This is a genomic window from Steroidobacter cummioxidans, assembly GCF_003104955.1.
In genome coordinates this window covers 1-53,842 of the sequence record NZ_LSRW01000032.1, presented here as the reverse complement: position 1 = coordinate 53,842, position 53,842 = coordinate 1, and the positions used below count along the sequence as shown (strand labels likewise).

At 62.9% G+C, this 53,842-nt stretch carries 48 protein-coding genes, 1 other RNA gene and 2 riboswitches; of the genes, 15 read left to right on the top strand and 34 right to left on the bottom strand.

Going from position 1 to position 53,842, the window contains the following annotated elements; translation table 11 throughout:
* The 3 genes from D0550_RS16900 to D0550_RS16890 form a co-directional block, all read left to right on the top strand.
* Nucleotides 1-1,637 (top strand): M3 family metallopeptidase (locus D0550_RS16900; protein ID WP_153067205.1); only part of this gene is annotated, 1,637 nt, incomplete at its 5' end.
* Nucleotides 1,638-1,738: 101 nt separating this feature from the next.
* Nucleotides 1,739-2,458, top strand: a complete 720-nt coding sequence (locus tag D0550_RS36420; RefSeq protein WP_116810363.1) for an FKBP-type peptidyl-prolyl cis-trans isomerase — start codon at nt 1,739-1,741, stop codon at nt 2,456-2,458.
* Nucleotides 2,459-2,496: 38 nt separating this feature from the next.
* The gene (locus tag D0550_RS16890) at nt 2,497-3,123 is read left to right on the top strand and encodes a thiol:disulfide interchange protein DsbA/DsbL (protein ID WP_161965876.1); all 627 of its coding nucleotides are present in this window, start codon (nt 2,497-2,499) and stop codon (nt 3,121-3,123) included.
* A 44-nt stretch (nt 3,124-3,167) separates the two neighbouring features.
* Here D0550_RS16890 and D0550_RS16885 read toward each other — a convergent pair whose 3' ends face one another.
* Nucleotides 3,168-3,899, bottom strand: a complete 732-nt coding sequence (locus D0550_RS16885; protein ID WP_161965875.1) for a DUF481 domain-containing protein — start codon at nt 3,897-3,899, stop codon at nt 3,168-3,170.
* Between the two features lie 64 nt (nt 3,900-3,963).
* Here D0550_RS16885 and zapD point away from each other — a divergent pair, with 64 nt between their 5' ends.
* Together zapD and yacG are read left to right on the top strand one after the other, a co-directional pair.
* Nucleotides 3,964-4,926, top strand: coding sequence for a cell division protein ZapD (gene zapD, locus D0550_RS16880; RefSeq protein ID WP_116810360.1), 963 nt, complete (start codon nt 3,964-3,966; stop codon nt 4,924-4,926).
* Between the two features lie 7 nt (nt 4,927-4,933).
* Nucleotides 4,934-5,131, top strand: a complete 198-nt coding sequence (gene yacG, locus D0550_RS16875; protein WP_116810359.1) for a DNA gyrase inhibitor YacG — start codon at nt 4,934-4,936, stop codon at nt 5,129-5,131.
* Between the two features lie 15 nt (nt 5,132-5,146).
* Here the strand turns inward: yacG and D0550_RS16870 are convergent, their stop codons facing one another.
* The gene (locus D0550_RS16870) at nt 5,147-7,333 is read right to left on the bottom strand and encodes a prolyl oligopeptidase family serine peptidase (RefSeq protein ID WP_116810358.1); all 2,187 of its coding nucleotides are present in this window, start codon (nt 7,331-7,333) and stop codon (nt 5,147-5,149) included.
* 110 nt (nt 7,334-7,443) lie between these two features.
* Between D0550_RS16870 and D0550_RS16865 the strand changes: the two genes are divergently transcribed.
* Entirely contained in the window at nt 7,444-9,732 is a 2,289-nt protein-coding gene (locus D0550_RS16865) for a S9 family peptidase (RefSeq protein ID WP_206606352.1), read from the top strand.
* Here D0550_RS16865 and D0550_RS16860 read toward each other — a convergent pair.
* The 8 genes from D0550_RS16860 to D0550_RS16825 form a co-directional block, all read right to left on the bottom strand.
* On the bottom strand, nt 9,729-10,118 hold the full coding sequence (locus D0550_RS16860; RefSeq protein ID WP_206606351.1) for an NUDIX domain-containing protein: 390 nt from the start codon (nt 10,116-10,118) through the stop codon (nt 9,729-9,731). The genes D0550_RS16865 and D0550_RS16860 overlap by 4 nt on opposite strands.
* Before the next feature lie 103 nt (nt 10,119-10,221).
* On the bottom strand, nt 10,222-12,447 hold the full coding sequence (katG, locus tag D0550_RS16855; RefSeq protein WP_116810357.1) for a catalase/peroxidase HPI: 2,226 nt from the start codon (nt 12,445-12,447) through the stop codon (nt 10,222-10,224).
* Between the two features lie 96 nt (nt 12,448-12,543).
* A complete protein-coding gene (locus D0550_RS16850; RefSeq protein WP_116810356.1) occupies nt 12,544-13,164 on the bottom strand; it encodes a class I SAM-dependent DNA methyltransferase in 621 nt (206 codons plus the stop codon).
* A gap of 35 nt (nt 13,165-13,199) precedes the next feature.
* On the bottom strand, nt 13,200-13,676 hold the full coding sequence (locus D0550_RS16845) for a T6SS immunity protein Tdi1 domain-containing protein (RefSeq protein WP_116810355.1): 477 nt from the start codon (nt 13,674-13,676) through the stop codon (nt 13,200-13,202).
* A gap of 29 nt (nt 13,677-13,705) precedes the next feature.
* Nucleotides 13,706-14,221: a hypothetical protein gene (locus tag D0550_RS16840; protein WP_116810354.1), complete on the bottom strand. Its 516-nt coding sequence runs from the start codon at nt 14,219-14,221 to the stop codon at nt 13,706-13,708.
* Between the two features lie 34 nt (nt 14,222-14,255).
* Nucleotides 14,256-14,777 (bottom strand): demethoxyubiquinone hydroxylase family protein, encoded by a 522-nt coding sequence (locus tag D0550_RS16835; RefSeq protein ID WP_161965873.1) that lies wholly within the window; start codon nt 14,775-14,777, stop codon nt 14,256-14,258.
* Nucleotides 14,778-14,865: 88 nt separating this feature from the next.
* The gene (gene secA / locus D0550_RS16830; RefSeq protein ID WP_116810352.1) at nt 14,866-17,616 is read right to left on the bottom strand and encodes a preprotein translocase subunit SecA; all 2,751 of its coding nucleotides are present in this window, start codon (nt 17,614-17,616) and stop codon (nt 14,866-14,868) included.
* Nucleotides 17,617-17,794: 178 nt separating this feature from the next.
* Nucleotides 17,795-18,715, bottom strand: a complete 921-nt coding sequence (locus tag D0550_RS16825) for a M23 family metallopeptidase (protein ID WP_116810351.1) — start codon at nt 18,713-18,715, stop codon at nt 17,795-17,797.
* A gap of 182 nt (nt 18,716-18,897) precedes the next feature.
* Nucleotides 18,898-19,001: riboswitch (cyclic di-GMP riboswitch) on the bottom strand.
* A gap of 67 nt (nt 19,002-19,068) precedes the next feature.
* Between D0550_RS16825 and D0550_RS16820 the strand changes: the two genes are divergently transcribed.
* A complete protein-coding gene (locus D0550_RS16820) occupies nt 19,069-19,395 on the top strand; it encodes a DciA family protein (RefSeq protein WP_116810350.1) in 327 nt (108 codons plus the stop codon).
* A gap of 122 nt (nt 19,396-19,517) precedes the next feature.
* Here the strand turns inward: D0550_RS16820 and lpxC are convergent, their stop codons facing one another.
* From lpxC to rsmI, 19 genes are all read right to left on the bottom strand, one after another.
* Complete coding sequence (gene lpxC / locus D0550_RS16815; RefSeq protein ID WP_116810349.1) at nt 19,518-20,435, bottom strand: UDP-3-O-acyl-N-acetylglucosamine deacetylase; 918 nt, start codon at nt 20,433-20,435, stop codon at nt 19,518-19,520.
* 287 nt (nt 20,436-20,722) lie between these two features.
* On the bottom strand, nt 20,723-21,907 hold the full coding sequence (ftsZ, locus tag D0550_RS16810; protein ID WP_116810348.1) for a cell division protein FtsZ: 1,185 nt from the start codon (nt 21,905-21,907) through the stop codon (nt 20,723-20,725).
* A gap of 136 nt (nt 21,908-22,043) precedes the next feature.
* Entirely contained in the window at nt 22,044-23,279 is a 1,236-nt protein-coding gene (ftsA, locus tag D0550_RS16805; protein WP_116810347.1) for a cell division protein FtsA, read from the bottom strand.
* The gene (locus D0550_RS16800) at nt 23,272-24,093 is read right to left on the bottom strand and encodes a cell division protein FtsQ/DivIB (RefSeq protein WP_116810346.1); all 822 of its coding nucleotides are present in this window, start codon (nt 24,091-24,093) and stop codon (nt 23,272-23,274) included. The genes ftsA and D0550_RS16800 overlap by 8 nt, the downstream gene beginning before the upstream one ends.
* Nucleotides 24,090-25,073 (bottom strand): D-alanine--D-alanine ligase, encoded by a 984-nt coding sequence (locus tag D0550_RS16795; RefSeq protein WP_116810345.1) that lies wholly within the window; start codon nt 25,071-25,073, stop codon nt 24,090-24,092. Before D0550_RS16795 ends, D0550_RS16800 begins: the two co-directional genes overlap by 4 nt.
* Nucleotides 25,066-25,968 carry a UDP-N-acetylmuramate dehydrogenase gene (gene murB, locus D0550_RS16790; RefSeq protein WP_241520826.1) on the bottom strand — a complete coding sequence of 301 codons (903 nt, stop codon included), beginning with the start codon at nt 25,966-25,968 and terminating at the stop codon, nt 25,066-25,068. Before murB ends, D0550_RS16795 begins: the two co-directional genes overlap by 8 nt.
* Nucleotides 25,965-27,392, bottom strand: a complete 1,428-nt coding sequence (gene murC / locus D0550_RS16785; RefSeq protein WP_241520825.1) for a UDP-N-acetylmuramate--L-alanine ligase — start codon at nt 27,390-27,392, stop codon at nt 25,965-25,967. Before murC ends, murB begins: the two co-directional genes overlap by 4 nt.
* Nucleotides 27,389-28,477, bottom strand: coding sequence for an undecaprenyldiphospho-muramoylpentapeptide beta-N-acetylglucosaminyltransferase (gene murG, locus D0550_RS16780; protein WP_116810344.1), 1,089 nt, complete (start codon nt 28,475-28,477; stop codon nt 27,389-27,391). Before murG ends, murC begins: the two co-directional genes overlap by 4 nt.
* On the bottom strand, nt 28,474-29,676 hold the full coding sequence (ftsW, locus tag D0550_RS16775; RefSeq protein WP_116810343.1) for a putative lipid II flippase FtsW: 1,203 nt from the start codon (nt 29,674-29,676) through the stop codon (nt 28,474-28,476). The genes murG and ftsW overlap by 4 nt, the downstream gene beginning before the upstream one ends.
* Entirely contained in the window at nt 29,673-31,052 is a 1,380-nt protein-coding gene (gene murD / locus D0550_RS16770; RefSeq protein ID WP_170134675.1) for a UDP-N-acetylmuramoyl-L-alanine--D-glutamate ligase, read from the bottom strand. Before murD ends, ftsW begins: the two co-directional genes overlap by 4 nt.
* A gap of 4 nt (nt 31,053-31,056) precedes the next feature.
* The gene (gene mraY, locus D0550_RS16765; protein WP_116810342.1) at nt 31,057-32,139 is read right to left on the bottom strand and encodes a phospho-N-acetylmuramoyl-pentapeptide-transferase; all 1,083 of its coding nucleotides are present in this window, start codon (nt 32,137-32,139) and stop codon (nt 31,057-31,059) included.
* 16 nt (nt 32,140-32,155) lie between these two features.
* On the bottom strand, nt 32,156-33,538 hold the full coding sequence (locus D0550_RS16760) for a UDP-N-acetylmuramoyl-tripeptide--D-alanyl-D-alanine ligase (protein WP_116810341.1): 1,383 nt from the start codon (nt 33,536-33,538) through the stop codon (nt 32,156-32,158).
* Complete coding sequence (locus tag D0550_RS16755; protein WP_116810364.1) at nt 33,535-35,079, bottom strand: UDP-N-acetylmuramoyl-L-alanyl-D-glutamate--2,6-diaminopimelate ligase; 1,545 nt, start codon at nt 35,077-35,079, stop codon at nt 33,535-33,537. The genes D0550_RS16760 and D0550_RS16755 overlap by 4 nt, the downstream gene beginning before the upstream one ends.
* Nucleotides 35,080-35,102: 23 nt before the next feature.
* The gene (locus tag D0550_RS16750; RefSeq protein ID WP_116810340.1) at nt 35,103-36,827 is read right to left on the bottom strand and encodes a peptidoglycan D,D-transpeptidase FtsI family protein; all 1,725 of its coding nucleotides are present in this window, start codon (nt 36,825-36,827) and stop codon (nt 35,103-35,105) included.
* Complete coding sequence (gene ftsL / locus D0550_RS16745; RefSeq protein WP_116810339.1) at nt 36,824-37,090, bottom strand: cell division protein FtsL; 267 nt, start codon at nt 37,088-37,090, stop codon at nt 36,824-36,826. Before ftsL ends, D0550_RS16750 begins: the two co-directional genes overlap by 4 nt.
* Complete coding sequence (gene rsmH / locus D0550_RS16740; RefSeq protein ID WP_116810338.1) at nt 37,087-38,016, bottom strand: 16S rRNA (cytosine(1402)-N(4))-methyltransferase RsmH; 930 nt, start codon at nt 38,014-38,016, stop codon at nt 37,087-37,089. Before rsmH ends, ftsL begins: the two co-directional genes overlap by 4 nt.
* A 9-nt stretch (nt 38,017-38,025) precedes the next feature.
* Complete coding sequence (mraZ, locus tag D0550_RS16735; protein ID WP_116810337.1) at nt 38,026-38,481, bottom strand: division/cell wall cluster transcriptional repressor MraZ; 456 nt, start codon at nt 38,479-38,481, stop codon at nt 38,026-38,028.
* A 1,112-nt stretch (nt 38,482-39,593) separates the two neighbouring features.
* Nucleotides 39,594-39,980, bottom strand: an RNA gene (gene rnpB / locus D0550_RS16730) — RNase P RNA component class A.
* Nucleotides 39,981-39,994: 14 nt separating this feature from the next.
* Nucleotides 39,995-40,879, bottom strand: a complete 885-nt coding sequence (gene rsmI / locus D0550_RS16725) for a 16S rRNA (cytidine(1402)-2'-O)-methyltransferase (RefSeq protein ID WP_116810336.1) — start codon at nt 40,877-40,879, stop codon at nt 39,995-39,997.
* Nucleotides 40,880-40,933: 54 nt separating this feature from the next.
* Between rsmI and D0550_RS16720 the strand changes: the two genes are divergently transcribed.
* The 4 genes from D0550_RS16720 to D0550_RS16705 all read left to right on the top strand — a co-directional run bounded on the left by D0550_RS16720 (nt 40,934) and on the right by D0550_RS16705 (nt 44,317).
* The gene (locus D0550_RS16720) at nt 40,934-42,820 is read left to right on the top strand and encodes a penicillin-binding protein activator (RefSeq protein WP_116810335.1); all 1,887 of its coding nucleotides are present in this window, start codon (nt 40,934-40,936) and stop codon (nt 42,818-42,820) included.
* A 120-nt stretch (nt 42,821-42,940) separates the two neighbouring features.
* On the top strand, nt 42,941-43,333 hold the full coding sequence (locus D0550_RS16715) for a YraN family protein (protein ID WP_116810334.1): 393 nt from the start codon (nt 42,941-42,943) through the stop codon (nt 43,331-43,333).
* Nucleotides 43,314-43,499 (top strand): CPXCG motif-containing cysteine-rich protein, encoded by a 186-nt coding sequence (locus D0550_RS16710; RefSeq protein WP_116810333.1) that lies wholly within the window; start codon nt 43,314-43,316, stop codon nt 43,497-43,499. Before D0550_RS16715 ends, D0550_RS16710 begins: the two co-directional genes overlap by 20 nt.
* A 47-nt stretch (nt 43,500-43,546) precedes the next feature.
* Nucleotides 43,547-44,317 carry a hypothetical protein gene (locus tag D0550_RS16705; protein WP_116810332.1) on the top strand — a complete coding sequence of 257 codons (771 nt, stop codon included), beginning with the start codon at nt 43,547-43,549 and terminating at the stop codon, nt 44,315-44,317.
* A gap of 1 nt (nt 44,318) precedes the next feature.
* Here the strand turns inward: D0550_RS16705 and D0550_RS16700 are convergent, their stop codons facing one another.
* From D0550_RS16700 to cobU, 5 genes are all read right to left on the bottom strand, one after another.
* Nucleotides 44,319-45,080, bottom strand: a complete 762-nt coding sequence (locus D0550_RS16700) for an inositol monophosphatase family protein (protein ID WP_116810331.1) — start codon at nt 45,078-45,080, stop codon at nt 44,319-44,321.
* A gap of 73 nt (nt 45,081-45,153) precedes the next feature.
* Nucleotides 45,154-45,462, bottom strand: coding sequence for a DUF2149 domain-containing protein (locus D0550_RS16695; RefSeq protein ID WP_116810330.1), 309 nt, complete (start codon nt 45,460-45,462; stop codon nt 45,154-45,156).
* Nucleotides 45,459-45,893, bottom strand: coding sequence for a MotA/TolQ/ExbB proton channel family protein (locus tag D0550_RS16690; RefSeq protein WP_116810329.1), 435 nt, complete (start codon nt 45,891-45,893; stop codon nt 45,459-45,461). Before D0550_RS16690 ends, D0550_RS16695 begins: the two co-directional genes overlap by 4 nt.
* A complete protein-coding gene (locus D0550_RS16685; protein ID WP_206606350.1) occupies nt 45,890-50,071 on the bottom strand; it encodes a cobaltochelatase subunit CobN in 4,182 nt (1,393 codons plus the stop codon). Before D0550_RS16685 ends, D0550_RS16690 begins: the two co-directional genes overlap by 4 nt.
* Before the next feature lie 217 nt (nt 50,072-50,288).
* A riboswitch (cobalamin riboswitch) is annotated at nt 50,289-50,492 on the bottom strand.
* Nucleotides 50,493-50,500: 8 nt separating this feature from the next.
* Nucleotides 50,501-51,097, bottom strand: coding sequence for a bifunctional adenosylcobinamide kinase/adenosylcobinamide-phosphate guanylyltransferase (gene cobU / locus D0550_RS16680; RefSeq protein WP_116810327.1), 597 nt, complete (start codon nt 51,095-51,097; stop codon nt 50,501-50,503).
* Nucleotides 51,098-51,125: 28 nt separating this feature from the next.
* Here cobU and cobT point away from each other — a divergent pair, with 28 nt between their 5' ends.
* The 4 genes from cobT to D0550_RS16660 are packed head-to-tail and all read left to right on the top strand — an operon-like array spanning nt 51,126 to nt 53,836.
* Nucleotides 51,126-52,136: a nicotinate-nucleotide--dimethylbenzimidazole phosphoribosyltransferase gene (gene cobT / locus D0550_RS16675; protein WP_116810326.1), complete on the top strand. Its 1,011-nt coding sequence runs from the start codon at nt 51,126-51,128 to the stop codon at nt 52,134-52,136.
* Entirely contained in the window at nt 52,133-52,927 is a 795-nt protein-coding gene (locus D0550_RS16670; RefSeq protein WP_161965872.1) for an adenosylcobinamide-GDP ribazoletransferase, read from the top strand. The genes cobT and D0550_RS16670 overlap by 4 nt, the downstream gene beginning before the upstream one ends.
* The gene (gene cobC / locus D0550_RS16665; RefSeq protein ID WP_161965871.1) at nt 52,912-53,445 is read left to right on the top strand and encodes an alpha-ribazole phosphatase family protein; all 534 of its coding nucleotides are present in this window, start codon (nt 52,912-52,914) and stop codon (nt 53,443-53,445) included. The genes D0550_RS16670 and cobC overlap by 16 nt, the downstream gene beginning before the upstream one ends.
* A 43-nt stretch (nt 53,446-53,488) precedes the next feature.
* The gene (locus D0550_RS16660) at nt 53,489-53,836 is read left to right on the top strand and encodes a sigma factor (protein WP_116810323.1); all 348 of its coding nucleotides are present in this window, start codon (nt 53,489-53,491) and stop codon (nt 53,834-53,836) included.
* Nucleotides 53,837-53,842 lie beyond the last annotated feature (6 nt).

The window sequence follows — 53,842 nt, the reverse complement described above, 5'->3', positions numbered from 1 at the left end:
AGAAGCAAGAGTTGCGCGCGCTGAACGGAAAAGATCTCGTCCAAAGACGACCGAAGTATTTTCGCCAGCTCGTGCTCAAGGGCGACAACGCCGCTGCGATCGTGGTCGACACGAAACAGGAGCTGGACGGCCTGAGCGATGCGCAGATCGCCACGGCCGCCGAAGCAGCGAAGTCGCGCGGCAAGGAAGGCAAGTACGTGTTGACTCTGCTGAACACGACCGGCCAGCCGGCGCTCGCGCAACTGAAGAATCGTGCGGTGCGCGAGCGCTTGTACAAAGCCTCCGCCGGTCGCGGCTGGGGCGGCGAGCTCGACACGACCAAGTTGATCGCCGAGATCGTCAAACTGCGCGCCGATCGCGCCAAGCTGCTGGGCTATCCGACGCACGCGGCCTACGTGCTGGAGGATGAAACAGCGCTGACTGCCGACGCCGTGAACAACATGCTGAATCAATTGGCGCCCGCCGCAGTGGCCAATGCCAGGCGCGAAGCCGCCGACATGCAGCAGCTCATCGATGAGCAGGCCAAGGCCAACGCCACGCCGGCGTTCCAGCTGCAAGCATGGGATTGGGATTTCTATGCCGAGCAGGTGCGCGCCAAGCGCTACGCCTATGACGACGCGCAGGTGCGGCCGTACTTCGAGCTCAATCGCGTGCTCGTCGATGGCGTGCTGTTCGCCGCTCAGGAGCTGTATGGCTTGAAGTTCAAGGAGCGCAAGGATCTGCCGGTCTATCAGCAAGACGTGCGCGTCTTCGAAGTGACCGATCGCGACGGTTCGCAGCTCGGCCTGTTCCTGTTCGATCCCTATGCCCGCAGCAACAAGCGCGGCGGTGCGTGGATGAACAGCTTCGTCGAGCAGTCACGACTGTTCGGCAACAAGCCCGTCGTCACCAACACCCTGAACATTCCCAAGCCGCCAGCCGGCCAGCCGACGCTGCTGACTTGGGACGAAGTGACCACGACGTTCCACGAGTTCGGCCACGCCATCCATGGCCTGTTCTCGAGCGTGCAATACCCGCAGTTCTCCGGCACCAACGTGCCGCGTGACTTCGTCGAATACCCGTCGCAGTACAACGAAATGTGGGCGACCGAGCCGCGGGTGCTGGCGAACTACGCCAAGCATCATCAGACCGGCGCGCCCATGCCGAAGGCGCTGATGGACAAAGTGCTGGCCGCACAGAAGTTCAATCAGGGCTATGCAACGACGGAATATCTGGCCGCCGCCATCCTCGATCAGCGCTATCACCAGCTGCCCCCAGGCAAGACGCCGGCGGCCGGCGATATTGCCGCCTTTGAGGCGGATGCATTGAAGTCGGCCGGGGTGGATTTCGCGCCGGTGCCGCCGCGTTATCGCTCCACCTATTTCCTGCACATCTTCTCCAGCCCGATCGGCTACTCGGCCGGCTACTACGCCTATATCTGGAGCGAGGTGCTGGCGCGGGACACCGAGCACTGGTTCAAGACCCATGGCGGCTTGAAGCGGGAGAACGGGGATCTGCTGCGCTCGAAGGTGCTGTCCAAGGGATTCAGTGCGGATGCGCTGACCATCTTCAAGGATTTCTACGGCACAGCACCGCAGATCGGGCCGTTGCTGGAAGCCCGTGGCCTGACCGGTGGGACGGAGGGCTCGGCTAACTGAACCAGGCACCCGTCGGCGCTGTAACACGCCGGTAAATAACGCGAAAAGGGCGGCCGATGCTGTATGCTGGCCGCCCTTTTTTCTGCCGGATAAGGACTCCCATGCGCGCGTTTCTTATAGCAGCGGTCGGATTCGTGGTGTTCGTGGCGGCGATCAAGCTATTCGCCAAGGAGCCCGCTGCGGGCGCCGCACATCCCGCCACCGCCGGCGCCCCGCTGACCGGCAGCGAGGACGACAAGGCTTTCTACGCGCTCGGTGTGGCCGTATCCCAGAACATTGCGTCGTTCGATTTCACGCCGGCGGAGCTGGAGAAGGTCAAGCAAGGCTTCACCGATGGCGCGCTGGGCAAGCCGTCGCAGGTCGATGTGGCGACCTACATTCCGCGGCTGCGTGAGTTGCAGGGCGAGCGCATCGCCGCCGCTGCCAAGGTGGCACTCGACAAGGCTGCTGCCGAGCCAGGCGCGAAGCGCCTCGAGTCCGGCCTCATCATCACCACCGAAAAAGAGGGCACCGGCCCGTCGCCGAAGGCCACCGACACCGTCAAGGTGCACTACCACGGCACGCTCCCGAACGGGAAAGTGTTCGACAGCTCGGTCGATCGCGGCGAGCCGGCGACGTTCCCGCTGAACGGCGTGATCCCCTGCTGGACCGAAGGCGTGCAGCTGATGAAGGTGGGCGGCAAGAGCAAGCTGGTGTGCCCGGCTGCCATCGCTTACGGCGAGCGCGGCGCGCCGCCGGATATCGGCCCCGGCGCGACGCTGATCTTCGACGTGGAGCTGCTCGGCATCGAGACGCCGCCCGCCGCCGAAGCTGCCAAGTAATCGATCCTGCGCTTTAGTAAATATCGGAGAGCATCACCGTGATTGCAGCTCGGCTCCTGTTCGCGCTGTTCCTGTCCGTTGCGGCTTCGTTGTCGCTCACGTCGGCGCAGGCAGCGCCGGTCCAGGGCACGGACTACACCTTGATCACGCCGCCGCAGCCGCAGACCACCACCGGCAAAGTGGAAGTGATCGAGTTCTTCTCATACGGCTGCCCGCACTGTTACCACATGCACCCGCTGTTGACCGAGTGGCAGAAGACCCTGCCGGCGAACGCGGTGCTGGTCAAAGTACCGGTGTCGTTCGGCCGGCGCGAGTGGGGCCAGCTGGTACGCGCGTATTACACGCTGGAGTCGATGGGCGAGCTGGAGCGGCTCGATGGCAAGCTGTTCGACGCGATTCACGCGGCGGGCGAGCAGCTGATCGATCTGGATTCGCTGGTGGGCTGGGCCGCCAAGCACGGCGTCGATGCAAATAAATTCCGCTCGCAATTCAACTCGCCGGAAATTACGGCGAAGGCCATGCGAGCGGATCAGCTGTCACGCGACTACAAGATCAACGGCGTGCCGACCCTGACGGTCGCCGGCAAATACCGCGCGGTCGGCAAAGACTACCCCGACATGCTGCGCATCACGCGAGAGCTGATCGACGTCGCCGCCGCGAACTAGTCTTAGCGGGCGGTCCTCGCAATGAGGACCGCCCGCTCATTCCGCTACTTGATGTCGTAGACCAGGTTGATCGTGGTCAACGTATCGGTCTTCTTGAACTCCGGCGGCGGGCTGGAGTTGTGCCGCACCCCGTAGCCAACCGCCAGCGCCAGCACGTCCGTCATCTTCACCTGCAGCGAAATGTCGTTCTGCATGAACGTATTGTCCGAGCCGGATTCGGTGATGAACTTGTTGGTTATCGAGGTCGTGGCCGTGAGCTTGTGCTCGAAATCGAGCGTGCCTCGGAACACCACTTCGCTGTCGCTCCTGCCCGCCTCGATCAGCTCGCCGGTCACAGGATCGAACGAGCTGCGCGTTTCGAAGAACTTGTAACCGGCACCGACGGTGCCGACCATGGTCGTGTTCGGGCGGTCCATGAAGCGGCGACCCACACCGCCGGACAGCGTGGTCTGATACTCGAAGCCGCTGAACTCGTCCTCTTCGTAGCGCCCGGCGCCGAACAGGAAATTGCGCTCGGTGAATTTCCAGCCCAGCTCACCGAACGTTTGCCAGCGATTCGCGGTTTTCCCATTCTCGTCGGAGGCATACAGCGCAGCGCCACCGACCGTGTTCTTCCACTTGTCGGTCTCGTACTTCATGTTGATCCGGGCGTTGGCGGTCTCGGTATTGGTGTTGCCGCTGGCGAATACCAAACCTGCTTCTGACTTGCCGGTCCACTCTGCATGCGCCGGCAGCGCGGCGGCCAGTGCCGTGGCCGCAAAAAACAATCGTCGCATCAATACAGCTCCGTAAACAAAAAGCGCCCGTCCCGCGAACAACGGGAACATATAGCGGTGCAATATGGAAGCAGAAATACGTAATGCTTCCAACACGGACGCGAGTTCCCGTCGCCTGCAGCCGACGCTCGGCGGCCTTGAATCGACCGTTGACGAAGCCGCATCCACTGTTCGGCGACAGTCGAATCAAAAAGGGTTTTTCAACTGCCGGCCAGTGCTTCACAATCCACGGATGACCTCGTCCGATAGCCTCCGCGCCGCCCAGTCCGGGCCCGTCTATGAGCAACCGCTCAATGAGCGGATGCGTACTTTTCTGCGTCTGGACTTTCTGTATCACCAAGCGTTGTTTCACGAAGAGCGCGAAGACCCATGGTCGACCCGCGCTGCCATGAGCTCGCTGCTGGAAATCCTGGCGATTACCGCGCGCGGCGACATCCGCAGCGAAGTGCTCAAGGATCTCGAGCGGCAAATGACGGTGATGCACGACTACGCCAGTCGCGCAGGGGTCGACAACTCGCGCCTCAAAGCGGTGCTGAACAACCTGACGCGGCTGCGGACCGAGCTCAATTCGGTCGGCGCGCTGTTCATGCAGCGGCTGCGCGATTCGGAATTCCTGAACTCGATCAAGCATCGCAGCACCATTCCCGGCGGCACCTGCGAATTCGATCTGCCCGATTACCGCCATTGGCTGGACCAGCCGTTCGCGGTGCGCTCCAAGCAATTTGGCGATTGGATGGCCACCATCCGGCCGCTCTGCGACGCCGTCACGGAGCTGCTCTGGCTGACGCGGGAAGCGGCGCGGCCGCGGCCCGAAGTCGCGGCTGGCGGCGTGTTCCAGATCGCGTTCGATCGCGAAAACCCCTGTCAGCTGTTACGTCTGGCCCTGCCGGCCGGCACGCAGCTGTTCCCGGAGATCAGCGGCAGCCACCATCGCTGCAGCATCCGCTTCCTGTCGTGGAACGATGTGAATTCGCGGCCAGTTCAGGCCACAGAGGATGTGCAGTTCCAGCTCACTGTCTGCACTTGAATCTGTCATGACCGTGGTTCGTTGCCCGACCTGCGACCGTCCAGTGGAGTGGACGGAAGCCTCCCGCTGGCGCCCGTTCTGCAGCGAGCGCTGCAAGCTCATCGATCTGGGCGCCTGGGCGGCCGAGAAACACGCCATCCCCGGCGCTGGTCTCGAGACCGAGGATGGCCCGAAGCGGGATCGTGGCGAGCGCGACGACGACTAGCGCTCGCCCACCCCATTAGCGGCCTGCCGCCACAGCAGGCCCTCCCGCCTCCATGTGCAACGACTTGACCAGGAACGCCCACTGGTCGGCGTAGTCCTCGATCTGCATCCAGACCGGCTTACCGGCCCCGTGGCCGGCGCGCGTCTCCACCCGCAGCATCACCGGGTTGGCACAGCTCTGCGCCTCCTGCAGGGTCGCAGCGAACTTGTAGCTGTGCCAGGGAACGACGCGATCGTCTCGATCCGCCGTCGTCACCAGTGTCGGCGGATAACAGACCTTGTGGACGTTATGCAGCGGCGAGTAAGCCAATTGCGCACGGAATTCCGCCTCGTTCTCGCTGAGGCCGTAATCGCTGGACCACTGACGCGCATTGGCGCTGGGCGTGTGGTAGCGAAGCATGTCGAGCACGCCGACCCCGGGCAGTGCCGCGCCGAATAAATCCGGACGCTGTGTCATCACTGCACCTACCAGCAAGCCGCCGTTACTGCGCCCGCGAATCGCGATCTTCGCCGGCGATGTGTACTGCTCGGTCACGAGGTACTCCGCAGCGGCGATGAAATCGTCGAACACATTCTGCTTTTGCAGCTTGGTGCCCGCCTCGTGCCAGGACTCGCCGTACTCCGAGCCGCCGCGCAAGTTCGCCACCGCGTACACGCCGCCCATCTCGAGCCACACCAGCACCGGCACGCTGAACGACGGCTGCTGGGCGATGTTGAAACCGCCATAGCCGTAGAGCTGCACGACGTTCTGTCCGTTCAGCACCAGATCCTTCTTGTGCGCGATGAACATGGGCACCTTGGTGCCGTCCTTGCTCTTATAGAACACCTGCTTGACCACGAACCCGCTGGTGTCCGCGGCGAGCTTCGGCGCGCGGAACAGCTCCGTCTCGCCAGTCGCGACATCCAGGCGCGAGATCGACATCGGCGTCAGGAAGTCCGCGTACGCAAAGAAGGTCTCGTTATCGTCCACGCCACCTTCGAAGCCCTGCGCCGTACCCAGCCCGGGCAACCTCACGTCGTACTGCACCTTGCCGTCGAGATCGAACACGCGCACCAGTGAATGGGCGTCCTGCAGATAGCGCACGATGATGCGGCGTCCGACGATGGATACCTCATCCGCCGAGAACGGCCCGGCCGGCAACACGACGCGCGTTTCCTTCTTGCCCGCCACCGGCATCGCGATCACTTGCCCGTTCGGTGCGCCGAGGTTGCTGCGGATGTAGAAGACATCGTCGATCTCGGCGATGAACTCATAGTTCGCGTCGAAACTGTCGATCAGCCGCACCAGCTCGCCCGCCGGCGCGCCATCGCGACCGAGCTTGCGATAGTAGATGCCGGTGGACTGCGAGCCGTCGTACAGCCAGAAGATCGCGTAGCGACCGTCGTCCGAGATCTGCACATACGGATTGCGCGTCGGATGGTCGGTGACTTTGAAGATCAGCGGGTCGCGCGCAACGTCCGTGCCGAGCTTGTGCCAGAAGACTTCGCGCTGCTTGCTGTCGTCGCCCTGGCCATCCGCCTTCAGCGGGAAGCGCGCGTAGTAAACGGACTTGGAATCCGCCGTCCAGGCCACTGGCACGAACTTGATGAAGCGCAGCACATCGGGCAGATCCTTGCCCGTCTCGACATCGCGGAAGTGCCAGGTGCGCCAATCGGTGCCGCCGTCGGAGAGGCTGTAAGCGATCAGCCGGCCGTCCGGGCTCGGCACGAACTCACTCAGCGCCACCGTCGCATCTTTGCTCAATTGATTGGGATCGAGCAGCACCCGCGGCTCGGCGCCGAGCCGCTCGGTGATGTACAGCACGCTCTGGTTCTGCAAACCGTCATTGCGTAGATAGAAGTAGCGATTGCCGCGCTTCAGCGGGGTGTCGTAGCGCTCGTAGTTCCACAGCTGCGTCATGCGCTGCTTGATGCGCTCTCGCGCCGGGATGGACTCGAGGTAGGGCTGCGCCAACGCGTTCTGCGCCTGGATCCAGCTCTTGGTATCGCCGCTGGCGGCATCTTCCAGCCAGCGATAAGGATCGGCGACGCGCGTGCCGTGGTAAGTGTCGATATGGTCGATGCGCTTGGTCACCGGATACTTCAATGCCGGCGGCTTTGAGGCGTCGGCAGGCACGGCGGAGGTGCTGGCCGTCAGGGGCTCGACTCCACAGGAGCCAAGCAACAGCAACGCGGGTAACAACAGCAGGATCTTCCTTCGCATGGTTCTCTCGCTCGAACACTAGGATGACGTTGGCGCGACGGGCGCTGATGCTCCTGCCCTGGAGCGTGCGCTTAGTGTAACGTCGTCATTCCATTCCCGGCGCAACTCTCATGCGGTATACAACGACCAACGTCGCGATCCTTGCGACCTGCCTGATGGGCCTGAGCTTGTCCACTCCTCCCAGCCATGCCGAACCCCTGACCGTCGCCCGCATTTTCGCGGATCCCGATCTCTCCGGCCCCCGGCTGCGCGAGCCCAAGTTCTCCCCGGACGGGCGCTATGTCACCTATCTGCAGGGCAAGGCCGACAACAAAGATCAGCTGGATCTGTGGGCTTTCGACACCCGTAGCGGCACCGCCCGCGTGCTGGTCGACTCACGCAAGCTGGTCGGCAATGAGGAGAAGCTGTCGGCCGAAGAGGAGGCCCGACGCGAACGGCAACGCACCGCCTCGCTACGCGGTATCGTCGAATATGAATTCTCCAGCGACGGCAAACGCCTGTTGATTCCGCTGGGCGGCGATTTGTATCTGTACGATCTGGAGGCCAAGGCCGAGCCGGTGACTCGCCTCACCAACAGCGCCTCTTATGAGACCGACGCGAAGCTTTCGCCCGCCGGCCATTACGTCAGTTTCATTCGCGACCAGAACCTGTTCGTCATCGATCTGCGCACCCGCCAGGAGCATGCCATCACCACCGACGGCGCCGGCCTGGTACAAAACGGTGTGGCTGAATTCGTCGCTCAGGAAGAGATGGGCCGCAACACCGGCTACTGGTGGTCGCCGGACGATTCACACATCGCGTTCACTCGCATCGACGATGCGCCGGTGCAGGAGGTCGAACGTTTTGAGATCAATGCCGATGGCGCACGCATGTTTCGTCAGCGCTACCCCGCCGCCGGCACGGCCAACACGAAGGTCGAGCTGAAAGTCGTCGCGCTCGCAACGTCGAAGATCACCGACCTCGATCTCGGCCTGGGCGACGGTTATCTCGCGCGCGTCAAATGGTTTCCGGATTCCAAGTCGCTGGCCGTGCAGCGCCAGACGCGCGAGCAGAAAAAGCTCGATCTGCTGAAGATCGATATCGCCTCCGGTGCGTCTCGCGTGCTGCTGACTGAAACCAGCCCGCACTGGGTCGAGCTGAACGACGATTTCAAATTCCTGCACTCCAAGCCGCAGTTCATCTGGAGCTCGCGCCGCACCGGTTACAAACATTTGTACCTGTACGATCTCGACGGCAAGCTCTTGCATCCGCTGACGGCCGGCGAATGGATGGTGGTCGGCGACGGCTCCGAGAATGGTTTGGTGGGTGTCGATGAAGCCGCGGGCCGCGTGTACTTTCTGGGTTCGAAGGACTCGCCGCTGGAGCGCCATCTGTACTGGGCCTCGCTGACGAAAGATTCTTCAAACCGTGTCACGCGCGTATCGCGCGAGGCCGGCTGGCACGATGTGAAGTTGCTGCCGGGCGGCCGTGGCTATCTGGATGTGTACTCCTCGCCAAACAGTCCACCGTCGGCGAGCCTGCGTAAGCCGGATGGTTCGCTGGCACACTGGCTGCTGCGCAATCCGCTCGATGCGACTCACCCGTATCATCCCTATGTTTCCAATCAAGTCACCGAAGAGTTCGGATCGGTGACAGCCAGCGATGGGCAGCAGCTCTACTATCGGCTGATGAAGCCCGCGAATCTGGTCGCTGGCAAACGTTATCCAGCGGTCATCGACGTTTACGGCGGCCCACACTTCCAATACGTACGTAAGGACTGGATGGGCGGCGCGCGCGCCACTCAAGGTCTGTTCCGTCAGGTACTCGCGCAGAATGGATTCGTCGTGCTGACACTCGACAATCGCGGGTCTGGCTTCCGAGGCAATCAGTTCGAGACTGCCATCGCCGGCCGCACCGGCAAAGTGGAGATCGAAGATCAGCTGCGCGGCGTCGAATATTTGAAATCACTGCCGTTCGTCGCGGGCGATCGCATCGGCATCATGGGCTGGAGCTATGGCGGCTACATGTCGCTAATGGCTCTGACGACGACCCAAGCCTTCCGCGCCGGTGTCGCTGGCGCACCTGTGACGGACTGGTCGCTCTATGACACGCACTACACCGAGCGCTATCTCGGCACTCCGCAAAACAACGCCGAAGGCTATCGCAGCAGCGCGGTCATTCCTTATGCCAACGCATTGCACGGCTCGCTGCTGCTGGTGCACGGCATGGCGGATGACAACGTGCTGTTCACGCACAGCACGCGCCTGATGCAAACGTTGCAGTCGTTGGATAAGCCGTTTGATGTGATGACGTATCCCGGCGGCAAGCACGGGCTCGTGCGGATGCCGCAGCAGGGCAAGCATTACTACGAGATGGTGCTGCGGTTCTTTGGGCGCGAGCTGAACTCGCCGGAGAGCTAGGTCCGCGCGGCGCGCAAGGCTGGGATCATCGGACGGTCGGCTTCCAGCAAGCCCACCGTCTCGAGCTCATCGAGCGTCACCCATTGCAGCGGCTGCCCTTCCACTGACCTGGGCTCACCGGTGTAACGCGGCACCAGCCACAAATCGAGCAACACACGACGATCCGAGTAGCCGTGCTCGTACTTGATCAGCTGCGTCGCCTCGATGACTTCGACGCCCAGCTCTTCGCGCAACTCGCGTTGCAATCCCGCGATCGGCAGCTCCTGCGGCTCGAGCTTCCCGCCCGGAAATTCCCAGCCCCCAGCCATGTGCTTGCCCGGCGGCCGCTGCGCAATCAGGACCCGCCCCTGCTCATCGAACAAGGCGCCGGCGACGACGTGAATCATGATTTGTAGGTCCGCTCTCTAAGATGCATCGGCGACGCGGATCATACGCTGAATCGCCGATGACTCGTGGGCAGGAGGTAGCCCCTGCCCACGAGCGTTTACATCAGCTCCTCAGATCGAACCGATCCAACGTCATCACCTTGGTCCAGGCATTGACGAAGTCCTTCACGAACTTCTCGGTCGCATCGCTGGACGCATAGTGCTCGGACACAGCACGCAGCTCCGTGTTCGCGCCGAAGACCAGATCCACGGTGGTGGCCGTCCACTTCACCGCGCCGCTGTTACGATCGCGACCCTCGTAGATGCCTTCGGCACTGCCGGACTTCTTCCATTCCGTCGACATGTCGACCAGGTTCACGAAGAAATCGTTGGTCAGGCTTTCCGGACGAGTCGTGAGCACGCCATGCGTAGTGCCACCGGCGTTTGCCTTCAGCACACGCAGACCGCCGACCAGCACCGTCATTTCCGGCACAGTCAGGTTCAGCAACGAGGTGCGCTCGACCAACGCTTCAGCCGGCGGCTGCGCATTGTCTTTCGCCAGGTAGTTGCGGAAGCCATCGGCGGTCGGCTCGAGCAGCGCAAACGACTGCACATCGGTCATGGCTTGTGTCGCATCGGTGCGGCCCGGAGCGAACGGCACCGTCACCGTGTGACCCGCATTCGCAGCGGCCTTCTCGATCGCCGCGCCGCCTGCCAGCACGACCACATCGGCGAGCGAGACTCGCTTCTTGTCACGCTGCGCGCTGTTGAAGCGCTTCTGAATGCCTTCCAGCACCGGCAGCACGCGAGCCAGCTCCTCCGGCTGATTCACTGCCCAGCTGTTCTGCGGCGCCAGGCGAATGCGAGCGCCGTTTGCGCCGCCTCGCATGTCTGTGCCACGGAACGAAGCAGCCGATGCCCACGCTGTACGCACCAGCTCCGGAACGGTGAGACCGGAAGCAAGGATCTGCGACTTCAGTGTGGCAACGTCAGCGTCGTTGATCAGCGGATGATCGACGGCGGGCACAGGATCCTGCCAGACGAATGTTTCCTTCGGCACCATCTTGCCGAGGTAGCGAGACGCCGGTCCCATGTCTCGATGCGTCAGCTTGAACCACGCGCGCGCGAACGCCGCCTCGAACTCCTTCGGATTCTTCAGCCAGCGCTGCGTGATCTTGCGATACGAAGGATCTTCCTTCAGCGCAAGGTCGGTCGTGAGCATGATCGGCGCGTGCCGCTTGGTTGGGTCATGCGCGTCCGGCACGAGGTTCGCCGCTGCGGGATTCGACGGAATCCACTGCGTGGCACCCGCCGGGCTCTTGGTCTGCACCCACTCGAACCCATACAGGTTCTGCAGGAAGTTGTGAGTGAACTGCGCCGGGCTCACCGTCCACGCGCCTTCCAAGCCGCTGGTGACCGTATCTACGCCCTTGCCCGTGCCGCACTTGTTCTGCCAGCCCAAGCCTTGCTCTTCGATGCTCGCCGCTTCGGGCTCGCGACCCACACAATCTTTGGGTTTGTGCGCACCGTGCGCCTTACCGAAGCTGTGGCCGCCGGCGATCAGCGCCGCGGTCTCCTCATCGTTCATACCCATGCGACCGAACGCCTGGCGGATGTCACGTGCCGCGGCCAGCGGATCCGGCTTGCCATTCGGGCCTTCCGGATTCACGTAGATCAGACCCATCTCGGTGGCACCGAACGGACGCGCCAGCTCACGATTGCCGCTGTGACGCTTGTCCGTCAGCCACTCGCCTTCCGCACCCCAGTTGACCTCTGCAGGCTGCCAGCCGTCGACCCGACCACCGGCGAAGCCCAGGATCTTGAAGCCCATGTCTTCCATCGCGACGGTGCCCGCGAGCACCATCAAGTCCGACCACGACAGCGCGCTGCCGTACTTCTGTTTGATCGGCAGCAGCAGGCGCTGTGCCTTATCGAGACTCGCGTTGTCAGGCCAACTGTTCAGCGGCGCAAACCGCTGCATGCCGCCATCTGCACCACCGCGTCCATCGACCGCGCGATACGTGCCCGAGCTATGCCACGACATGCGAATGAAGAACGGCCCATAGTGGCCATAATCCGCGGGCCACCAGTCCTGCGACGTGCGCATCGCGGTGGAAAGGTCCTTCTTGACCGCGTCGAGGTCGAGCTTGGCGAACGCGCTGGCATAGTCGAACCCGGCGCCCAGGGGATTGGCCGAGCTCTCGCTCTGGCGCAGGGACGTCAGGTTGAGCCGGTTGGGCCACCAGTAATCGTTGTTGGGAGCAGGGGTCTGCGCGCCTGCCAGGCTCGGCGCGATCGCCATGATGCCCACCACACAGGCGGCCATCAGCGAGGGGCTTTTCTTCGGCATTGGATCTCCAATTGATTTTCTCAATAAGCGCCTCGCACCCGCAGCGAGGCGGTGGGAGGCTAGAGATCCAGCTAGACTGGGTCCAATCTATATTCACTATCCCAGCGATAGGCATTCTGCGAGCCACACCGTGTGGCGCCCGCAGTCAGGGTCTTCGGTTGCGTGTGCAACGGCACGGAAGCCGTGCACGGCCAGCAACTCTCGATACTCCGCAGGCGACAAGCTCGCATGGTACAGAGGCTCGTCCTGATACGAGCCCATCGCGACGCCATGGCCGGTTCCCGACGTGAACAGCAGCGGCGCACCGGGGTTGGCGTACTGCTTGAAGATAGGAAACATTGCTCGCTGGTGCTCGTGCGACAGGTGAAAGAAGCTGTCCCAGGCGATGAGCGCATCGAAGGTTCGATGCAGCGCCAGCGTGCGCATGTCGGCGACGATCCATTCGTTACGGGGAAAGCGCGCGCGGCACTTTTCGATGAGCGGCGGCGATGAGTCCACTCCTGTCACGTTGTAGCCACGCTCGATCAGATACTTCGCGATGGGCTGACCGGAGCCGCAGCCGATATCGAGAATCGACGCACCCGGCTGTAGCAGCGCTGTGAACCGATCCATCCACGCTCGCTCGATCACCAACTCCGGGCGGCGGTCTCGGTCCCACGCGTCGGCGTGGCGCTGATACAGACCAACGATGTCTTCAGGATTTGCTGTGTCGGACATGCGAGCAACGACTCCATGACTCAAGTCAGTTGAGGTCATTCGACCGTTTTGATCCTGACAGTGGTTCCATCTGGAATATCGCGCAGCTGCCGATGGAGATCGCCCGTAACTCGAAAGTGCTCGACCGCCGGCACGGGGTTGAGATTGCCGACCTCATATTTTCCTTCCTTGAAGATCGGCAGGAAGACATAGGTATAGCACTCGTCGGGCCGCAAACTCTTGCCCGCGCTTTTGAGCGCCTCTATCAGATGGGGCATGAACCACTCGTCGGCCTGCTCGGCCTGGAGGAGCTCCAGGAATTCCTCACGCGATCCTGCGACGAGCGTTATCTCCGCCGTCCCAGTGTTCAGCCAGTAGATCTCAGGCCCGCCCTGCTGAAAGAACACATCGCCTAGCGTACTTGCCATGACTGGCTCGAACTCATCCGGCAAGAGCCAATCCCACGCCGTATAGAGAGAGGCAAGCGCCTCGGCACTCGGCAGGAAGGACAGATCGTTCCTATCCATCGTCATGGCCCTCGGGTCAATACGCGAGCGTGGCGCTAGCCTCCGGCTGGATTTCTCGAGGCAACCCCGGCGCGCCGGCCCTTCTGAATGAGCGCAGCGACTCCCGCGGCACCGAACGTCAGAACCAGTCCGATCCCGAGCTCGAGCAATGAGACCAACGCATTTACTGTTTGCTCGAACGAGAAATCGGGGAACGAGGATTCGGGTGCCGTCGCCAGAATCGCCCAGTAGATCACATCGGGAATGGCGCGCGTCACAACGAAGAGTCCGACTCCGACGAAAACCAGATCGCGCCACTCATCGAGTGTCACCGCGCTCGGCTGCACCGGCACACTGCCACCCCGCAGCAACTTCGACGCGAGCGTCGCGGGAAACAGCCACAAGACAACGACCGCGACCAACTGCATCACCATGGAAATTAGAAATGGCTTCGAAGAAACAGCCACGTCCTGATAGGTGGTCAGCAGGACTCCGACCTGGCCAAGCAAACTAAAAAACCAGAAGATGACCAGCAATCGAATCCCTACGATCAAGATCTGATGTGGAATCACATCGCCTCCTAATTGTTCTTGGCCTAATCAGACCTCAAAGCTTCGTCGACAACCAGATCGCAAACGACGTTGCGCCCTTCACTATCCAGCGCAGCACGCGATACAGGCCCCTGCTTTCCCCGCCGTGTGCGACAGCATGCTCTTCGTGTTCCTTCTCGTCGCGGCGAATGGATTCGACGGCCGCCAGCGCTTCTGGATCCTGCACACCCAGCACCGCGACCTGATGTTCAAGATGATCGTTGACGGTGTTCTCGATCGCCGCGGTACAGACCCAGATAGCCCGTTCGCCGAACAGCGCCGTGACGGTGCCGAGCATCCATCCGCCGGCCATCCACAGCGGCAGGGCATGGCACGGCCGGACGTTTCGCGCCTTCAATAAACGATCGAAAGTTTTGAAATGAGTGAGCTCGTGCCCGAGCATGTGCTCCAACGCCGGGACACACCCTGGATGCAGCACCCGCGCGATAGCGATCTGGCTCCGATAGATCCGGATCGCCCCGCACTCACCCGCATGATCGACACGTAAGATCTGATCGACGGTCTGGGCCGTAGTCACTCGAAGTCCTTTAACCGAGCGCAAACAAACGCGCCGCGTTTTTCAACGCGGCGCGCCTTGATCGATCGAAGCTCAAGCGGTGACTGGGCTAACCCTGTCCCGCCAGCGCTCCGTGACAATGCTTGAACTTCTTCCCTGAGCCGCACGGGCACAGCTCGTTGCGGCCGACCTTTTTCGTCTCACGCACGAACTGCGCGACGGGCTCGCCCGTTTCGGCGGCCATCGGCTGGGGTTCTTGCGCAGGAGCTGTCGGCGCGGTGATTTGTTCCGGAGCGGCGTGCTGGAACTGCATGGCGCGCGCGAGGCGAGCCTGGCGCTCCTGCTCTTCACGCTCTTCACGCTCGACATCGGCCTGCGTGCGCAGTTGCATGCGAGAGAGCATCGACACAGTGTCGTGCTTGATGCGATCGAGCATGGCGGTGAACAGCTCGAAGGCTTCGCGCTTGTATTCCTGCTTGGGGTTCTTCTGTGCGTAGCTGCGCAGGTGAATGCCCTGGCGGAGATAGTCCATCGCAGCGAGGTGCTCGCGCCAGTGCGAGTCCAACTGCTGCAGCATGATGGCCTTCTCGATGTGACGCACGACGGGGGCGCCGTACAGCTCCACCTTGGCCTCGTACGTCTTGTCGATGATCTCGTGGATGCGCTTGCGCACGCCCTCTTCGACCAGGTTCTGGTCTTGTTCCAGCCAGGCCTTGGGATCGATTTCGACGGCGAAGTCCTTCTCGACGGCCTGTTTCAGGCCCTCGATGTCCCACTGCTCTTCCAGGCTGCCGGGCGACACGTGCCGATCGATCAACGCATTGACCACCTCCTGACGAATGCCGGCGATGGCATCGCCCACTTCCTCGGCGGCCATGAGATCGGTGCGCTGGTTGTAGATGACCTTACGCTGATCGTTGGCGACGTCGTCGTACTCGAGCAGGTTCTTACGAGCATCGAAGTTGTGGGCTTCGACCTTGCGCTGGGCGCGCTCGATCTGTTTCGAGAGCATGCGGCTCTCGATCACTTCGCCTTCCTTCATGCCGGCGGTCTGCAGCCAGCGTTTGACGCGCTCGGGATCGCCGAAGATGCGCATCAAGTTGTCTTCGAGCGAAAGATAGAAACGGCTCGAGCCCGAGTCACCCTGACGACCGGAACGGCCGCGCAGCTGGTTGTCGATACGACGGGATTCGTGACGCTCGGTGCCGACGATGTGCAGGCCGCCGGCGGCGAGCACTGCCTCATGACGCTGTTTCCACTCCTCGCGCACGCGGGCCTTGGTCGCATCATCGACTTCGCCCATGCCCTGCAATTCGACTTCCAGGTTGCCGCCGAGCACGATGTCGGTACCGCGGCCGGCCATGTTGGTAGCGATGGTCACTGCGCCGGGACGGCCGGCCTGTGCGACGATCAGCGCCTCGCGCTCGTGCTGCTTGGCGTTCAGCACCTGGTGCGGAATCTGTTCTTTTTCGAGCAGCTTCGACAGCAGCTCGGAAGTTTCGATGGACGTGGTGCCCACCAGCGCCGGCTGGCCGCGCGACACGCAGTCGCGAATGTCCTCGATGATGGCTGCGAACTTGTCGTTCTGCGTCAGATACACGAAGTCGGGATGATCTTTGCGGATCATCGGCTTGTTGGTCGGAATCACCACCACTTCCAGCCCATAGATCGACTGGAATTCGAACGCTTCGGTATCGGCCGTACCGGTCATGCCGGCCAGCTTCGAATACATGCGGAAGTAATTCTGGAATGTGATCGAGGCGACCGTCTGGTTCTCTTCGCGAACCCGCACGCGCTCTTTCGCTTCGATGGCCTGATGCAGACCGTCCGACCAGCGACGGCCCGGCATGGTGCGGCCGGTGAACTCGTCGACGATGACCACTTCGCCGTTGCGCACGATGTACTCCACATCGCGGTGGTACAGCGAGTGAGCCCGGAGCGCCGCATTCAAGTGATGCATGATGCGGATGTTGGCCGCGTCGTACAGGCTCTCGCCCGCCTGCAACAGACCGGCTTCGGCAATCAGCTGTTCGGCGTGCTCATGGCCGGTGTCGGACAGATGCACCTGGCGAGACTTCTCGTCGGCCCAGTAGTCGCCCTCGCCTTCCTCGCTTTCCTGACGCTGCAGCTTCGGCGCCAGCTCGTTGATCCGCAGGTAGAGCTCGGTGCTCTCCTCAGCGGGTCCGGAAATGATCAGCGGCGTGCGGGCTTCGTCGATCAGGATCGAGTCCACTTCGTCGACGATGGCGTACGCGAGCCCGCGCTGCACGCGGTCCTCGAGCCGGAACGCGAGGTTGTCGCGCAGGTAGTCGAAGCCGAATTCGTTGTTGGTGCCGTAGGTGATGTCGGAGTTGTAAGCGGCGCGCTTCTCCTCCGGGCTCTGGCCGCTCTTGATCACACCGACGGTCAGGCCGAGGAAGCGATAGACCCGGCCCATCCACTCCGCGTCACGCGAGGCCAGGTATTCGTTGACCGTGACCACGTGCACGCCCTTGGCGGGCAACGCATTCAGGTAGGCACCCAGCGTCGCCATCAGCGTCTTACCTTCACCGGTGCGCATTTCGGCGATCTTGCCCTGATGCAGCACGGTGCCGCCGATGAGCTGAACGTCGAAATGCCGCATGCCCAGCACTCGGCGGGCAGCCTCTCGGGTCGCGGCAAAGGCCTGGGGCGCAATGTCGTCCAGGGTCTTGCCCTGGGCCAGCAACTGACGGAACTCCGCCGTCTTGGCCTGCAACTGCTCGTCGGACAGCGCCCGGAAGGATTCTTCCAGGGCATTGGTCTTGTCGACGATCCGGGAATAACCGCTCAGAAGCCGCTGATTGCGACTGCCGAACAGCTGGGTCAGCCAATTCGCCACGCTGAAACTCCGGGGATGGGGCCGTCAGGGCCCACAAAAGCCTGTTGGGAAAAGCCCATTATTGTACACGCGCGCCCGGCGACTCTAATTACGGTCTCGCCAGCTGCATGCTGGAATGGCCGGGGCGCCGCATGGCTTGGGGCGGCTTACCGCGAAAACAAGCTGAAGAAGCGCTTTTTTACCGACGCACGAATGTCATCGGATCCACGGCGCGGCCCTGCTTGAGCACCTCGAAATGCAGGTGCGGGCCGGTGGAGCGGCCAGTCGAGCCGATCAGCGCGATGGCCTGGCCTTTCTGCACGGTGTCGCCGACCTGCACCAGCGCCTTGGAATTGTGCGCGTAGCGGGTGACGTAGCCGTTGCCGTGATTGATCTCCACTGTCCGGCCGTAGCCGAAGCGCTCCTTGGAATAAGTCACCACGCCCGAGGCGACCGCCACCACCTGCGAGCCAGCCGGGCCCGCGAAGTCGATGCCGCGGTGATAGGCGTTACGACCAGTGAATGGATCGGCGCGATAGCCGAAGTGCGAGGAAATCCAGCCCTGCAACACCGGCCGGCCGTCCGGCACCACCTGGCGGCTCAGGTTGCGCGTGGAAATCATGCTTTCCAGCACGCTCAGCTGGCGCTCGCGGTCGCGGATCTGGTTGGTCAGGTCATCGAGCATGGCGGTCAGCTCGGGGGCGGCGACGGTGGCACCTTCCACCAGGCCTTCGGGACCGCCGACGGCGGGCTCGCTATCGAAATTGAATTCGCCCTTGTCGAGATTGGCCATCTCGGTGAGCCGGCGGCCCAGGGCATCGAGGCGGATCACGTGCGCATTCATCTGGCCGACGCGGCTGGTCAGCGCATCGAGCCGTTCTTGCAGATCGCGCCGGGCATTGGCCACTTCGAGCCGCTGCTGCTCCAGTTTCGCGCCCCACTCCGTAACCTGCGCGGCCGGGTTGAGAATGAAACCGCCGCGACCGAGCTGGATGCCGGCGAACAGCACGCCGGCCAGCACTATCGTCACAGTCGCTATCGTCACCGTCATCGCCAAGGGGCGGCCAAGCTCGAACTGGCGAGCCTTGCCGAAGCGCCTGGAGAACACGATGACGTTCATTTGATCACTACCTTCTCTCTTTCGCGCCCTAAACGGCCAGTTTCCACTGACGGCACGATAAAACGTTCACACCCGCCTTGAACTTGCCCGCTTCCAGCGACAAGGTTCGCGACGTGACGAGCCGGTTTGATGGCCCGAGCAGAACTGCGGTGGACGTAGAACCGAATGTTCGAGTTGTACATCCTGGCAACCCCGCTATCGTGGCGCGGCCCGCGATGTGCGTACCTGCAGCCGTAGACCGGTGGCTTTGCGTCCCCGCCTTTCGACGGGTTTGCCCTTAACAGTGCCCGGAATATGCATAACGTAGTGTCCAAAGATCAAGCGCCTGGCGCGCATATTGACGCTTTCAGCGTATGACTGATCGTTTCAAACCGCTGGGCGAGACCGTTGGCCCGTTATTCGCGCAACTCGAGCAGCGCGTGGCAGCACACGTCGAGCTGACCGAGCGGATCCGCGCCGCGCTCACAGGTCCGGAAAAAGATCATGTGGTGTCAGCAAGTTGCCGCGGCGACACGCTCGTGGTGCTGGCGGATTCGGCGGCCTGGTGCCCGCAGATTCGTTATGCCCAGGCGCAGCTGTTGGAAGTGTTAAATGCGTCGCCTGCCAGCGAAGGTGAGAGGCAGGTCACAAAAGTAAAAGTTCGCGTCGGCAGGAAGCTGCGCGACTCGACTGAGCGTTAACGGCAGATTTTCGCGCTGACCGGCTGACTGGCCAGCCACAGCGAGAACTGAACCGGCTGTGGCATGCGTATGCTGCTTAATAACAGCGGCACCCGCGGTCCGATCAAGCAGCAGCTCACTTCTTAAGCGCTGACCATCGCGGCCGCAGGTACATAAGAGATCGGCGAGTCTTTCGGGTTATCGAAAGTCACCGGCTGCCACGCGTTCGGCGTGTTGATCAGCTTGCGGACCAGCTGATTGTTGAGCGCGTGGCCGGATTTGTGGCCGCTGAATTCGCCGATCAGGCTCTTGCCGAGCAGGTACAGATCGCCGATGGCGTCGAGGATCTTGTGTTTGACGAACTCGTCCTCGTAGCGCAGGCCGTCTTCGTTCAGCACGCGGTACTCGTCCAGCACGATGGCGTTGTCCATGGTGCCGCCCAGCGCCAGATTCTTCGAGCGCATGTATTCCAGGTCGCGCATGAAGCCGAAGGTGCGCGCGCGGCTGATCTCTTTCAAATAGGAGGTCGTGGAGAAGTCCATCGACGCGGTCTGCGAGCGCTTCTTGAACACCGGGTGGTTGAACTCGATTTCCATGTTCACCTTGAAGCCGTTGTACGGCTCGAAGCGCGCCCACTTGTCACCATCGCGCACTTCCAGCGGCGCGAGGATGCGGACGAAACGTTTCGGCGCGGGCTGCTCTTCGATGCCCGCCGACTGCAGCAGGAACACGAACGGACCGGCGCTGCCGTCCATGATGGGGACCTCTTCGGCGGACAGGTCCACATAGGCATTGTCCAGGCCGAGACCGGCAAATGCCGACAACAGATGTTCGACTGTCGAGACCCTGGCCTCGCCATTGAACAGGGACGTGCCGAGCGTGGTATCGCCGACGTTTTCGGCATACGCGCGCACGTCCACCGGCTCATTCAGATCGGTGCGACGGAACACAACGCCGGTGTCTACCGGCGCCGGACGCAGCACCATCAGCACTTTTTTACCGGAGTGGAGGCCGACGCCGGTCGCGCGGATGGTGTTCTTGAGGGTTCGTTGTCGCAGCATGAGGGGTTCCAAGCGGCGCAGACCCTAACACTGCCGGCAAGTGAACGGCAAGCCTCTGACTTGCCGTTACTTTTGCTGACATTGAAAAAGGACTTTCACCGCTCACGAATGAATCGACTTGCCAACCTGCAACGAAGTTCCAGCGGCACCATGCATGTTCCCCATGTAACTCATAGAGAGAGTTGGTACCGCCCGCCGCAGATCTCCCGCGGGATTTTTCCCCGGCCGTGCTCCTTGGGCCGCACAGCCTTCGGGTCAGCAGTCGTGCTTCATCGGGCCGTTCCGCCTCAATCCGCCTGCCGACGCAAAAACGCCGGAATATCCAGCATCGACGTATCTTCAGCGGTCAGACCGTCGCCGACCGCGCGACGAGCGGCACCTGCGTGCGGATCGCGCTGGTTACGGATATAGGTCGGAACGTGCAGATCGTCGAGCGTGGGCACGCTGCCACGACGGCCGCCGGGGATGGCGGTCATGCGACGCGTATCCTGCTGCGGCGCCTGCATCTGCGTCCCCGGACGACCGATGCCCGTGGCCACGACGGTCACGCGAATCTGCTCGCTCATTTCCGGATCGATCACGCAGCCGACGACCACGTTGGCGTCCTCGGAGGCGTACTGCTTCACCGTATCGCCGACGATGCTGAACTCGCTGGTACGCAGGTCCATGCCGGCGGTGACATTGATCAGCAGGCCATGCGCGCCCTGAAGATTCACATCTTCCAGCAGCGGGCTGGAAACAGCGGCTTCGGCAGCTTCACGCGCACGATTCTCACCGCGAGCGATGCCCGTGCCCATCATGGCCATGCCGGTTTCGGCCATCACGGTACGCACGTCGGCGAAGTCGACGTTGATCATGCCGGGACGGGTGATCAGTTCGGCGATGCCCTGCACCGCGCCCTGCAACACCTGATTGGCCGACTTGAACGCGTCGAGCAAAGTCACATCGCCGCCCAGTACGGTCAGCAGTTTCTGGTTCGGGATGGTGATCAGCGAGTCGACATGTTTGCTCAACTCGGCGAGGCCACGCTCCGCGGAGCCGTGACGCTTCCGGCCTTCCATCTCGAACGGCCGGGTCACGACCGCGACGGTGAGAATGCCCAGTTCCTTCGCGACCTGCGCCACGACCGGAGCCGCGCCCGTGCCGGTGCCACCGCCCATGCCGGCGGTGATGAACAGCATGTCCGAGCCTTCGATCATTTCGATGATGCGGTCACGATCTTCCATGGCGGCCTGACGGCCCACTTCCGGATCGGCGCCTGCACCCAGGCCCTTGGTGATGTTGCAGCCGATCTGCAGACCGACTTTCACCTTGGAGTGCTTCAACGCCTGCGCGTCGGTGTTGATGCAAATGAAATCCACGCCTTCGATACCGGCCTGGATCATGTGAGCGACCGCGTTTCCGCCGCCGCCGCCTACGCCAATCACTTTGATGACGGCGCCTTGGTTTTCTGTATCAGCAAGTACAAACATCGTTAGTCCCCTCAATGTCAGCGAGACAAAGCAAATTGCGACTCAACGTACGGCCGGTTCAGAGGCCCGCCGCACGCTCCACCTTCCCCACTCATCCCCTTGTTGTGGCCAGGTCCCTGGCGCATCGTCTCGGTCATCAGAAATTTCCTTGAAACCAAGCTTTCATGCGATCGAAGGTGCCGCGCACGTTGCCGCCCAGCGGCAACTCGCGACGCCCGCGCAGATAATTCTCCCGGCCGTACAGCAGCAGGCCGACGCCGGTCGAATGAATCGGATTGCTCACCACATCCACCAGCCCGGTGATGTGCTGCGGCACGCCCAGGCGCACCGGCATGTGAAACACTTCCTCGGCGAGCTCGACGGCGCCTTCCATCTTCGCGCTGCCGCCAGTGAGCACGACGCCCGCGGCGATCACTTCCTCGAAGCCGGAGCGGCGCAGCTCTTCGCGCACCAGAGCAAACAATTCCTCGTAACGAGGCTCGACCACTTCGGCGAGCGTCTGCCTCGCCAGCCGCCGCGGCGGACGATCGCCCACGCTCGGCACTTCGATGGTCTCGTCCGAGTTCGCGAGCTGCGACAACGCGCACGCGAACTTCATCTTGATCTCCTCGGCGTACTGCGTCGGCGTGCGCAGACTGACGGCGATGTCGTTCGTCACCTGATCGCCCGCGATCGGCAGCACCGCGGTGTGACGAATTGCGCCGCCCGAGAACACCGCCAGATCGGTCGTACCGCCACCGATATCGACGAGACAGACACCCAGTTCCTTCTCATCGTCGGCCAGCACCGAGTACGCCGAGGCGAGCTGCTCGAGCACGATGTCCTCGACGGTCAGCCCACACCGCTGCACACACTTCACGATGTTCTGTGCCGCACTGTCAGCGCCCGTGACGATGTGAACTTTCGCTTCCAGTCGTACGCCCGACATGCCGATGGGCTCGCGGATGCCTTCCTGGCTGTCGATCAGAAATTCCTGCGGCAGGATGTGGAGGATCTTCTGGTCGGCCGGGATCGCGACGGCGCGTGCCGCGTCGATCACGCGGTCGACGTCCTCAGCCGTCACCTCTTTGTTCCGAATCGCCACGATGCCGTGCGAGTTCAGGCTGCGCACATGGCTGCCGGCGATGCCCGCGTACACCGAATGAATCTCGCAGCCGGCCATCAGCTCGGCCTCTTCCACCGCGCGCTGAATGGACTGCACCGTCGACTCGATGTTCACGACGACGCCACGCTTCAGTCCGCGCGAAGGATGCGAGCCCAAGCCCACCACTTCGATGCGGCCTTCGTGATTGACCTCGCCGACGATGGCGACCACCTTGGAGGTGCCAATGTCGAGGCCGACGATCAGATTGCGGTCATTCTTCCTAGCCATCGGCACGAGATTCCTCGGCGTCGCGCGCGACGCGGGTAGGAGCGTTCCAGCCGACGGAGAAGCCGTTGCTGTAACGCAGATCTACGTAACTCACTTCCGCTGCTCGAGCGGCCACGACCGGGCTCGCCACAGCGATGAACCTTTCCAAGCGGGCCGGCACGTCCTGGCGACCCAGACGCACGATCACGCCGTTGCCAAGGGTCAGCTGCCACGCGCCACGCGCGTCCAGCTCGACTCTGCTCAAGCGCATGCCCACACCCAACAGACGCGGATACGTGTCCAGATAAAGCTTCGCGACCTGACCCTCCGTGCCCGGCGGGCCCACCAGCTGCGGCAACTCTTGCGGAATGTGCCGCGAGTCTTTCAGAAACAATTCGCCGCGCGTGTTCATCAACCCCGACTCGCCCCAGCGGGCTGCTGCGACATGCTCGGTGATGAACACACGCACACCGTTCGGCCACTTACGCTCGACCCGCGCGCGATCCACCCAGGGAATGGTCTCCAACGCACCGCGCAGCGCATCCAGATTGACGGACAGAAAGCCCGAGCCACGAAACGGCGCGACCGCGGCTTCGATCTGCATCGGCGCGACGCGCTGAAATTGCCCGCCGACTTCCACCTTGCCAATCGGTCGATCGAACGAGACCGCCAGGCCCCACACCATCACTGCGATGCCGCTCAACAACGCAACCACGCCAAGCGCAGGACGCAAGCCACCATTGGTCAACCACGTGACCATGGGTTGCAGCCGGCCGAGCAGATCGAGCTGCTCGCCAGCGGCCTTGCGACGGTTGCGCTTGCGGGTGCCCATCATGAACGGGGCGCTCCTTGGCCTTCACGCGGCAGACTGGTTTCCAACACGCGCCACACCAGCTCATCGAACTCGATGCCGAACGCCTGCGCAGCCTTGGGCACCAGCGAATGACTGGTCATGCCGGGCGCCGTGTTCACTTCCAATAAGTAGAACTTGCCGCTGGCCCGATCGCGCATCACATCGACACGACCCCAGCCATGGCAGCCGGCGGTGCGGAAAGCTTCGAGCGCAAGCGCACGAATCTCGTCCTCAGCGGCGCCTTGCAAGCCCGGGCAGATGTACTGCGTGTCCTCGGCTTTGTACTTGGCGTGATAGTCGTAGTACTCGCCTGCCGGCACGATGCGAATGCTGGGCAACGCCACGTCGCCGAGAATGCCGACCGTCAGCTCATCGCCCACGATCAACTGCTCCATCAACATCTCGCCTTGATAGCGCGCGGCCAGATCCACCGCCTGCTGCAAGTCCGTCTCTTTGAACACGCGGCTCACGCCGACGCTCGAGCCTTCGCACGCGGGCTTCACGATCACCGGGAGACCGAGGTGGTTGGCTGCCGTCGCTACGTCGCCGTTGCGAGACAAGCGTGCATATCGCGGCGTCGGCAAACCCAGCGACAGCCACACCTGCTTGGTGCGGATCTTGTCCATCGACAGCGCCGAGCCCAAAACATCGGAGCCTGTGTATGGAATGGCGAACGCGTCCAGCAGACCTTGCAGAATGCCGTCTTCGCCGCCGCCCGCATGACCGTGCAGGATGTTGAACACGCGCTGGCAACGCTTGTTCACCAACTCATCGACCAGCGCAGCGATGCCATCGACTTTGTACGCGTCGACGCCCTGGCGCTGCAGCGCATCCAAACAATTGCTGCCGCTGTCCAGCGACACTTCACGCTCGCTCGAGGTGCCGCCCATCAGCACGGCGACGCGGCCGAACTCCTTGGCGTTGCTGATGCGCTTGCGTCCAATCTTGTTTGCTTCAGCCATTACTCACCTCGCCCACGATGCGCACCTCAGTGTTGAGTCGCACACCCTGTTTTTGTTCCACCGTCTGTTGCACGTGACGGATCAATTGTTCGATATCGGCTGCCGTCGCCGTGCCGTCGTTGACGATGAAGTTCGCGTGCATCTCCGACACGCGCGCACCACCCATGCGAAAACCTTTCAGCCCGCACGCTTCAATCAAGCGCGCAGCGTGATCGCCCGGCGGATTCGTGAACACCGAGCCGCACGACCACTCTTGAATCGGCTGCGTCGCCTTGCGCTTCGCGAGCAGCTGACGAATGTCGTCGTTGCTCACACCCGGGCGCAGCTCGAAACGCAACAGCGCGCCGAGAAACCATTCGTCGCTCGGGCCCGACACGTGCCGGTAACCGACGGTGTAATCCGATGCCGGTCGCTCATGACGCACGCCATTGCGATCGATGGTTGCGACCGCCACCACATGCCGCCACGTTTCTCCGCCGAACGCGCCCGCATTCATCGCCAGCGCGCCACCGAGCGTGCCGGGAATGCCTGCGAAGAATTCCGCCGGGCCCAAGCCCCATTTGATGCATTGTTTGGCGAGCTTCGCGCACGCGACGCCGCTGCCACACCACACCTCGTTCTCGCCACGACGGTCGAGCTCATCGAAGATGCCGTGCGTCTCGATCACCGCGCCGCGCACGCCGCCGTCGCGAACCAGCAAGTTGCTGCCCAAACCGATCCACATCACCGGCGTGCCGGACTTCAGCCCTTGCAGGAAGCCGGACACATCGGTCGCGTCGAGCGGCGAGAAGAACAAATCCGCCGGCCCGCCCACGTGCCACGACGTGTGCTTCGACATCAGCTCGTTGCGCTTCACGCGCGCTTCGAGATCGGGCGGCAGCGACAACGCGTTCACGGTTGCCTCCGCTCGGCCGACAAACTGGTCAACGCCGCCGGCAATTCCGGCGCCAGGCTGCCGATGCTGCCGGCGCCCATGGTCACGATCACATCGCCGTCGCGCGCGATCTGAATCAGCGCGCGCGGCAACTCGTCGATCTTCTCGACGTACACCGGTTCGACGCGGCCATGCGAACGCACGGCACGGCAGATCGCCTTGCCGTCGGCGCCGGCAATCGGGGCTTCACCCGCGGCATAGACTTCAGTGACGATGAGCGCATCGGCATTGGCCGAGAGCACGCGGGCGAAGTCGTCGAGCAGATCGCGCGTACGGCTGTAACGATGCGGCTGGAACGCGAGCAGGATGCGGCGGTTCGGCCAGCCCTGACGGATCGCTTCGAGCGTGGCGGCGAGCTCGGTCGGGTGATGACCGTAGTCATCGATGATCGTGACCTTGCCCGTCGACGTCTGCACGTCGCCGTACTGCTGCAAGCGACGATCGACGCCATGGAACGACGCCAGTGCGGATTGAATCGCCGCGTCGCTCACTTCCAATTCCATCGCCACGCCAATGGCCGCCAGCGAATTGAGAACGTTGTGTCGGCCAGGCAGGTTCAACTGCACCGACAGTTTTTTCGGTGAGCCGCGACGTTCCACTTCGAAGCGCGTTTGCACGCCCTCACGCTGGATGTTCACGGCGCGAAGATCGGCGTCGCTGTCGATGCCATAAGTCACGAACGGACGATTGATCCGCGGCAACAGGCTCTTCGCGATGGGATCGTCCGCGCACACCACAGCCAGGCCGTAGAACGGCAGGTTGTGCAGGAAATCGATGAAGCTTTGCTTCAGTCGCTCGAAGTCGCCTTCGTGCGTGCCGAGATGATCGTTGTCCACGTTGGTGACGATCGAGATCATCGGCTGCAGATGCATGAACGACGCATCGCTCTCGTCGGCCTCGGCCACCAGAAATTTGCCGGCACCCAGACGCGCATTGCTGTCGGCGCTCTTCAAGCGGCCGCCGATGACGAACGTCGGATCGAGGCCGCCCTCAGCGAGAATCGATGCGACCATGCTCGTCGTCGTGGTCTTGCCGTGCGTGCCCGCGACCGCGATGGAGTAACGGAAGCGCATCAGCTCGCCCAACATCACCGCACGCTGCACGATGGGCAGACGGCGCGCCTTCGCTTCCACGACTTCGGGATTGTCCGCGGCAACGGCGGTCGAGACGACGAGCACGTCCGCCTTGCCGACGTTGTCGGCGCTGTGGCCGATCTTGATCTGCGCGCCCAGCTTCGCCAGCCGACGCGTAACCCCGTTCGGCTTCAGATCGCTGCCTTGAACGTGATAGCCGAGGTTCAGCAGCACTTCGGCGATGCCGCCCATGCCGCTGCCGCCAATGCCGACGAAATGAATGTTGTTAATGCGGCGCATGCGATCTGTCATGCGGCACCTCCCGCGGCGGCCACGCATGCGTCGGCGAGACGCACGTCAGCATCGGTGATCGCAACCGAGCGGGCGCGTACCGCCATCGCTTGCAGTTGCTCCCGTCCACCGCTCAGCAATTTGTTGAGTTCCTGCGCGAGCCGTTCCGGCGTCAGATCGCGCTCGGCGATCGAGATGCCCGCCTGAGCATCGACCAGGAACTGCGCGTTGAGGGTTTGATGATCGTCGACGGCCGCGGCGAACGGCACGAAGATGGCCGGCAATCCCGCCGCTGCCAGCTCCGACACCGTCATCGCGCCGGAACGACACACGACCACGTCGGCCCAGCTATACGCTTCAGCCATATCGGTGATGAACGCGCGAACGTCGGCCTGCACGCCGTGCTTCTCATAAGTCTCGCGCACGACCGGCAGGTGACGCTCGCCGGCCTGATGAATCACCACCGGGCGAGCTGCCACGTCGATCGTTGCGAGCGCCGCCGGCACCGTCGCGTTGAGCTTCATCGCGCCCTGACTGCCGCCGATGATGAGCAATCGAATCGGACCTTCGCGGCCAGCAAAGCGCTGCTCCGGAGCAGCAATCGCCGCGATCTCACGACGCACCGGATTGCCCACCTGCTCGGCATGCGTTCCCGACGGAAAACTCTTCGGAAACGCCTCGAGCACACGGCGCGCCAGCTTTGCCAGCATGCGATTCGTCATGCCTGCAACGGCGTTCTGTTCGTGAATGACGAGCGGGCGGCGCGTGAGCCACGCGGCAACGCCGCCCGGGCCGGCGACGAAGCCACCACAACCGAGCACCACAACGGGGTTGCGCTTGCGGATGACCTGCAGGCTCTGCCAGATGGACTGCGCCACTTTGAACGGCGCGAGCAACAGCGTCGCCGCACCTTTGCCACGCAGACCGCTCATCGAGATCCACTCGATCTCGATCTGCGCCGGCGGCACCAGCTTGGCTTCCAAACCCTTTCTTGTGCCCAGCCACACGGGCTCGAAACCGCGTTCGCGCAATACGCGAGCAGCCGCGAGCGCCGGAAACACATGTCCGCCTGTTCCGCCGGCCATGATCAGCACCGTGCGCTTCATTCGTCACTCTCCACTCGCTCACGGCGAGCAGGACGCGACACAGCGAGGCGACCCGAAGTCTGGGCCTCGTGATGAATGCGCATGATCAAACCCAGCCAGCCGAGTGTGACCATCACGCTCGAGCCGCCGTAAGACATGAGCGGCAAGGTCAGACCCTTGGTCGGCAGGATGCCCATGTTCACGCCGACGTTGATGAAGGTCTGCAACGCCAGCCAGATGCCAAACGCCGCCGCGCAGTACGCTTGAAACGCTAGACCGGCTTCGGCCGCGAGGCGCGAGATATAAAAGGTGCGCCACACCAGCAGAATGAACAACGCCAGCGTCACGATCACGCCCGCGAGGCCCAGCTCTTCGGCGAGCACGGCGAACACAAAGTCGGTATGCGCTTCGGGCAAGTAGAACAGCTTCTGCACGCTCGAACCGAGGCCGACGCCAAACAGTTCGCCGCGCCCGATCGCGATCAGCGACTGCGTCAGCTGGAAGCCGGAGTTGAACGGATCGGCCCACGGATCCATGAACGCAGTCAGACGCTTCAGTCGATACGCCGAAGTCACCGCGATCACCGCCATGCCGCCGGCCGCAATCGCCACCAGCGCCAGGAAGTGACGCAGCTTCACGCCGGCGAGGAACAGCACACCGAGGCCGGTGGCCATGAGCACCGTCGCCGCACCGAAGTCAGGTTCCAAAAGCAGCAGCGCCGCCGCGCCCATGAGCACGCCCAGCGGCTTGAGGAAGCCCTTCAGCTCTTCCTTCAACTCGCCCTGCTTCCGCACGACGTAGCTGCACAGATATATAAGTAGCAGCACGCGCGTCAGCTCGGACGCCTGGAAGTTCATGACGCCCGCGCGCAGCCAGCGGCGACTGCCATTCACTTCATGGCCGATGCCCGGGATCAACACCGCCAGCAGGAAGACGAAGGCGACCAGCAGCAAGGGCATCGCCATCTTTTCCCAAACCTGCGTGGGAATGCTCATCATGATCAGCGCGCCCAGCACGCCAAAGCCCACGCCATACAGCTGGCGGTTCAGGAAGTACAACGGCTCCTGCTGTTGCTTGTCGGCGATGCTGATGGACGCGGACGTCATCATCACCAGCCCGAGCAGCAGAATGCCGCTGACCGCCATCAGCAGCACGGGATCGAACGCGAAGCGTCGCGGACGACCGTTGCTTCGAGCGAATGCGAGAGTTGCGGCGCTCATGCCTGCAACCCCTTCACGGCGGCCGCGAACACATCGCCGCGGTGTCCGTAATCCCGGAACATGTCGAGGCTCGCGCACGCGGGCGACAGCAACACCGTCTCGCCCGGACGCGCTGCATTCGCAGCGAACTGCACGGCCTCACTCATATCTCTAGCGAACTGAGTCGTAGCGACGCCTTGCAAGGCCGTGTCCAGCAGCTGCGCGTCCTGACCGAGCAACACGACGTGCCGCACCTTGCCGCGAAACGCTTCAGCGAGCGGCTGAAAATCCTGACCCTTACCCTGGCCGCCAGCGATCAACACCAACGAGCCCGGCATACCTGCGACGGCTGCGAGCGTGGCGCCGACATTCGTGCCCTTCGAATCATCGACGAAGCGCACACCGTTTACGTCGGCGACCCACTGCGAACGGTGCGGCAGTCCCGGGAAGTCGCGCAGCGCCTGCAAGCAGGCAGCGCGCGGCAAATTGAGGGCATCACACATCGCGATCGATGCCAGCGCGTTCGCCGCATTGTGCAGACCACGAATCTTCAGTTCCGACATCGCGACCATCCGGTCGCGACCGTGCATGAGGATCACGTCATCGCCCTGCTCATGAACGTAGTAATCGGCGGCCGGATCGGCGTGCAGGCTGAACCCGAACACGCGCGACGACTGGTAATGCATGGAGCGAACCGCGACGTCGTCCATGTTGACGATGGCAGCCTGAGCACGCTGGAAGACGCGTTCCTTCGCGGCGGCGTACTCTTCGATCGTCGCGTAACGATCCATGTGATCCGGCGTCACATTCAACACGGCTGCGGCCGCCGCTCGGAGCGACAACGTCGTCTCCAATTGGAAGCTCGACAGCTCGATGACGTACAACTCGGGCACGGGATCATCGAGCAGCTCGAGGGCGGGCCGCCCGAGGTTGCCACCGGTGATCGCCCGCCGACCGGCAGCGTTCGCCATCAGGCCAACGAGTGTCGTGACCGTGCTCTTGCCGTTCGTGCCTGTAATGGCAGCTATGGGCGCCTGAGCTTCACGCACGAACAACTCGATGTCGCCAATGATCGGAATGCCACGCACGGCGGCACTCATCAGGAAAGGCTCCTTCAGCGACACGCCCGGCGACGCCACGATCTGCGACGCACCGTCGAGCAGTGCTTCATCAAAGCCGCCGAAGCGCACTTCCGCTTCCGGCGCGAGCTTCTCGAGCGCCGCAGACTCCGGCGGCGCGGCCCGGCTGTCGGTGACCGCGAAGCTCAAACCTCGAGACTGCAAATAACGCGCGCACGACAAGCCCGTCCGGCCCAAGCCGACCACGATCGCACGCCCCCGCAACTGCCGTGTCGGCATGCGAACGTCGGGGCGAGTGGTGAGATCGTGCGGCGTCATTGCGTCAGCGCACCTTCAACGTCGCCAGCCCGACCAGCACCAGGATCACGGAAATGATCCAGAAGCGCACGATGACTTTGGGCTCGGCCCAGCCCTTGAGCTCGAAATGATGATGGATGGGCGCCATGCGGAAAATGCGCTTGCCGGTGAGCTTGAACGACGCCACCTGCAGCATCACCGAGAACGTTTCCATGACGAACACGCCGCCCATGACGAACAGGACGATCTCCTGGCGCACGATGACGGCGACTACGCCTAGTGCCGCACCGAGCGCGAGGGCACCAATGTCGCCCATGAACACTTGCGCGGGATAGGTGTTGAACCAGAGAAAGCCGAGACCCGCGCCGACCAGCGTCGCGCAGAACACCAGGATTTCACCGGTGCCCTCGATGAAAGGAATGCCGAGATAGCCCGAGAACACTGCATTACCTGTCGCATAGGCGAACACCCCCAAGGCCCCACCCACCAGAACCGCCGGCATGATGGCCAGACCGTCCAGGCCGTCGGTGAGGTTCACCGCGTTGCTGGTGCCGACCACGACGAAATAGGCGAGCGCGACGTACCACAGCCCGAGCGGGATCATCACCTGCTTGAACAGCGGCACATACAACGCAGTCTCGGCCGGCGACTTGGCAGTCATGTACAAGGCGATCGCACACCCCAGACCCGCCACCGATTGCCAGAAATATTTATATCTCGCGATCAGGCCGCGACTGTTGCCGACCACGAGCTTCAGATAATCGTCCCAGAAACCGATCAGGCCGAACGCCAGCGTCACCACCAGCGTGATCCACACAAAGCGATTGCTCAGGTCCGCCCACAGCAGCGTGCTGAACGTGATCGCGACCAGGATCAGCAGGCCGCCCATGGTCGGCGTGCCCGCCTTGGGCAAATGCGTCTTCGGGCCATCGTCGCGCACCCGCTGACCGATCTGGTTCAGCGACAGCTTGTTGATCATCCACGGGCCGATGAAGAAAGAGATCAACAGCGCCGTGAGCGCGGCCAGAATCGCGCGCAGCGTCAAATATTGGAAAACGCGGAACGCGCCTTCCAATAGAGCGAGCTGTTTGGTGAAGTACAGCAGCATTTAAGGGGTTGTTCTCTTAATGATGGCCGTCGCTGTTGCCAGGCGGCGCCGCGGACAACGCCGCCGACACGCGCTCCAACCGATTCGCACGCGACCCTTTGATGAGTACCGCGGCGCCAGGGGTCAGCGACGCCTTGGCATCGCGAATCAACGCATCGATGTCGGCGAACCATTGGCCACCGCGACCGAACGCCTCCACTGAAAACCGCGAGCCCTCGCCGATGGCGAGCAGCCGCTCGATGCCGGTCTGGCGTGCATAGCGACCGACTTCGGCATGCAGCTCGTTGCTCGCATCGCCCAGTTCTTTCATTTCTCCCAACACCAGCCAGCGCGAGCCCGCGAAGCTGCGCATTGCATCCAGCCCCGCTTTGAGCGAGCTCGGGTTGGCGTTGTAGGAGTCATCGACGATGAATGCGCCGTTGATCGCGGGCTTCAATTCGAGGCGGCCGGCCACGGTCTTCATCGCCGCGAGGCCTTTGACGATCTGCTCGATCGGCGTACCGGCCGCGCAAGCAGCGGCGGCAGCGCCCAGCGCATTGCGCAGGTTGTGAAGGCCGGCGAGCGGCACCGTTGCTGCCAGCGTTCCATCCGGCGTGACCAGGTCGAAGTCGATCCGGAAGCCGGCAGGCGAATTGATCTCACGCACCTTGTGGGCCATGAAGTCGGCCGGCTGCTCGAAGCCGAAAGTGAGCATGCGATCGGCGGCGCTCATGTCACGCCACTGCGACACATATTTATCGTCAGCATTGATGACGGCGACGCCTTCGAACGGCAGCGCCTGAAACATCTCGCCCTTGCCGTCCGCGACCCCCTGCAAGCTGCCGAAACCTTCGAGGTGCGCGGCGCCCGCGTTGGTAACGATGCCAACGGTCGGCTCGGAGATGCTCGCCAGATGAGCGATCTCGCCCAGATGATTCGCGCCCATCTCGATGACCGCGTAGCGATGCTCCTTGGTCAGCTCGAGCAACGTCAGCGGCACGCCGATGTGATTGTTCAAGTTGCCCTTGGTCACGAGCGTCGGACCGCGCTGCGACAGAATCGAGCCGATCAGCTCCTTGGTCGTCGTCTTGCCATTGCTGCCCGTCACACCGACCACGGGAATGGGGAACTGACGCCGCCACTCGCGCGCGAATGTAGACAGCGCCGCCAACGGGTCGGCGACGATGATCTGCGGCACATCGACCGGCAGTTCTCTCGCCACGAGCGCAGCAGCCGCACCGTTCTGAGCCGCGGTCGTGACGAAATCGTGGCCATCGAACGACGGGCCGGTGAGCGCGACGAACAGCGCGCCCGGTTTGATCGTCCGCGTATCGGTAGAGACGCTGGTGAACTCGCGATCCGCGCCGACCACTCGACCTTGCGAATAACGGGCAATCTCACTCGGTTTCCAGGCAATCATGGCTGCCTCCCAAGCGCTCGCAGCGCTTGCTCGCGGTCGCTGAACGAACGTCGCTCGGCGCCCACGATTTGATAGTCCTCGTGCCCTTTGCCCGCGATCAACACCACGTCGGTTGCCGCACTCTCGGCAATGGCGCGATGAATGGCGGCGGCGCGGTCGCGTTCGACGATCGCGGCATCGGGACGAGTCAGGCCTTTAAGGATGTCGGCGACGATCGCGTCGCCGTTTTCGGTGCGCGGGTTGTCGTCGGTAATGATGATGCGATCCGCGAGACGCTCGGCGATTGCGCCCATTAGCGGACGCTTACCCGCGTCACGGTCACCGCCGCAACCGAACACGCAAACCAACTTGCCGGTGCGATGCTTGCGCACGGCGAGCAATGCTTTTTCCAACGCGTCCGGAGTGTGCGCGTAGTCGACGATCGCGAGCGGACGGTCCGGCGCAGTGATGGTTTCCATGCGGCCCGGCGGCGGATCGCAGTTCTCGAGCGCCTTGATCGCGTCTTGCAGCGACGTGCCGCTGGTCAGCAAGGTCGCCAGCACCGTCAACAGATTTTCGACGTTGAAGTCGCCGACGAAGCGTGAACGCAGCGTCGCGGTGCCCCAGCTGCCATCGAACTCGATGTCCAGGCCATTCGGCGCGGCAGTCACTCCGCGAGCGAACAATTGCTTCACTTCTCCCTGCTCGCTGCGCCAACGCGGATCCAGAGCGATTTCACCTGCGCGACTGAGCACCACCAGGCAGGTGTGCGCCACTCGGGTCGCGATCTCACGGCCGAAGGCATCGTCCACATTCACGATGGAATAGCGCAGGCTCGGCCAGCGAAACAGATGCGCTTTGGCTTCGCCGTACGCTTCGAGCGTGCCGTGATAATCGAGATGATCGCGCGTGAGATTGGTGAAGACCGCAGTGTCGAACCGCACGCCGTTGACGCGATGCTGGCTGAGCGCGTGCGAGGAAACTTCCATGCCGAGGCAACGCACGTCGTCGTCGCGGAGTTCAGCGATCTGCCGATGAACAGTGATGCAATCCGGCGTCGTCAGCGACCCTGAATGCAAGTCGCCCACCCGGCCGTAACCCAGGGTCCCCGCGTACGCCGAGGTCACATTCAACTGTTGCAAGGCGGCCGCGATGACGTGCGCCGTAGTCGTTTTTCCATTGGTACCGGTGACACCGATGACACGCACGCTCGCCGACGGCGCATCGAAGAACCAATCCGCAATGGCGCCCAGCCACGCCGTGAGCCTGGGAATGCCGATCAGCGGCACATCGTCGGGCAAGCGCGGAGGAACCACGCCGTCCACCGGCTCCCACAGAACAGCGGCGGCACCGGCCTTCACCGCTTGAGCGGCGAAGCCGATGCCATGAGTCCGCGTGCCCGGAAGCGCGACGAAGGCGGCGCCCGGCGTCACTGCACGGCTATCCAATGTGAGATCGCTGATCTCCAGATCCGGCGGCACGAAATCGACAGGCGATACACCGCTGTCCGCGAGCAGCTCTCGCAGATTCTTGGTACGTACGTTGTCGACCCGGCTGTTCATGGTGATCGTTGCGGCGGCAGTCCTCATGGATTGGCTTGCACCAGCGTCGTGGCAGGCACTCGATCGAGACCGTCGGGAGGTACGCCCATCAGACGCAGCGCGCCCGCCATGACCTTGGCGAACACGGGAGCGGCCACGTCGCCGCCGTAATATTTCTTGCCGCTCGGCTCGTCGATCACGACCAGCGCCGCCAGTCGCGGATGACTGGCCGGCACCACGCCGCCGAACGAAGCCTTGCGACGATCCTGGGAATAGGCGCCGCCGTCCGCGGTCCACGCCGTGCCGGTCTTGCCGGCCACGCGATAACCGAGCAGCGATGCACGATTGCCGCTGCCGCTCGAAACGACGCTCTCCATCATTTCCAGCAGTTCCTTGGCAACGCGCGGATCGATCACTTGCTCGCCCGGCACCGGCTCGTCGACTTTGCGCAATGTCACAGGCCGCTTCACGCCATAGGCGCCGAGGGTCGCGTATGCGCGCGCCAACTGCAGCGGCGTCACCGACAAACCGTATCCATAGGAGATCGTCGCTTGACCGATCTTGCGCCAGTGCGAATATTCATTGAGCAAGCCGGCCGACTCGCCCGGGAAGCCGCTGCCGGTCACCTCGCCGAAGCCGAACGCGTGCAACATGTCGTACATGGACTTGGGCGACAGATTCATCGCCATCTTGGTCATGCCGACGTTGCTCGACTTCTCCAGCACCGTGGTCAACGTGATCGGGCCGAGGTTGTGCGCGTCCGGAATTCTCTTGATACCCACCTGAACGAAGCCCGGCGATGTGTCGATGATGGTGTTGCCGTGATAGCGCCCGGACGCGACGCCGGCGGCGGCGATGAACGGCTTGATGCTCGAACCAGGCTCGAAGATGTCGGTGGCGGCACGGTTGCGATAACGCACGGCCGCGACCTGATCGCGATCGTTCGGGTTGTAAGCCGGCTGATTGACCATGGCCAGCACTTCGCCGGTCTCGATATCCAGCACGATGACCGTACCGGCCTTGGCGCCATGTTCCTGAACCGCTGCTTTCAGTTCGCGATACGCCAGGTACTGGATGCGCAGATCGATACTGGTAACGAGATCGCCGCCGGGATGCGGCGCGCGGATGCTCTCGACGTCTTCCACCGTGCGGCCGAGACGATCCTGAATGACGCGCTTGGCGCCCGCTTCCGCGCCGAGCCAGCGGTCATACGCCAGCTCCAGGCCTTCCTGACCGATGTCGTCATACTTTTTGGTGAAGCCGAGCAGATGGCCCGTGACTTCGCCGGCCGGATAGAAGCGCTGGTACTCACGCTGCAAGTACACGCCGGGAATCTTCAGGTCCTTGACCTGCGCGGCGTCGCTCGGGCGCATGTGGCGCACCAGATAAACGAACTCGCGCTCCAGGTTGCTGGTGATGAGCTGCGTCAGCCAGCGTTTGTCGCGATTCAGCGCCTCGGCGAGCAGAGGAATCTGATCGGCCGCCTTCATCACTTCCTTCGGACTCGCCCACACCGTGTCGACTGGCATGCTGGCGGCCAACGGTTCGCCATTGCGGTCGTAGATGCCGCCGCGATTCGCGGTCAGCTTGGCGATGCGGGTGTAACGAGCGTCGCCCTGGCCTTCCAGAAAGCCCTCGTCGAGCACCTGCAGATCCACCGCGCGCGCGACCAGGCCGGTGGCAATCAGCACCAGCGTGCCGAGCACGAACCGCAGTCGACCGCGGTACTGCTCAGGGGAGAAATGTTTGCCTTCGTCGCGACGGATCATGGCTTCACAATCCGGACTTCGTCAGGCCGCGGCACGACCATCTGCAGACTGCCGCGCGCGGTCTGCTCGACTCGCCCGTGCATCGCAAAGGCGCTCTGCTCCAGCTTCAGCTGGCCCCATTCGATATCGAGCCGATCGCGTTCCGCATTCAGCCGCTGCAGCTCGATGAACAAACTGCGCGCCTCGTGCTTGCTCCACACGACGGCGATGGCGGCACCGAGCAGCGCCAGCCACAACACAGCCAGGCCGATGCGACTGCTCATGCCGCCACCCTTTCCGCCACTCGCATCACCGCGCTGCGCGCACGGGGGTTGGCAGACACTTCGGCTTCGCCCGGATGAATCGCCTTGCCGACGCGGCGCAGTTTCGGACGGGCGTGCGCAGGCACGTCGGGCAAGCCGGCGTACACGGGATCTTCCTGCGACTGCTCCTGCATGAAACGTTTGACGATGTTGTCTTCGAGCGAATGAAAACTGATGGCGCACAGCCGCCCGCGCGGCGCCAATGCAATGAGGCTGCCGGCCAACGCGGCCCGGATTTCCTCGAACTCGTGATTCACTTGAATACGAATGGCCTGAAACGTACGCGTCGCCGGGTGTTTGCCAGGCTCCCACTTGGGATTCGCCTGCGAAACGATTTCCGCGAGTCGCAACGTGCTAACAATCGGCGCCTCACGACGCGCATTCACAATGGCGCGCGCAATGCGCTTCGCAAACTTTTCCTCACCGAAGTCACGAATGACGCGAGCGATCTCGTGCTCCGGCGTCTTCGCGACGAACTCCGCTGCGGTCGCGCCGGAGGAAACATCCATGCGCATGTCGAGCGGACCGTCCTGCGTGAAGCTGAAACCTCGCGCGGCCTCGTCCAGCTGCGGTGACGACACGCCGAGATCGAGCAGCACGCCATCGATGGCGCCTGTCAGGCCCATCTGCGTCACTACCGCACCCAATCGCGAAAACGCACTACTCACCAAAGTCATCCGCCCATCGTTGGCGAAGCGCTCGCGCCCGGCCGCGATTGCCGCCGGGTCCCGATCGAATGCGATCACCGCTCCTTGCGGCCCGACTCGCTCCAGAATCGCAGCGCTGTGGCCGCCGCGACCGAAGGTTGCGTCGAGATAGCGGCCGCCCTCGCGGATATCGAGCGCGGCCAGCACTTCCTGCAGAAGCACCGGTGTGTGCGACAACATGACCGGGCCTTACAACGACAGCGTTTCGAGCTCGGGTGGCAGCTCCTCGGCGGTTTCGTCGACCTTCAGCCACTGCTCGCGGCTGTCGTTCCACAACGCCTCGTCCCACAGCTCGAACCGGTTGCCCTGGCCGATCAGCATCGCGGCGCGCGACAAGGTCGCGTACTCACGCAAGCTCGGGGGAATCAGGATGCGGCCGCTGGAGTCCAGCTCCAGATCCGTGGCGTGACCGATCATCAGGCGCTGCAACCTGCGCGCGACCGGATTCAAGGTCGGCAGACGGCGCAACTTCAGTTCGATCTCTTCCCACTCCGGCAGCGGATAAATGAGCAGACAGCGGTCGGCGCGATCGACGGTTGCGATCAGCCGCCCGTTGGAGCGCTCCACGATGCGCTCGCGATAGCGCGTCGGCATGGCAAGCCGACCTTTGCTATCGAGAGTGACCTTGTTGGCGCCCCTGAACATGCCCCACTAACCCACGCATTCCCACTTTTTCCCACCGATTTGCACTATAGGTACCGTTGTGTCGCGGGTCAAAAAAATTTGGGGCATTTCCTGTTTAGCGACAGGGACTTAGAGCACGAAGCTGGCACCCTCAGCGAAAATCACAAAAACTGGTCTGACAGAAATCAGAGGGTTAGGAAGCGTTCTTTGCGTGCCGCGACACGAATAGCAGGGTTTGCCCGCACCTGTGATTCCAACCAGTACAGGGAAAACCTTAACGCTCGGAAATGCGCAATCGAGGGGCGCAGCGTGTCCAAAAAGGGGCGGAAATCGGGCCGATTGTGGCGGCCGGCGTCGTCAGGAATTTATCGACAGTTATGGTTAAGTCGGCCTGTGAGAGGGGTCGCAGGCTGAATAACGTTTATTAAAATTTGATGGTCGCAAGACGGAGACGGTGGCGACGGTGGCGGCTGACGGAGGCCAGAGTGGGTACCTCCTTCGGTCGCCAAGAGAGAGGCGTCGGTGGCTGGCGGAGGCCAGGGGTGGGTACCTCCTTCGGTCGCCAAGACGGAGGCGTCGGTGGCTGGCGGAGGCCAGGGTGGGTACCTCCTTCGGTCGCCAAGAGGGAGGCGTCGGTGGCTGGCGGAGGCCAGGGTGGGTACCTCCTTCCGGCACCGGGCACGGCCGGAGCGCATTGCGCTCCTCACCGCACGTCCATGATGAGCCCTGCTGTTGGGGTCCCGTCCCTGTACCCCAAAGCTGCCGGAAGGAGGTACCCACCCTGGCCTCCGCCTCCGGCGTTTGGTTCGGGCGCCCGGAAAGCTCGATTAAGGTCAGCTTGGTAATTTCCGGAGCGCGGTGGCAAACGCCGCCTACGCGTCGGCGGTGGCTGGCGGGGGGAAGTGTCCTCCCGGCAAATGGATCCATCCAGGGATGGTGGTCCATTAGCAGCCTCATGGATGTGCAGCAAAGTCGCGCGCGTCAGCGCGAGCGAAGCGGAGCGACGGCGTGTGTCGCGGTGCCGGGAGGACACTTCCCCCCGCCAGCCGCCGCAGGCCACTGACGCCTCTTCGACGAGGCTTCAAGGCCAGCCGCCGCAGGCCACCGAGGCGGGCCTGCTCTTCTGAATGAAAAATTGGAGTCGGCCGATAAGCCGGGTTCTGTCGTGGACAACCATTCATCTGCGATACGCGTCACCACGTACCTCCAGCGACCTACCCGGGAGTCTGTGTGGGCCACACATGCTGCCCAATCCGAGGACTGGACCGCGCGCTCCCCTATTTGGTCTTGCTCCGGGCGGGGTTTACCGTGCCACCGAGTGTTACCACCGGCGCGGTGCGCTCTTACCGCACCCTTTCACCCTTACCGTCGCGTGGCCGAAGCCGCGCGCTTAGGCGGTTTGCTTTCTGTTGCACTTTCCGTGGACTCACGTCCCCCAGGCGTTACCTGGCGCCTTGCCCTAGGAGCCCGGACTTTCCTCCACCCTTGCAAGCAAGAGCAGCGGTTGCCTGGCCGACTCCGCCGCCAATGATACTTACTCCTCGCGCTTGCCGCCGCTCAATTGCATGGCTCGCGCATATAAGTCGCTGCGTTTTTCACCGCTGAGTTTTGCCGCGACTTTCGCAGCCTGCGATGGCGACAACTCGTCCAGCAACGCACGCAGCAGCTGATCTGCGTTCAAGCTCTGCGCGGTACTCGCTTCCTTGGGATTGCCATTGACGATAATCACGATTTCGCCGCGGGCCATATCGGCGTTTTTCTCGGCGATCTCACCCAACTGCGCGAGCGTGCCGGTATATGTCGTCTCGAAGCGCTTGGTCAGCTCGCGACTCACGGATGCTGAACGCTCACCGCCCAATTCCGCCGCCATATCGCGCAGGACTTCGAGCAAGCGATGCGGCGCCTCGTAGAAGATCATCGTACGTTCTTCGCTCGCCAACGCTCGCAGCCGCGCCACGCGAGCCGCGTTTTTCGCAGGCAAAAAGCCTTCGAAAGCGAACCGATCGGTGGGCAAACCCGCGATCGACAGCGCCGCGATCGCCGCGCAGGGCCCCGGCACGACTGCAATCGAAACACCACGGGCCCGCGCTCTAGCGACCAGATCGAACCCCGGGTCGCTGATCAGCGGCGTGCCCGCATCGGAGACCAGCGCGATCGACTCGCCAGCGAGCAAACGTGTGATCAGCGTCTCGCTCTTGTGCATCTCGTTGTGCTCGTGCAACGAAGTAAGCGCAGTATCGATGCCAAACGCTTGCAACAATTGCCGGGTGTGCCGCGTATCCTCGGCTGCAATCAGCTGAACGCCCGACAACACCTCGCGCGCCCGTGCGCTGAGGTCGCCGAGATTGCCGATCGGCGTGGCCACGACGTATAGCGTGCCTGCCGCGACCGCCGACTCGGTGCTAAATCCAGCGCTCATGCAGCGTCCCTATATAATGCCGTCCGCGGCTCACGCCGAGAGGTTGCAGTGGAAATGAATGGCACAAAGACGGCTCGATTTGCGATGACCTGGATCGCCACCATCATACTGGCGATTGGCCTCACCGCATGCGAGGTCTCCCCCGTCGTCCCGGAAACCCCGGGCGCCGCCGCCGACCGGCAAGTCGGTCAGGCCGAAGCGCTGTCTCGGAAGGGCGACTACAAGGGCGCTTCCCGTGCGTACGAAGCCCTGGCCTCGCAGTCCCCCGGTGACTTGCGCGATCGTTTCCTCCTGCGCGCGGCTCGCGAATCCGTTCGCGCCGACGACACTGCTCAAGCCACGTCCCTGTTGAATCAAGTCAGCACGTCGCTGCCTCGGGCTGACTACGGCCTGCGCTCGCTCGTCACCGCCGAGTTGGCGTTGCGCGCTGGTCGTGGCGACAGGGCGCTCGCTGAACTGGATCGCATTCCTCAGCCCATCCCCAGCGAATTGTCCTCCGATGTGCTCGAGGTGCGCGCGCGCTCGTTGTTTGCGTTGAATCGTCCCGCCGCAGCCGTCAGTGCCGCGCTCGATCGCGAACGTTTGCTGACGAGCAAGGACGACATTCGCGCGAATCAGCGCCTCATCTGGCAGGGCCTGCAGAAAAGTGCCGCAGGCAACGCCGACTTCACGCCGCCCGCCGGCGCGAGCCAAACACTCGCTGGCTGGCTCGATCTGGGCCGCGTGGCGCTCGTGACCGCGCGCAATCCGTTCTCCGCCAATGAAGACATCGCTCAGTGGCGCAGCCGCTATCCGACGCATCCGGCGAATTCGCTGCTCTCCGAAGACGTGTTGCCGCAGTTGAGTGTAGGCCTGGACTATCCGACGCAGATCGCGCTGATCCTGCCGCTGTCCGGCCGACAGCAGGCTGCGGGCATGGCCGTGCGCGATGGCTTCCTCGCGGCGTTGCTTCAGCAAGAGGCGAGTCGCCGGCCGATGTTGAATGTTTATGACTCTGCGGAAATGGGCGCGACCACGGCTTATCGCAAGGCCGTCGCTGATGGCGCGCAGTTCATCGTTGGCCCGCTGACCAAAGATGAAGTGACGGCGATTGCCAACTCTGGCGAGGTCTCGGTACTCACGCTCGCTCTGAATCAGACGGCGGACAACACCGCGTCCCCGTCGTTGTTGTTCCAGTACTCGCTCGATCCGGAAGAGGAAGCGCGGCAGGTTGCGCAACGTGTGACTGCAGATGGCCGCATGCGAGGTCTGCTGCTGTTGCCGAACAACGAGTGGGGTCAGCGCGTGTTTCGTGCGTTCGATAACGAGCTCAAGACGTTGGGTGGGCAAATCGCGGGCATGAAATTTTATGACCCGTCAGCGCGCGATTTCTCGCAGCCCATCACCGAGCTGTTGTTGATCAACGAGAGCCGTGCTCGCGCGAACTCGTTGTTTGCGGCGCTCGGCACGCGTATGGAATTCGAGCCGCGTCGTCGCGGTGATGCGCAGTTCATTTTTGTCGGCGCGCAGCCGGTGCAAGGTCGGTCGCTGCGACCCGGCCTGAAGTTCCACCTCTCCGACGACCTGCCCATCTACGCCACTTCGGACATCTTCGAGCCGGATGCACAAGCAAACAACGATCTGGAAGGTGTGATCTTCCCGGATATGCCCTGGGTCATCTCACCCGACGCTGCCTCGACTCAGCTGCGCAGCGCGCTCACCCGCCACTGGCCCGTCCGCGCTAAAGGCCGGGGGCGTTTGTATGCTTTCGGCTTCGATGCCTGCCGCATCGTGCCGCTGCTCAAAGCCGGCCAATTCGGCAGCGCTCACGCGATTCCAGGCATGACCGGCCTGCTATCCATCGATGAAAAAGGCCACGTCAAACGCGAGCTCGACTGGGCCAAAGTCTCCGGCGGCCGGGCGCTGCCGCTGGGCACGACCGCGACGGCGTCGGCGCGATAGGTACACCAGGCCTACCGATCGGGACTGTGCATTTAGCGGCCGTTTAGTCGAGAAACGCAGCGGCCCACGACCACTCCGCACTGGCACGCTGATGCCAGCTTCAATGCAGCGGAGTGGATCGTGGACGATCGCGAGCGCAAGAGCATCGGTCAGCTCGGAGAGGAACTGGCGCTGGCACATCTGCTCGCGCACGGCCTCACGCCTCTCATCCGCAACTATCGCTGCAAGATGGGCGAGCTCGATCTGGTGATGCTGGAGCGTCAGACATTGGTGCTCATCGAAGTCCGCTGCCGATCGAGCACGGATTACGGCGGCGCGGCCGCCTCGGTAGACTGGCAGAAGCAACGCCGGCTCGTGCTTGCAGCCGAGCACCTGCTGATGAAACGCGCCGAACTTCGGCACTATCCGGCGCGTTTCGATGTGGTCGCCATCACCATCGGCGAGCCCAGAGCCAAAGTCGACTGGATCAGGAGCGCTTTTAGCCTGTCAGACCATGCTCGAAACGACCGCTGAAACCACCTGCCCTCATTGCGGCGAATCCATCACGCTGTTCCTGGACCTGTCGGTCGAATCGCAGGAATACATCGAGGATTGCTCCGTCTGTTGCCAGCCCATGACCGTCTATTACCGCGCCGAAGGCTGCGAGCTCACCGATTTGCGAGTGGAATCGGCGAACTGAGACCTGTCGCCTGGGGCGGTCCGGCCGTGGGCGGGTAAGGTCGGCGCATGTGGCGCAACATCCGCATCCTGATCTTGCTGCTGATTCTGCTGGTCGTCGCGCTGAACACGTATTTCGATCGCGTGTACTCGACCGACTGGAACATTCCGCTGCGCGTCACCATCTACCCCATCAATGGCGATGGCAGCGCCGTGACCGAGCAGTTCATTGGCAACCTGCAACCGAATCGTTTCCAGGCGCTGGAAGAATTCTTCCAGGAAGAGGCGGCCTTTCGAGGCCTGGCCATGGAACGGCCGATCCAGTTCAAATCCGCGCCGCAATTGCGCGACCAGCCTCCACCGCTGCATCGTGACGCAAACATATTCAGCATCATCTGGTGGAGCCTGCGCATGCGCTATTGGGCATGGCAATCACCGGACGTGCCTGGCGTCGCGCCCGATATCAAGCTGTTCGTCGTCTATCACGACCCGGCGCTGACGCCGACGTTGAGCCACTCGATCGGCATGCAGAAAGGCTTGTACGGCGTAGTGCACGTATTCGCGGCCCGTTCGATGACAGGCTCGAACGACGTAGTCACCGCGCACGAGCTGTTACATACATTGGGCGCGACCGACAAATACGATTCGCGCACCAGCCAGCCGCTGCATCCCCTAGGCTATGCGGAGCCCACCAAAGAACCGCTCCTGCCACAGACCCACGCCGAGCTCATGGGCGGTCGAATCCCACTGACCCGGGAAGACTCGGTGACACCCGAGTCGCTCAATCAAGTGGTCGTGGGCCCGCTCACCGCCACCGAAATCGGCTGGGTCAAGAAATAGATCAGCGCAGTGCGTTCAACGCCGTCGCGTGCAACTTGCCATTTGCTGCCAGCACCGACGTCGTTTCCAGAGTCAACGGCTTGCCCTCCAGGTCGGTGAACTTGCCACCCGCTGCTTCGACGATCACCGCGCAGGCCGCCACGTCCAGGATGTTCACGTCCGACTCGATGACCACATCGATCTTGCCCGCCGCCAGCAAGTGATAGTGCAGAAAATCGCCATAGCCGCGGATGCGATGAGCGCGCGCTACCAGCTTGCCGAATCGATCCCAGCGCGGTCCGCTCGCCAATGTTTTCAAATTGCCCGCCGAGATCGCACCGGCTTCGACCGAATCGATCTCACTGACCTTGATAGGCTTGTCGTTCAACCACGCACCCTTGCCGATCTCCGCCCAAGCCAGCTCGCCGTACATCGGCGCTGACGACACGCCGACGATCAGCTGACCGCGATGCATGAGCGCGATCTGCGTGGAGAACATCGGATACTCACGGACGAAGGCCTTGGTACCGTCGATGGGATCGACCAGCCACAGATATTCCGCATCCATCGCGCTCTGCCCGGTCTCCTCGCCGAAAAAACCGTGCGTAGGAAAGCGCGAGCTGATGATTCCGCGGATGACTTTCTCCGTGTCCACGTCCGCGTCGGTCACCGGCGTCTTGTCCGCCTTGATCGTGACCTGCAGATTGTTCTGGTAGTAACGGCGAATGACATCGGCCGCGGCGCGGGCGGCTTCGAGAGCGGTGTCCAGGAACGGCGAATTCATAGCGGTAGGCAAATGGCTGGGCGACGGCCGCCCATTGTACTGATCGCGAGCCGTTCCCGCCTTCGCCGGAAGACTACTGGCCTACCAGGATCAATTTGCCGGTTTTGGGGTCGCGATAGACCTGCCCCACGGGCTCCATACCTGCGCCCGCCGCCTGCCCTCGCAGCCCCTCCGGCAACTCGGCAAGTTCGCGTCCCGGCTCAACGACTTGCTGGCCCCCTTCGGCGCTGGCGGAAGCGCTGTTGAACACCGGTTGTGCCGACACCAGCGCGACGATCAAGCCGCAGATGAACACCAGCATGATGTCCACGAGATTGACCAGCGACGCCTGCGGATCCTCGGGCGTTTCGTCGAATCGTGCACTGCTCCAACGGCGCCTCATTGCTGCTCCCAGCGCAGCAACGCCTCGTCGTACCAGCGGCGCCGCAAGCGCCCGATGATGAAGCCGACGACACCGGCGGCCAGTCCGAGCACCGTTGCATCGAAGGCCGTCAGCATCGCCTCGGCCAGCAGGTTCAAGTTGCCATTGCTGAGCGCCGTCAACCCGGGGCCGAGCGAGATCAGTGTGGCCATCAAGCCAAGCATGGGCGAGGTGCGAGTGAGAATGTCGGCCCGTTCGATGCGTCGATGCGCTCGACGCTCGACCGCGCTGACATCAGCCGGCCGCTCCCGCCGGCGCAGAAACCCGCGCTCACCGAACAGCACGCCGATGTCGACACAGGCGAGCGCAACACAAACAAACAATCCGACGACCACCGGCGTGAGCAGCAATGGCACCAGCGCGTGGGTCCATTGCACGATGAATGAGTTCATACGGAACGTTCCTTGGGAGCGACATAACGGCCGCGCAGATATCCAGCGGACAGCAATACAGCGAGGGCAAGCACGATGACCACCAACGGCCAGGGCGAGCGCCCGCTCGCACCGTGAGCCGCGGAGCTCTGCTTGGCCTGAGCTTCAGTGGTCGCCTGCAGTTCCGCCATCGTCGTCGGCGATGAAGCTGCCTTCGCGTCCACCCGCGCGCGTTCCAACAGCTGTTTGAGCGGCTCGATCTGATCGGCGCGCAAATACGGCTGCACCCACTGGAACACCGGATGATCCGGCTGGGTGTGACCGCTGCCCGGCAAGCCGTGCTCGATCAGTAGATCGACCCACTTTTGACCCAGCTGTTGCAGCGTGGCCTCGTCGGCCTGCCAGAATTGTTTCTCGGCCGCGACCAGCAGGATGGCCATCATGTTGGTTTTCACATGCACGTTGGAGCCCTGCTCGAGGAACTGGTCCAGACCGAGGCCATGCGAGTCGTCCACGTACACCTGCTTGACCTCGTCCCACGCCCAGCTCTTGATCACATCCGGATTCGTGACCTGCCAGCCCCACAAGTACTCCATGAACTCGCTGCCCATGGTTCGCGCGCCCGCGTAGCCATGCTGCATCAACGGCTTGATCCAAGCCGGATTCAGATACCGACCGCGCAGCTCCGAGAGCAGCGCCGTGGGCAGTGGCTGCATCTTCGGCTGCGAAGGATTGGAATGATCCGCAACGTGACTGGCCGGGACGCGACCGCTCAGCGACTCCACTGCGAGGCTCAGGCCGCCGAGATAGTCGAATGCATCGTTGTTATCCATCAGGCCGTAGAGATTGCTCGATCGACCCAGATAGGTGTTGCGCACCTCACGCAAATTGCTTTTCAACAGTTCCTGTTGTGCCTGACTCGTGCCATTGGCGGAGTACGCATGACCGATGCGATCGATATAGATCTTCGCCAGCTCTTTGCGATCGTTCCAGCTACCGGAGCGCTCCACGGCGCGATTGATACCAGCGCTGTAATCACCAGGCGAAGTGCCGAACACACGCAAGCTCGCCTGCTTGCCCGCTTCGGCATGCCCGACGCCTTGCTTGATGAGCGCCGATGTTTCGCTCACCCAATGGCGCGCAACATGATTTCGCGCCAGGGGCTCATCGCCCGCGCTCGCCATGGGACCCAACGGCTCGAGCGCGACGCGCAGCGCCGAAGCGAGATCGGGACGCGTGCGCTCGATGGTGCGACGGCTGCCATCCAAGGCCAGCAACACCGCCTTGTCGAGCCAGACGATCTGCTGACCAAACAAATCGCGGAACAAGCCCGACGCCACGAACACCGTATCGGCGCGCTGCCCGACCTCTTTCAGCGGTAGCCGTTCGAGCCCGGCAACGATGCCGCGACTGTTCCACTGTGGCGCCACGCCGAGCAATGACAGCCCGAATCCCACCATGGCGCCTTCGTCTCGCACCGAGTCCGACGCCCAAAGAATGACGGCTTCCTTGCCATCCTCTTTGACCTTGGCGCGCGCCTCGACAGCCAGCTTCGCACCCAGCGAGTAACCCAGCCGCGACGGAATCAGACTGTTGTCGAGGCCATGAAAGTTACGCCCCGTCGGCAGCGCCTCGGCGTTGCGAATCGGATCGTTGCCCGGACCGGCAGGAATGAAGCGGCCGGCAAGGCCGTGCAACAGCGCTCGCATTTCCTGCTCGGGCGAGCTGGCAAGATTCTGCCGGAGTGCCTTGTCGCTGGCCGTCGCTTTCATGGAGACCAGCATCGTATCGAGCGCCTCTTGCGTCCAAGGCCTGCCAAACACGTGCAGGCCGAGCGGCATGAAATCTTCCTGCAGGTGCGTGAGATAGTGACCGATCTCGTGCACGAGCAACTCATCGTCGGCCTGCTCGAACGAGATGCCGCGCACTTTGAGCTCGGCGTCCATGCTTGCGGTCAACGCGTCCTTGAGATGCAACTCATCGATCAGGCCGCGCATCGACTCCGCCGCCTGCTTGCGCAACGCCGGATTGTTCGAGGACTCGTAACTCTCCACCACCTGACGCAGACGCAACAGGTCGTCATAGAGCGGTGTCGCGGTCAGCGGCGGAATCAAGTGATCGACCATCACCGCGAGTCCGCGCCGCTTGGCCTGCAGACCTTCACCGACACCATCGACGATGTAGGGATAGATGCCGGGAATGTCGCCCGCGATCAGCGCCGGATAATCGAGCTCATCCTGACCCACACCCTTGCGCGGCAGGAACTCGTACGTTGAGTGACGCCCCAGATGCACGATGGCATCGGCACGGAACTCATGACGCAGCCAGAAATAAAACGCGAGATACTGATGCGTGGGCGGAATGCTGGTGTTGGCGTGTAACAGCTCTTCGTTCAGTTCCCAGCCACGCGGCGGCTGTGGCCCCACGAAGATCTTGCCGAAGCGCACCCCCGGCAGCACCAGCTTGCCTTTGTTCACCATCACGTTGCCGGGCAGTTCGCCCCAGCCTCGCAATCCTTCGACGCCCGTGGCCGCAATCGCGCGAGTCAGCGAGTCGATGCGCTCCTCGTTGTCGCCTTTGGTTAACTGCACCTCATAAGCAGCTTGCAGCTGCTCGACGAGATCGAGCGCACGAGCGCGCGCGGGATGTTGCGCGCCTTCGAGGAGGTGCTCGATCTCATGCAGCGTCCGGCTGACCTGACCGCGCGCTTCCTGAGGCAAGCGAGCTGCTTGTGCAGCCTGAACATTCGCATGCAGTAGCGCCAATGGGCCACCGGTCATTTCCTGCTGCAACGGGTGCGGCAGCGTTGCAAACCACTTGGCGTATTGAGCGGCACTGACGTTCGTCACTCGCGTGGCCATCGCACGCAGCACGTCGCCCTGTTCGGGAAGATTCACGCCATCCTGCTGTAGCTTTTCGAGCAGCTCCTCCGACGACGCAGGTAACGCGCCGGTGTCGTAGCCCTCACGCTTCAGCGCACGCAGGATTTCCAGCAACGATGCGGGAACGTCGAGATTGTCCGCACCGATGTTGTGACGACCCGGCGGATGATTGTAGTAAACGATGGCGACGTGCTTGTCGGCATTCTTCATTCGCTGTAAGCGGGCCCAGCGCTCGATTCGCGCCGTCAACTGTTCCACCTGCGATGGAATCGCTGCGACCCGCGTCACCGCGATTCCTGACAACGAATCCAGCTGCGGAGCGGCCGCCGCCGCAACGACGATCGGCTGACTGAGCCCCTGCAGCTCAGGCATCGCGACGCGGTAATAAACACTGTCCCACGCCAGGCCCTGCTCGGACATGCGCCAACCATCGGCAGTGACATCATGCAGTCGAAGCGCCTTGAGCACGGGCACATCGAGCTGTTCCAGGCGACGAGTTGCGGTAGCTCGATCGCTGCTGCCGCCAATGATGAAATCCTGCACGGAGACGATCGCGCCGAGTCGGGCACCGACTTTGGTGGCAATGACGTCGAGCGCATCGCTGCTCGGCTTGCCCCAGCCTGCGAGCACCGTGAGGCAATCCAGATTGCGCGCGCCCAACGAGCGGCAGATCGCCTCACTCAAAGTCACATCCGCATGCTGATCTTCGAGGACAGCAACCACGCGTCGATTACCGGAGATGCGCAACGCTTCCGCGGTCGACCATTCGCCGCGATAGTGAAAGCGCATGGGCAATGCATCTTCGACGGGTTTGATAGCTGCCGCGGCCGCGCGATCTTGTTCGGACAGCAACAACGCCAGCAACGAAATCAGGTTCGGCGCACCCCGGTTCTGCCAGTACGCGCGAGCTTGAATCCAAGGCGCCAGTTGAGGATGGCGCCGAACGGCGGCCGCGACGGCCTCCGCGCTCGCATCCTTCTCGGCGGTCAGCGACGACAGCTCCGCATAACGCGGATCTTCATCGACAAACAAACGTTTGGCGCGCCATCGGCTCTGCCGCCCGAGCGCCGGATCGCCGGCGACAGCAATGACTTCACGAGCACGCGTTGCCGGCAGCAGCGCTTGAATGCGCTGAGCCGTTTCCTTGAACACGGTCGCGAGCAGCAGCGCGTCGGCCTCGCCGATCAACTCCTGGAGTTGCGCGTCGCTGAGCGCATCGATTTGCGCCGTCGTGCGGAAGATCAATCGATGATTGGGCAGGCGCTGATTCAAATCTCGCGCCGCCTGCGCGAGATCGCCCGAGTTGCGTTCGGACACGACAGCAACCAGCGTGGCCGCGGATAGCTCTGCGGCGAAACAGGAAAGGACCAGGAAAAGCAGTCCGCGTAAGCAGCGGACGAACGGGCGAAACTGCGATCGCACGGCGGGACTCACAGAAGCTGACATACCACACGGTGCGATCGCCTTCTGGCACCGCGCCGTGAACCTGTCGCCGCTGCAGGAATTCCCGCTCGTTCAGCACACCCCGGCTGCACGAAGACGACCACGGCAAGCTGGTCTCCTGGCTCGCGGCTGGCAGCCTGCACATCACCTTCCCAGGCTTGGAAGCCCAGTGGTCAGCTCATGAATTCATGAAGCTTGGATGGCGGCACCGCTTACAGTTGCGGGGGCAGCCCGGGTATTGCACCCGGTTCCCATGACTTGTCGTTCGCGCGACACCTTGCGCGAAAATTGTTACGTCGTCAATCAACCGGCACGGAAGGTCTTGATCGGCACGGCAATTCCGGCGACCACCAGCGTCACTTGATCGCATACCGCCGCCAGCATCTGATTCAACCGTCCCTGCTCGTCCTGAAAGCGTCGTGCGACCGGCGACAACGGCACGATACCCGCGCCGACCTCATTGGAAATCAACAGCACATCGCTGCGAACTGCTTGCAGCCATTGCAGAAATTCGGCGCGCTCAGACTCCCAAGCGGGCAGCTCGGCGGTCGGCGCATCCTCGCGAAAGTCCTTCAACAAAGCGTTGGACAACCACAGCGTCATGCAGTCGATGACCAGCAGAGTCGACGCCTCCTGCCCGCGCAACGCTTGCGCAAGACCGGCCGGTGCTTCTAAGGTGCGCCACGTTGCCGGCCGCTCGGCTCGATGTAACGAGATGCGATGTTGCATCTCCTGATCGAGTGCCTGCGCGGTAGCAACATAGGTGACATTCACGCCCCGCGCCTCCGACAGCGATTTCGCCAGCGCGATGGCATGAGCGGTTTTCCCCGAGCGCGCCCCACCGATGATCAGGCGCCGCCCGACCGAAGCTCGCTCACCCGACACGTCATCCTCTACCATTGCCTGCACTCACCGTTCAGATGCATCCATGATAACCAACGCCACCCTGCAACGCCGACTCGATACACGCACCAAGCCGCAGGGCTCGCTCGGCACGCTCGAAACGCTGGCGGTGCGCATCGGCCTGGCGCTGGACACCGAAACGCCGGTGTTCCGCACGCCGCACATGTTTGTATTTGCAGGCGACCACGGTATCGCGACCGACGGTGTCAGCGCTTTCCCGCAGTCAGTCACCGCGCAAATGCTGCTCAATTATTTGAGCGGCGGCGCGGCCATCAATGTCTTGGCGCGCCAGCATGGCATCTCGTTGCGCGTGATCGATGCGGGCGTCGCCAGCGACATTGGCGAACATCCGTCGCTCGTGGCTCGCGCCGTTGCCCGTGGCACTCGCAATTTTCGAGTCGAGCCGGCGATGACGGAGGATCAATGCACGCAGGCCCTCGGTGCCGGTCGCGCGCTGGCGCAAGAAGCCTTGCACGCAGGATCGAACGCATTGCTGTTTGGTGAAATGGGCATCGGCAACACCGCGTGCGCGTCGATGCTGCTGCATCGGCGGACGGGTTGGTCCCTGGAGGAATGCGTCGGCCGCGGCACCGGGCTCGACGATGTCGGACTGGCGCGCAAGCGCGAACGTTTGGCCGCTGCGTCAGCGCGTCGCCCCGACAAGCTCAGCCCGATCGAAACGATCACCGAGTACGGTGGCTTCGAGCTGGCGATGATCACTGGCGCCTTGCTCGCAACCGCCGATGCGAAATGCATCGCCGTAATCGACGGCTTCGCCGTGACCGTTGCGGCGCTGCTCGCCATCGAGATCGATCCTCGAGTTCGCTCCCGCTGCATCTTCAGTCACTGCTCGGCGGAGCACGCTCATCGCAAGTTGCTGGCCCATCTCGATGTGCAGCCGCTGCTCGATCTGGGTATGCGACTCGGCGAAGGCACGGGTGCGGCAATGGCATGGCCCATCATCGACGCGACGGCTCGGCTGATGACCGAAATGGCCAGCTTCGAGTCCGCCGGTGTGGACGACCGCGCTTCATGAGCAGCGAAGCTCACAGCGCTCGCCCCTCTGGCCTGCTCGCCGAGCTGCGTCTGCTGCTCATGGCGGTGCAATACTTCACGCGCGTGCCCATGCCCGCATGGGTCGGCCACTCCGCGGATCAGTTGAGCAGCACGCCACGTTACTTCCCGGCTGTCGGCGCGTTGATTGGCGCCGTCGCCGCCCTGGTGCTGTGGTCGACCAGCCTGGTTCTGCCCGGGCCGCTGCCAGCCATTCTGAGCACGGCCGTGACGATATTCATGACCGGCGCGTTCCACGAAGACGGCCTCGCCGACGCGTTCGATGGTTTGGGCGGCGGCGCGACTCGCGAGCGCGCACTGGAAATCATGAAGGATTCGCGGCTCGGCACCTTCGGTACGGCGGCGCTGGTGCTGACCTTACTGATCAAGATCGCCGCTTTGAATGCGCTGCCTGTGACATTCGCGATCATCGTGTTGATCGCCGGCCATGCTTTCTCCCGCGCGTGTGCGGTGACGTTGATATTCGCCGGCACTCTCGTCAGCAATCCCGAGCTGTCACGTTCGCGGGCCGTTGCTCAGCCCATGAGCCGCGGCGAGCTGGCCACTGCACTCGCAATTGGCATTGCGCCGCTGTACTGGTGCGGCGTGCACGCGATCGCGGGGTTTGTTTGCTCGCTGATCGTGTTGTACGTGCTGGCCCGCTGGTTCATGCGACGACTGGGCGGCTTCACCGGCGATACGTTAGGCGCCACACAACAGCTCACCGAAATTACGTTCTATCTGGCCGTGCTCGCGTCGTGGAACTCTATCTGATTCGCCACACCGCTCCGGCGGTGGCCAAAGGCGTGTGCTACGGCCAAACCGACGTGCCACTGGCCGAGACTGCAGAGCGCGACATTCAGATCGCAGTGGCGCCATTGCCGAGGTTCGATCAGGTGTACTCCAGCCCGGCGCAACGTTGCTTGCGCCTTGCTAAAGATTTGGCGCACAGAGACGAGTGTCCGTTGATCCTCGCGCCCGAGCTGCAGGAATTGCATTTCGGCGAATGGGAGCAATTGCCGTGGGCGCGCATTCCGAGAGAACATAGCGATCCATGGGCGGCGGATACCTGGAATCGCGCGCCGCCCGGCGGGGAAACAGAACAAGCCTTATGGACCCGAGTCGCAAGCTGGTATGGCAGGTCGCAGCCACTGTCCGTGGCTCGCTGCGCCGTCGTCGCGCACGGCGGGTCGTTGCGAGTCTTGCGGTGCTTGATCCTGGGACAACCGGTCGAGGAGCGCTGGTCCTGGTCGCTGAACTGGGGCGAGCACGCCCGCTTCGAGCTCGCCTGAAACTGCCGCGCAATAAAAACCCGCCGTTCCCGGTCTACTCCCGATGAACGATGCTGACAGTGCTCGTGAGCGCGGGCGCTTCGAGGCGCTGTGCATGCCGTTTCGGGCCGACGTGTTTCGGTTCGTGTACTGGCTTTGCCGAGATCGGGCTCTAGCGGAGGACGTGGTGCAGGAGACGCTGTTGCGGGCGTGGCGATCGCTGGATTCGCTCGGCGAAGAAAAGTCGGCGCGGCCGTGGCTGCTGACCATTGCACGTCGCGAGCTGGCGAGAGTGTTCGAGCGCAAGCGGCTGCCCATCGTGGATCTCGATGTGGCCAACGAAGCCGAGCCTGAATCGCTGGCCGTCAACGACCAGCACGAAGTCGAAGACCTGTCTCTTATACACATCTGACGCTGG

Bases quoted from the DNA above. Each gene is read 5' to 3' on its own strand.
- D0550_RS16705 (WP_116810332.1), top strand. From the start codon at position 43,547: ATGTGGCGCAACATCCGCATCCTGATCTTGCTGCTGATTCTGCTGGTC.
- ftsA (WP_116810347.1), bottom strand. From the start codon at position 23,279: ATGGCTAGGAAGAATGACCGCAATCTGATCGTCGGCCTCGACATTGGC.
- murG (WP_116810344.1), bottom strand. From the start codon at position 28,477: ATGAAGCGCACGGTGCTGATCATGGCCGGCGGAACAGGCGGACATGTG.
- yacG (WP_116810359.1), top strand. From the start codon at position 4,934: ATGACCGTGGTTCGTTGCCCGACCTGCGACCGTCCAGTGGAGTGGACG.
- D0550_RS16820 (WP_116810350.1), top strand. From the start codon at position 19,069: ATGACTGATCGTTTCAAACCGCTGGGCGAGACCGTTGGCCCGTTATTC.
- murD (WP_170134675.1), bottom strand. From the start codon at position 31,052: ATGACGCCGCACGATCTCACCACTCGCCCCGACGTTCGCATGCCGACA.
- D0550_RS16850 (WP_116810356.1), bottom strand. From the start codon at position 13,164: ATGTCCGACACAGCAAATCCTGAAGACATCGTTGGTCTGTATCAGCGC.
- D0550_RS16885 (WP_161965875.1), bottom strand. From the start codon at position 3,899: ATGCGACGATTGTTTTTTGCGGCCACGGCACTGGCCGCCGCGCTGCCG.
- D0550_RS16695 (WP_116810330.1), bottom strand. From the start codon at position 45,462: ATGAGGCGCCGTTGGAGCAGTGCACGATTCGACGAAACGCCCGAGGAT.
- D0550_RS16825 (WP_116810351.1), bottom strand. From the start codon at position 18,715: ATGAACGTCATCGTGTTCTCCAGGCGCTTCGGCAAGGCTCGCCAGTTC.
- rsmI (WP_116810336.1), bottom strand. From the start codon at position 40,879: ATGAGCGCTGGATTTAGCACCGAGTCGGCGGTCGCGGCAGGCACGCTA.
- D0550_RS16755 (WP_116810364.1), bottom strand. From the start codon at position 35,079: ATGAACAGCCGGGTCGACAACGTACGTACCAAGAATCTGCGAGAGCTG.
- mraZ (WP_116810337.1), bottom strand. From the start codon at position 38,481: ATGTTCAGGGGCGCCAACAAGGTCACTCTCGATAGCAAAGGTCGGCTT.
- D0550_RS36420 (WP_116810363.1), top strand. From the start codon at position 1,739: ATGCGCGCGTTTCTTATAGCAGCGGTCGGATTCGTGGTGTTCGTGGCG.
- mraY (WP_116810342.1), bottom strand. From the start codon at position 32,139: ATGCTGCTGTACTTCACCAAACAGCTCGCTCTATTGGAAGGCGCGTTC.
- D0550_RS16845 (WP_116810355.1), bottom strand. From the start codon at position 13,676: ATGACGATGGATAGGAACGATCTGTCCTTCCTGCCGAGTGCCGAGGCG.
- D0550_RS16860 (WP_206606351.1), bottom strand. From the start codon at position 10,118: ATGATTCACGTCGTCGCCGGCGCCTTGTTCGATGAGCAGGGGCGGGTC.
- D0550_RS16795 (WP_116810345.1), bottom strand. From the start codon at position 25,073: ATGGCTGAAGCAAACAAGATTGGACGCAAGCGCATCAGCAACGCCAAG.
- D0550_RS16660 (WP_116810323.1), top strand. From the start codon at position 53,489: ATGAACGATGCTGACAGTGCTCGTGAGCGCGGGCGCTTCGAGGCGCTG.
- ftsW (WP_116810343.1), bottom strand. From the start codon at position 29,676: ATGAGCGCCGCAACTCTCGCATTCGCTCGAAGCAACGGTCGTCCGCGA.
- cobT (WP_116810326.1), top strand. From the start codon at position 51,126: ATGATAACCAACGCCACCCTGCAACGCCGACTCGATACACGCACCAAG.
- ftsL (WP_116810339.1), bottom strand. From the start codon at position 37,090: ATGAGCAGTCGCATCGGCCTGGCTGTGTTGTGGCTGGCGCTGCTCGGT.
- rsmH (WP_116810338.1), bottom strand. From the start codon at position 38,016: ATGTTGTCGCACACACCGGTGCTTCTGCAGGAAGTGCTGGCCGCGCTC.
- D0550_RS16760 (WP_116810341.1), bottom strand. From the start codon at position 33,538: ATGATTGCCTGGAAACCGAGTGAGATTGCCCGTTATTCGCAAGGTCGA.
- D0550_RS16870 (WP_116810358.1), bottom strand. From the start codon at position 7,333: ATGCGAAGGAAGATCCTGCTGTTGTTACCCGCGTTGCTGTTGCTTGGC.
- D0550_RS16710 (WP_116810333.1), top strand. From the start codon at position 43,314: ATGCTCGAAACGACCGCTGAAACCACCTGCCCTCATTGCGGCGAATCC.
- D0550_RS16720 (WP_116810335.1), top strand. From the start codon at position 40,934: ATGAATGGCACAAAGACGGCTCGATTTGCGATGACCTGGATCGCCACC.
- katG (WP_116810357.1), bottom strand. From the start codon at position 12,447: ATGCCGAAGAAAAGCCCCTCGCTGATGGCCGCCTGTGTGGTGGGCATC.
- D0550_RS16670 (WP_161965872.1), top strand. From the start codon at position 52,133: ATGAGCAGCGAAGCTCACAGCGCTCGCCCCTCTGGCCTGCTCGCCGAG.
- zapD (WP_116810360.1), top strand. From the start codon at position 3,964: ATGGAAGCAGAAATACGTAATGCTTCCAACACGGACGCGAGTTCCCGT.
- D0550_RS16750 (WP_116810340.1), bottom strand. From the start codon at position 36,827: ATGATCCGTCGCGACGAAGGCAAACATTTCTCCCCTGAGCAGTACCGC.
- lpxC (WP_116810349.1), bottom strand. From the start codon at position 20,435: ATGCTGCGACAACGAACCCTCAAGAACACCATCCGCGCGACCGGCGTC.
- murC (WP_241520825.1), bottom strand. From the start codon at position 27,392: ATGACAGATCGCATGCGCCGCATTAACAACATTCATTTCGTCGGCATT.
- D0550_RS16690 (WP_116810329.1), bottom strand. From the start codon at position 45,893: ATGAACTCATTCATCGTGCAATGGACCCACGCGCTGGTGCCATTGCTG.
- D0550_RS16865 (WP_206606352.1), top strand. From the start codon at position 7,444: ATGCGGTATACAACGACCAACGTCGCGATCCTTGCGACCTGCCTGATG.
- cobU (WP_116810327.1), bottom strand. From the start codon at position 51,097: ATGGTAGAGGATGACGTGTCGGGTGAGCGAGCTTCGGTCGGGCGGCGC.
- D0550_RS16700 (WP_116810331.1), bottom strand. From the start codon at position 45,080: ATGAATTCGCCGTTCCTGGACACCGCTCTCGAAGCCGCCCGCGCCGCG.
- D0550_RS16800 (WP_116810346.1), bottom strand. From the start codon at position 24,093: ATGATGGGCACCCGCAAGCGCAACCGTCGCAAGGCCGCTGGCGAGCAG.
- ftsZ (WP_116810348.1), bottom strand. From the start codon at position 21,907: ATGTTTGTACTTGCTGATACAGAAAACCAAGGCGCCGTCATCAAAGTG.